Origin of the sequence: Nonomuraea angiospora, from assembly GCF_014873145.1 — a bacterium.
Taxonomy (GTDB): Bacteria; Actinomycetota; Actinomycetes; order Streptosporangiales; family Streptosporangiaceae; genus Nonomuraea; species Nonomuraea angiospora.
Window position 1 is genome coordinate 2,211,929 of sequence record NZ_JADBEK010000001.1, and the last position, 55,249, is coordinate 2,267,177.

59 protein-coding genes and 1 pseudogene (2 of these 60 cut by a window edge) are annotated in these 55,249 nt (G+C 72.7%); 20 read left to right on the forward strand and 40 right to left on the reverse strand.

The annotated features are described in order from the left end of the window. From H4W80_RS63505 to H4W80_RS10075, 5 genes are all read right to left on the reverse strand, one after another. Window positions 1-161 carry the 5' end (the start) of a winged helix-turn-helix transcriptional regulator gene (locus tag H4W80_RS63505; protein ID WP_192784841.1) on the reverse strand. 529 nt of this gene lie to the left of the window's left edge, so the window shows 161 of its 690 coding nt (coding positions 1-161); the start codon lies at window positions 159-161; its stop codon lies off the left edge, out of view. A 9-nt stretch (window positions 162-170) separates the two neighbouring features. Then, a complete protein-coding gene (locus H4W80_RS10060; protein WP_192784842.1) occupies window positions 171-878 on the reverse strand; it encodes an alpha/beta fold hydrolase in 708 nt (235 codons plus the stop codon). Then, window positions 875-1,819 (reverse strand): LLM class flavin-dependent oxidoreductase, encoded by a 945-nt coding sequence (locus H4W80_RS10065; protein WP_192784843.1) that lies wholly within the window; start codon window positions 1,817-1,819, stop codon window positions 875-877. The genes H4W80_RS10060 and H4W80_RS10065 overlap by 4 nt, the downstream gene beginning before the upstream one ends. A gap of 217 nt (window positions 1,820-2,036) precedes the next feature. Continuing rightward, window positions 2,037-2,426, reverse strand: a complete 390-nt coding sequence (locus H4W80_RS10070) for a hypothetical protein (protein ID WP_192784844.1) — start codon at window positions 2,424-2,426, stop codon at window positions 2,037-2,039. A gap of 356 nt (window positions 2,427-2,782) precedes the next feature. Next, entirely contained in the window at window positions 2,783-3,136 is a 354-nt protein-coding gene (locus H4W80_RS10075) for a hypothetical protein (protein WP_192784845.1), read from the reverse strand. A gap of 73 nt (window positions 3,137-3,209) precedes the next feature. On the opposite strand from H4W80_RS10075, the gene H4W80_RS10080 reads away from it, so the two are divergent. Continuing rightward, the gene (locus H4W80_RS10080; protein ID WP_192784846.1) at window positions 3,210-3,989 is read left to right on the forward strand and encodes a TetR/AcrR family transcriptional regulator; all 780 of its coding nucleotides are present in this window, start codon (window positions 3,210-3,212) and stop codon (window positions 3,987-3,989) included. Window positions 3,990-4,061: 72 nt separating this feature from the next. Here H4W80_RS10080 and H4W80_RS10085 read toward each other — a convergent pair whose 3' ends face one another. The 6 genes from H4W80_RS10085 to H4W80_RS10110 are packed head-to-tail and all read right to left on the reverse strand — an operon-like array spanning window position 4,062 to window position 9,789. After that, window positions 4,062-5,390 carry a cobyrinic acid a,c-diamide synthase CobB gene (locus H4W80_RS10085; RefSeq protein ID WP_318786786.1) on the reverse strand — a complete coding sequence of 443 codons (1,329 nt, stop codon included), beginning with the start codon at window positions 5,388-5,390 and terminating at the stop codon, window positions 4,062-4,064. Further along, window positions 5,384-5,986 carry a cob(I)yrinic acid a,c-diamide adenosyltransferase gene (gene cobO, locus H4W80_RS10090; protein ID WP_192784847.1) on the reverse strand — a complete coding sequence of 201 codons (603 nt, stop codon included), beginning with the start codon at window positions 5,984-5,986 and terminating at the stop codon, window positions 5,384-5,386. Before cobO ends, H4W80_RS10085 begins: the two co-directional genes overlap by 7 nt. 2 nt (window positions 5,987-5,988) lie before the next feature. After that, entirely contained in the window at window positions 5,989-8,205 is a 2,217-nt protein-coding gene (locus tag H4W80_RS10095; RefSeq protein ID WP_192784848.1) for a VWA domain-containing protein, read from the reverse strand. Beyond that, window positions 8,202-8,915, reverse strand: coding sequence for a histidine phosphatase family protein (locus H4W80_RS10100; protein ID WP_192784849.1), 714 nt, complete (start codon window positions 8,913-8,915; stop codon window positions 8,202-8,204). The genes H4W80_RS10095 and H4W80_RS10100 overlap by 4 nt, the downstream gene beginning before the upstream one ends. Continuing rightward, a complete protein-coding gene (locus H4W80_RS10105; protein ID WP_192784850.1) occupies window positions 8,849-9,592 on the reverse strand; it encodes a CbtA family protein in 744 nt (247 codons plus the stop codon). The genes H4W80_RS10100 and H4W80_RS10105 overlap by 67 nt, the downstream gene beginning before the upstream one ends. A gap of 8 nt (window positions 9,593-9,600) precedes the next feature. Continuing rightward, on the reverse strand, window positions 9,601-9,789 hold the full coding sequence (locus H4W80_RS10110; protein ID WP_192784851.1) for a CbtB domain-containing protein: 189 nt from the start codon (window positions 9,787-9,789) through the stop codon (window positions 9,601-9,603). 206 nt (window positions 9,790-9,995) lie between these two features. On the opposite strand from H4W80_RS10110, the gene H4W80_RS10115 reads away from it, so the two are divergent. Both H4W80_RS10115 and H4W80_RS10120 read left to right on the forward strand, forming a co-directional pair. Further along, entirely contained in the window at window positions 9,996-10,346 is a 351-nt protein-coding gene (locus tag H4W80_RS10115) for a hypothetical protein (RefSeq protein ID WP_192784852.1), read from the forward strand. 59 nt (window positions 10,347-10,405) lie between these two features. After that, a complete protein-coding gene (locus H4W80_RS10120) occupies window positions 10,406-11,140 on the forward strand; it encodes a dienelactone hydrolase family protein (RefSeq protein WP_192784853.1) in 735 nt (244 codons plus the stop codon). A 39-nt stretch (window positions 11,141-11,179) separates the two neighbouring features. On the opposite strand, the gene H4W80_RS10125 is transcribed toward H4W80_RS10120, so the two are convergent. Next, window positions 11,180-12,373 carry a cytochrome P450 gene (locus H4W80_RS10125; RefSeq protein ID WP_192784854.1) on the reverse strand — a complete coding sequence of 398 codons (1,194 nt, stop codon included), beginning with the start codon at window positions 12,371-12,373 and terminating at the stop codon, window positions 11,180-11,182. Window positions 12,374-12,494: 121 nt separating this feature from the next. Beyond that, window positions 12,495-12,977, reverse strand: a complete 483-nt coding sequence (locus H4W80_RS10130) for a GbsR/MarR family transcriptional regulator (RefSeq protein WP_192784855.1) — start codon at window positions 12,975-12,977, stop codon at window positions 12,495-12,497. A 140-nt stretch (window positions 12,978-13,117) separates the two neighbouring features. Between H4W80_RS10130 and H4W80_RS10135 the strand changes: the two genes are divergently transcribed. Next, the gene (locus tag H4W80_RS10135; protein WP_192784856.1) at window positions 13,118-14,281 is read left to right on the forward strand and encodes a cytochrome P450 family protein; all 1,164 of its coding nucleotides are present in this window, start codon (window positions 13,118-13,120) and stop codon (window positions 14,279-14,281) included. Window positions 14,282-14,296: 15 nt separating this feature from the next. Here H4W80_RS10135 and H4W80_RS10140 read toward each other — a convergent pair whose 3' ends face one another. Both H4W80_RS10140 and H4W80_RS10145 read right to left on the reverse strand, forming a co-directional pair. After that, window positions 14,297-14,935, reverse strand: a complete 639-nt coding sequence (locus H4W80_RS10140) for an NAD(P)-dependent oxidoreductase (protein WP_192784857.1) — start codon at window positions 14,933-14,935, stop codon at window positions 14,297-14,299. Between the two features lies 1 nt (window position 14,936). After that, complete coding sequence (locus tag H4W80_RS10145; RefSeq protein ID WP_192784858.1) at window positions 14,937-15,836, reverse strand: EamA family transporter; 900 nt, start codon at window positions 15,834-15,836, stop codon at window positions 14,937-14,939. A 77-nt stretch (window positions 15,837-15,913) separates the two neighbouring features. Between H4W80_RS10145 and H4W80_RS10150 the strand changes: the two genes are divergently transcribed. Then, entirely contained in the window at window positions 15,914-16,417 is a 504-nt protein-coding gene (locus H4W80_RS10150; RefSeq protein WP_192784859.1) for a MarR family winged helix-turn-helix transcriptional regulator, read from the forward strand. Window positions 16,418-16,529: 112 nt separating this feature from the next. On the opposite strand, the gene H4W80_RS10155 is transcribed toward H4W80_RS10150, so the two are convergent. Genes H4W80_RS10155 through H4W80_RS10170 form a run of 4 tightly spaced genes read right to left on the reverse strand, consistent with a single transcriptional unit; the run spans window position 16,530 to window position 20,104 of the window. Continuing rightward, entirely contained in the window at window positions 16,530-17,489 is a 960-nt protein-coding gene (locus H4W80_RS10155; RefSeq protein ID WP_475717269.1) for a pentapeptide repeat-containing protein, read from the reverse strand. 45 nt (window positions 17,490-17,534) lie between these two features. After that, the gene (locus H4W80_RS10160; RefSeq protein ID WP_192784860.1) at window positions 17,535-18,287 is read right to left on the reverse strand and encodes a GNAT family N-acetyltransferase; all 753 of its coding nucleotides are present in this window, start codon (window positions 18,285-18,287) and stop codon (window positions 17,535-17,537) included. A 1-nt stretch (window position 18,288) separates the two neighbouring features. Further along, window positions 18,289-19,065 (reverse strand): polyprenyl diphosphate synthase, encoded by a 777-nt coding sequence (uppS, locus tag H4W80_RS10165; protein WP_192784861.1) that lies wholly within the window; start codon window positions 19,063-19,065, stop codon window positions 18,289-18,291. Beyond that, entirely contained in the window at window positions 19,052-20,104 is a 1,053-nt protein-coding gene (locus H4W80_RS10170) for a small ribosomal subunit Rsm22 family protein (RefSeq protein WP_192784862.1), read from the reverse strand. Before H4W80_RS10170 ends, uppS begins: the two co-directional genes overlap by 14 nt. A 149-nt stretch (window positions 20,105-20,253) precedes the next feature. Here H4W80_RS10170 and H4W80_RS10175 point away from each other — a divergent pair, with 149 nt between their 5' ends. Next, on the forward strand, window positions 20,254-21,117 hold the full coding sequence (locus tag H4W80_RS10175; protein WP_192784863.1) for an alpha/beta fold hydrolase: 864 nt from the start codon (window positions 20,254-20,256) through the stop codon (window positions 21,115-21,117). Window positions 21,118-21,317: 200 nt separating this feature from the next. On the opposite strand, the gene H4W80_RS10180 is transcribed toward H4W80_RS10175, so the two are convergent. After that, the gene (locus H4W80_RS10180; RefSeq protein WP_192784864.1) at window positions 21,318-21,785 is read right to left on the reverse strand and encodes a MarR family winged helix-turn-helix transcriptional regulator; all 468 of its coding nucleotides are present in this window, start codon (window positions 21,783-21,785) and stop codon (window positions 21,318-21,320) included. A gap of 121 nt (window positions 21,786-21,906) precedes the next feature. Between H4W80_RS10180 and H4W80_RS10185 the strand changes: the two genes are divergently transcribed. Further along, window positions 21,907-23,445, forward strand: coding sequence for an LLM class flavin-dependent oxidoreductase (locus tag H4W80_RS10185; protein WP_192784865.1), 1,539 nt, complete (start codon window positions 21,907-21,909; stop codon window positions 23,443-23,445). Window positions 23,446-23,520: 75 nt separating this feature from the next. On the opposite strand, the gene H4W80_RS10190 is transcribed toward H4W80_RS10185, so the two are convergent. Continuing rightward, a complete protein-coding gene (locus H4W80_RS10190; RefSeq protein WP_192784866.1) occupies window positions 23,521-24,777 on the reverse strand; it encodes an MFS transporter in 1,257 nt (418 codons plus the stop codon). A 55-nt stretch (window positions 24,778-24,832) separates the two neighbouring features. Between H4W80_RS10190 and H4W80_RS10195 the strand changes: the two genes are divergently transcribed. From H4W80_RS10195 to H4W80_RS62600, 4 genes are all read left to right on the forward strand, one after another. Then, a complete protein-coding gene (locus tag H4W80_RS10195) occupies window positions 24,833-25,198 on the forward strand; it encodes a MerR family transcriptional regulator (RefSeq protein WP_192784867.1) in 366 nt (121 codons plus the stop codon). Window positions 25,199-25,389: 191 nt separating this feature from the next. After that, window positions 25,390-25,716 (forward strand): hypothetical protein, encoded by a 327-nt coding sequence (locus H4W80_RS10200; protein WP_192784868.1) that lies wholly within the window; start codon window positions 25,390-25,392, stop codon window positions 25,714-25,716. A gap of 432 nt (window positions 25,717-26,148) precedes the next feature. Beyond that, entirely contained in the window at window positions 26,149-26,982 is an 834-nt protein-coding gene (locus H4W80_RS10205; protein WP_318786787.1) for a phosphotransferase family protein, read from the forward strand. 214 nt (window positions 26,983-27,196) lie between these two features. After that, window positions 27,197-27,331, forward strand: coding sequence for a hypothetical protein (locus H4W80_RS62600; RefSeq protein ID WP_264085974.1), 135 nt, complete (start codon window positions 27,197-27,199; stop codon window positions 27,329-27,331). A 480-nt stretch (window positions 27,332-27,811) separates the two neighbouring features. Here the strand turns inward: H4W80_RS62600 and H4W80_RS10210 are convergent, their stop codons facing one another. The 5 genes from H4W80_RS10210 to H4W80_RS10230 all read right to left on the reverse strand — a co-directional run bounded on the left by H4W80_RS10210 (window position 27,812) and on the right by H4W80_RS10230 (window position 34,215). Continuing rightward, window positions 27,812-28,774 (reverse strand): ABC transporter permease, encoded by a 963-nt coding sequence (locus tag H4W80_RS10210; RefSeq protein WP_192784869.1) that lies wholly within the window; start codon window positions 28,772-28,774, stop codon window positions 27,812-27,814. After that, a complete protein-coding gene (locus H4W80_RS10215; protein ID WP_192784870.1) occupies window positions 28,771-29,616 on the reverse strand; it encodes an ABC transporter ATP-binding protein in 846 nt (281 codons plus the stop codon). Before H4W80_RS10215 ends, H4W80_RS10210 begins: the two co-directional genes overlap by 4 nt. Beyond that, entirely contained in the window at window positions 29,613-30,005 is a 393-nt protein-coding gene (locus H4W80_RS10220) for a GntR family transcriptional regulator (RefSeq protein ID WP_192784871.1), read from the reverse strand. The genes H4W80_RS10215 and H4W80_RS10220 overlap by 4 nt, the downstream gene beginning before the upstream one ends. A 281-nt stretch (window positions 30,006-30,286) precedes the next feature. Beyond that, entirely contained in the window at window positions 30,287-32,743 is a 2,457-nt protein-coding gene (locus tag H4W80_RS63510; protein WP_192784872.1) for a pentapeptide repeat-containing protein, read from the reverse strand. 116 nt (window positions 32,744-32,859) lie between these two features. Then, window positions 32,860-34,215 carry a DHA2 family efflux MFS transporter permease subunit gene (locus tag H4W80_RS10230; protein WP_192793387.1) on the reverse strand — a complete coding sequence of 452 codons (1,356 nt, stop codon included), beginning with the start codon at window positions 34,213-34,215 and terminating at the stop codon, window positions 32,860-32,862. A 67-nt stretch (window positions 34,216-34,282) separates the two neighbouring features. On the opposite strand from H4W80_RS10230, the gene H4W80_RS10235 reads away from it, so the two are divergent. Beyond that, window positions 34,283-35,029 (forward strand): helix-turn-helix transcriptional regulator, encoded by a 747-nt coding sequence (locus H4W80_RS10235; RefSeq protein WP_192784873.1) that lies wholly within the window; start codon window positions 34,283-34,285, stop codon window positions 35,027-35,029. Between the two features lie 21 nt (window positions 35,030-35,050). On the opposite strand, the gene H4W80_RS10240 is transcribed toward H4W80_RS10235, so the two are convergent. The 8 genes and pseudogenes from H4W80_RS10240 to H4W80_RS10275 all read right to left on the reverse strand — a co-directional run bounded on the left by H4W80_RS10240 (window position 35,051) and on the right by H4W80_RS10275 (window position 42,024). Next, entirely contained in the window at window positions 35,051-35,452 is a 402-nt protein-coding gene (locus tag H4W80_RS10240) for a hypothetical protein (RefSeq protein WP_192784874.1), read from the reverse strand. A 59-nt stretch (window positions 35,453-35,511) separates the two neighbouring features. Beyond that, a pseudogene (locus tag H4W80_RS10245) lies at window positions 35,512-36,057 on the reverse strand (L-threonylcarbamoyladenylate synthase); the annotation flags it as partial. 208 nt (window positions 36,058-36,265) lie between these two features. After that, the gene (locus H4W80_RS10250) at window positions 36,266-36,856 is read right to left on the reverse strand and encodes an HD domain-containing protein (protein ID WP_192784875.1); all 591 of its coding nucleotides are present in this window, start codon (window positions 36,854-36,856) and stop codon (window positions 36,266-36,268) included. 155 nt (window positions 36,857-37,011) lie between these two features. Then, window positions 37,012-37,935, reverse strand: coding sequence for an NADP-dependent oxidoreductase (locus tag H4W80_RS10255; RefSeq protein ID WP_192784876.1), 924 nt, complete (start codon window positions 37,933-37,935; stop codon window positions 37,012-37,014). 99 nt (window positions 37,936-38,034) lie between these two features. Beyond that, a complete protein-coding gene (locus H4W80_RS10260) occupies window positions 38,035-38,955 on the reverse strand; it encodes a hypothetical protein (RefSeq protein WP_225963350.1) in 921 nt (306 codons plus the stop codon). Next, entirely contained in the window at window positions 38,952-40,028 is a 1,077-nt protein-coding gene (locus H4W80_RS10265; RefSeq protein WP_192784877.1) for a hypothetical protein, read from the reverse strand. The genes H4W80_RS10260 and H4W80_RS10265 overlap by 4 nt, the downstream gene beginning before the upstream one ends. Next, entirely contained in the window at window positions 40,025-40,483 is a 459-nt protein-coding gene (locus H4W80_RS10270) for a DUF4188 domain-containing protein (RefSeq protein WP_192784878.1), read from the reverse strand. The genes H4W80_RS10265 and H4W80_RS10270 overlap by 4 nt, the downstream gene beginning before the upstream one ends. After that, window positions 40,480-42,024, reverse strand: a complete 1,545-nt coding sequence (locus H4W80_RS10275) for a phenylacetate--CoA ligase family protein (RefSeq protein ID WP_192784879.1) — start codon at window positions 42,022-42,024, stop codon at window positions 40,480-40,482. Before H4W80_RS10275 ends, H4W80_RS10270 begins: the two co-directional genes overlap by 4 nt. A 105-nt stretch (window positions 42,025-42,129) precedes the next feature. On the opposite strand from H4W80_RS10275, the gene H4W80_RS10280 reads away from it, so the two are divergent. Then, window positions 42,130-42,522: a helix-turn-helix domain-containing protein gene (locus H4W80_RS10280; RefSeq protein WP_192784880.1), complete on the forward strand. Its 393-nt coding sequence runs from the start codon at window positions 42,130-42,132 to the stop codon at window positions 42,520-42,522. Between the two features lie 86 nt (window positions 42,523-42,608). After that, complete coding sequence (locus H4W80_RS10285) at window positions 42,609-42,977, forward strand: DUF4180 domain-containing protein (protein WP_192784881.1); 369 nt, start codon at window positions 42,609-42,611, stop codon at window positions 42,975-42,977. 59 nt (window positions 42,978-43,036) lie between these two features. On the opposite strand, the gene H4W80_RS10290 is transcribed toward H4W80_RS10285, so the two are convergent. Beyond that, window positions 43,037-43,870, reverse strand: a complete 834-nt coding sequence (locus H4W80_RS10290; RefSeq protein ID WP_192784882.1) for an LLM class flavin-dependent oxidoreductase — start codon at window positions 43,868-43,870, stop codon at window positions 43,037-43,039. 17 nt (window positions 43,871-43,887) lie between these two features. Continuing rightward, a complete protein-coding gene (locus H4W80_RS10295; protein WP_318786788.1) occupies window positions 43,888-44,706 on the reverse strand; it encodes a nucleotidyltransferase domain-containing protein in 819 nt (272 codons plus the stop codon). A gap of 112 nt (window positions 44,707-44,818) precedes the next feature. On the opposite strand from H4W80_RS10295, the gene H4W80_RS10300 reads away from it, so the two are divergent. The 3 genes from H4W80_RS10300 (at window position 44,819) to lexA (ending at window position 47,614) form a co-directional block, all read left to right on the forward strand. Beyond that, window positions 44,819-45,301: a metallophosphoesterase family protein gene (locus H4W80_RS10300; protein ID WP_192784883.1), complete on the forward strand. Its 483-nt coding sequence runs from the start codon at window positions 44,819-44,821 to the stop codon at window positions 45,299-45,301. Between the two features lie 232 nt (window positions 45,302-45,533). After that, window positions 45,534-46,823, forward strand: a complete 1,290-nt coding sequence (locus H4W80_RS10305) for an FAD-binding oxidoreductase (RefSeq protein WP_192784884.1) — start codon at window positions 45,534-45,536, stop codon at window positions 46,821-46,823. Window positions 46,824-47,005: 182 nt separating this feature from the next. Beyond that, window positions 47,006-47,614 (forward strand): transcriptional repressor LexA, encoded by a 609-nt coding sequence (gene lexA, locus H4W80_RS10310; RefSeq protein ID WP_225964696.1) that lies wholly within the window; start codon window positions 47,006-47,008, stop codon window positions 47,612-47,614. A gap of 9 nt (window positions 47,615-47,623) precedes the next feature. Here the strand turns inward: lexA and H4W80_RS10315 are convergent, their stop codons facing one another. Next, complete coding sequence (locus H4W80_RS10315; protein WP_192784886.1) at window positions 47,624-48,508, reverse strand: NmrA family NAD(P)-binding protein; 885 nt, start codon at window positions 48,506-48,508, stop codon at window positions 47,624-47,626. A gap of 105 nt (window positions 48,509-48,613) precedes the next feature. On the opposite strand from H4W80_RS10315, the gene H4W80_RS10320 reads away from it, so the two are divergent. After that, complete coding sequence (locus H4W80_RS10320) at window positions 48,614-49,624, forward strand: LysR family transcriptional regulator (protein WP_192784887.1); 1,011 nt, start codon at window positions 48,614-48,616, stop codon at window positions 49,622-49,624. Window positions 49,625-49,634: 10 nt separating this feature from the next. Here H4W80_RS10320 and H4W80_RS10325 read toward each other — a convergent pair whose 3' ends face one another. Continuing rightward, window positions 49,635-51,395, reverse strand: a complete 1,761-nt coding sequence (locus H4W80_RS10325; RefSeq protein ID WP_192784888.1) for an FAD/NAD(P)-binding protein — start codon at window positions 51,393-51,395, stop codon at window positions 49,635-49,637. Between the two features lie 99 nt (window positions 51,396-51,494). After that, window positions 51,495-52,391: a diacylglycerol/lipid kinase family protein gene (locus H4W80_RS10330; protein ID WP_192784889.1), complete on the reverse strand. Its 897-nt coding sequence runs from the start codon at window positions 52,389-52,391 to the stop codon at window positions 51,495-51,497. Window positions 52,392-52,495: 104 nt separating this feature from the next. Between H4W80_RS10330 and H4W80_RS10335 the strand changes: the two genes are divergently transcribed. Both H4W80_RS10335 and H4W80_RS10340 read left to right on the forward strand, forming a co-directional pair. Next, entirely contained in the window at window positions 52,496-53,191 is a 696-nt protein-coding gene (locus tag H4W80_RS10335; protein ID WP_225963351.1) for a phosphatase PAP2 family protein, read from the forward strand. Beyond that, window positions 53,188-53,841: a phosphatase PAP2 family protein gene (locus H4W80_RS10340; RefSeq protein WP_192784891.1), complete on the forward strand. Its 654-nt coding sequence runs from the start codon at window positions 53,188-53,190 to the stop codon at window positions 53,839-53,841. The genes H4W80_RS10335 and H4W80_RS10340 overlap by 4 nt, the downstream gene beginning before the upstream one ends. Here the strand turns inward: H4W80_RS10340 and H4W80_RS62605 are convergent. Then, window positions 53,818-55,249, reverse strand: partial view of a phospholipase D family protein gene (locus H4W80_RS62605; protein WP_192784892.1) — the 3' portion only. The gene runs 125 nt beyond the window's last position; only the last 1,432 of its 1,557 coding nucleotides appear in the window; its start codon lies off the right edge, out of view — the gene reads right to left on this strand; its stop codon occupies window positions 53,818-53,820. The genes H4W80_RS10340 and H4W80_RS62605 overlap by 24 nt on opposite strands.

Below are 55,249 nucleotides of genomic sequence, written 5' to 3' on the forward strand. Positions count from 1 at the left end.
GCCAGCAGCCCTGTGCCCAGGCCGCGCAGGCTGTGCTGCAGGTCGCCGAAACGCTTGGGGCCCGTCAGGAGCTCGCGGATCAGCAGCAGGGTCCAGCGATCTCCGACGAGATCGAGTGTGCGCGCAGTCGCGCAGTACTGGTTGTAGGCCCGCTGTTCCACTTCATCATTCTAATGTCTGGCCTTCTCGTTATTGAACTGAGAGGTGTGAATGTCCACAAGAAGCCGCGCCACCTCCTGCGGGTGGGTGCCCATCACATCGTGCGGGCCGTCCAAGGGCAGCGTGCGATAGCCGACCGCCTTCCCGAACTGTTCGAAGGGGAAGGTCGGAGGGTGGCAGTAGATCGCGGTTCCGGGGATCTGATTGACTGCGCCGCTCAGCCGGGTCGCCTCGGTGAAGGTGCGCAGCGGCTGGGGTCGCAGGCGCTGCGCCAGCCGGCGGGCGTCCTCGGGATCGGTGATGCCGAAGCGTTCCGGCTGCGGGGCGGGCACGTGGCGGCCGTCGGCGCGGGCGCGGGCGCCCCTGCTGATCGCGGTGACGAAGGCGTCGGGTGCCAGGCTGAACAGGCTCTCGCCGTCGCCACCGGCCCAGCCGTCGATCATCATGATGTGGCTCACCTGGCCGGGCCGCTGGTCGGCTGCCTGACGGACGACGAGTCCCGCGTAGCTGTGCCCGACCAGCACCACGTCGCCGTCGGCCGCCGCCTCGTCGTCCAGGACGGTGAGGAGTTCCTGGACGTGGGTGTCCAGACCGGCGTCGCCTTCCAGGGTCAGGGTGGGGGTCACCGTTCGTATCCCGGCCTCGTGCAGGAGCGGGGTGACGCGCTCCCATGCCCAGGGTCCGTACCAGGCACCGTGGACGAGGATGAAAGTGGTCATGCTTTTCCTTTCGCGTGCAAGACAGGCAGGACGGTGCCGGCGAATTCCTCCAGAGCCGCGCGGTGGTCATCGGCGGCCAGGCGGATCACCAGGTGACGGGCACCGGCTTCGGCATAGGAGGTGAGCCAGTCGGCGGCCTGGTGAGCCGGGCCGGCGAACATGGCCTGGATGGTTTCGACGGCCTCCAGCGGGGCGTTGTAGTAACGCTCGATGCTCACGCGCAGGCGCTCCCGGGCCTGTCCGGGGTCTTCTCCCAGGCAGAGGGTCGCGTAGAGGGCGGGGGTGACGGCCCGTGTCGCGCTCTGCTGGATGAGGGCCCGTTCCTGCTCGTAGGTCTGCACGTGGGGCGGGTAGGGCAGCCAGCCGTCGGCCAGGCGGGCGACCCGCCGCAGCGCGGGTTCGCCGCCTCCCGCCAGCCAGATCGGGGGGCCGGACGGGTGAACCGGCGTGGGAGCCAGGGTCACGTCATGGAAGGTGATGTCGCGGCCGGCGAAGGAGACCTCTTCGCCGCTCCACAACCGCCGCATCGCTTCGATCGATTGCTCCAGCAGGGCGATGCGGCGCTCGAAGGAGACGCCGATCGCCGCGAACTGGGCCTCGGTGGCGGCATTGGGAAATCCGCCGCCCATGCCGATGATCAGCCGTCCGCCGGAGAGCCGGTCCAGGGTGGCGAGCTGGTGTGCCAGCAGGATCGGATGGCGTAGCGCCGGCAGCAGTACCGCGGTGCCGAGCGTGATCCGGCTGGTGGCGACGGCCGCGCCGGACAGGACGAGCAGCGGGTCGGCGCGGGGCCTCGTCAGCGGGCTCTCGCCGGCCCACACCGAGTCCAGGCCGAGGGCTTCGGCCTGGCGGGCCTGGTCGATGAGCTGCTTCAGATCCTGGTCACCGCGTACGGCGTGGTCCCGTGTCGGGAGCAGGTAACCGACCTTCAGTAGGGCCATGGGCTGCCTCCTGTCCGTGCGGTTCTCCATCTTAAGCAGAGACTTCCTGTTTTTGAAGTAGAAAGTCCTATTTCGAGAAGCGATGACGAGGCATAGGTGCTCGCAGCCACGGGCCGCCACGACCTTGACCGGTCGCCCCGGCAGTGATGCCCGGGACGGCACCGCCCGGCGAGGCCGCCGCTGCCGCCTCGCCCGCAACATGGACAGCGTCCTGGCGTCAACCGCCACGGGCTGGACGACGGCGGGGCGCGGCGTGATGACCAGTTGGGGCGGCCGCCAGGTGCCCCGTGGCGACGGCACCGGCGATCAGCGCCATCGTCAGAGGGCCGACCTCGACGTTCTGTCCCGCGATGAACTTCGCCTTGTCGGCGGCGGAGTCCAGTTCGTCGAACCTGCCGCTGAACGACTTCAGCGACAAAGTCCACGGCTTGCCGATGCCGAAGTCGGCTGCGGCTGCGGCTGCGGCTGCGGCTGCGGCTGCGGCTGCGGCTGCGGCTGCGGCTGCGGTCAGCTCATCGGCGCTTACCCTGCGGGCGAGCGACGCGAGCGCGGTGACGCAGCTCCGGGCGACGTTCATCCGGAAGCTCTGCACGGCAATGCCGGTCAAGCCCGTCTGCTCGAACGGGGCCCCGACGACCGAGCGCTCGGCAGGACAGGCCAGCCGCTCACGGTGCCCACGATCTGCTCCGGTGGTAGCGGCGCGAACAGCACGTTCTCCTCCCGGTGGGGCCGGCGAGCGAGGCCGCCTTCTCCGCAAACGGTCATGGCTCTGCCTTTCATCGGTTGACGCCGGGGCTGTCGGTGAAGACCGCTTGACCCCGGCATTCGGTATCGCGGAACCCGCCATGGACGTCCCGTAACCGTATGAGACGAGCCAGGCGGCCGCCTTCACCCCCGCAGGAAGGGGCCGTCCGGCCTCGCGGTCCGCGCCGGGTTTCTCACCGGCGCCCGTCGGGCTGGAGATCAGCGCACGACGGGGGTGAGGAGCGCCTCGCTCGCGCGGGACAACATCACCTCACCGGTGAAGGTGTGCGTCTCCTCCACTTGGAACTCGGCCAGGCTCAGGCGGATGTCCCTGACTCCCTGCTCCGCCCGCCGACAGGCCTCCTCGGTCTCGAACACCGTCACGGTGACGATCGTGTCGTCTCCCGTGGCGATCGCCTGGTAGCTGACGATACCGGCGGGTACCTGCACCGGGGCGTCAGAAGCGGCGTCGCCTCCGGCGGAGAGTTGATTCGCGAACTGCCTGTTGACCTTGCGCATCAGGTCGTCGATGGAGCCGGTCCCCATGCGGTACCCGCGGATGAACGCGTGCATGCTCGTTCCTTTCCCTTGAGTCATCGTGATACTAGAACTTGTCTTACATTAAAGACAAGTGTAAGTTTCAGGGATGGAGAGCACTGCCTACGTCGAAGAAGTGGCCACGGCCGTACAAGGCCACCTCGCGGAGACCGGGACAGAGGCGAGCGAGTTGACCCTGGAAGACATCGCCGTCGTGATGGGCGTGTCACGCAGCACGCTCATCCGCCGCATCGGCCACCGATCCCACCTTGACGAGATCCTGGCCAGGCAAGGGGCGAAGGTGATCCGCCGATCTGCGCGGGATCGGGCGGTCGAAGCCGCGGCCGGCCTGTACGGCGCGTTCGGGGTCGGCGAAGTGACGCTGGAAATGATCGCCGCCGATGCGGGATGCACCGTGCAGGCGATCCAAGGGCAGCTCGGCGGCCGTGACGGCCTGCTCGCGGCGGTCTTCGACCGCTACAGCCCGATGCCGGGCGTGGAGGAGGTACTGCTCGACCCGCCGGCGGATCTCGAGCCGGCCGCGCGGCTGCTCTACGAGCAGGTGCTCGACGCGCTGATGGGGGAGGCGCGGGTGATGGCCGCGATGTTCGCCGAGATCGTTTCCCGGCCCGGAGGCGCGCTGGCCGTTCACGTACGGGAGAACTACGCGCCCCGATTCGTCGGCCTGATGATGAGTTGGCTGGCGGCACACGTGGATGCGGGTGTGGTGCGCGAACTGCCGGAGAAAACGCTGCTCAGCCAGTTCGCCGGTCCGGTGCTGGCCAGGAGCGTGGCCGCGCTGGCCACGGGCGAGCATCTGGACCCGGCGGCACGCGCACGACTGGCGGCCGATCTGGCGGGGGCGTTCTGCCGGGCCGTGCGGACCTGAGGCGGCCGGCATATACGGCTCCATGCGCAGCGGCGGCCCCGATCATCTCGTCCTGCGCGGCCTGCAGGAGGTCTATCTCAAGACCGAGGGCGACCTGGAGGACGACACCAGCCGCTGAGCCGTCATCGGCTGCCCGGCCCAGTGCAGGTGCAGGTAGGACGCGGTCACCAGGGCGTCGCCGAACCCGTCGGCGCCCCTCTCCCAGCGGAACAGCGGCTCGCCGGCGTACTCGACGGCGGTGCGGTGGAACTCGTGCCCCCGGAAGCGCTCGCCCGGCTCCGTCAGCGGCGAGCGCCTGAGCGCGACCGCGTCCCGGTAGCCGAGCGTCAGCCTCGGCGTCATCCGTGCCCGGCCCGGCACCCGCCCGCACATCCGCCGCCCGTCCAGCTCCTCGCACAGGTAGAGCAGCCCGGCGCACTCGGCGGCGACCGGGCCGCGGAAGGCCGCCACCCGCGCGCGGAGCGGCTCGTTGGCGGCCAGCTCGGCGGCGTACACCTCGGGGAAGCCGCCGCCGATCACGAGCGCCGCGGTCCCGTCCGGCAGCCGCTCGTCCCGCAGCGGGTCGAACACCGCGACGTCCGCCCCGGCCGCCCGCAGCAGCTCGACGTGCTCGGCGTAGCCGAACGTGAACGCCGCCCCGCCCGCCACCGCCACCACCGGCCGGTCCGTCCGCTCCCTTCGCACGGGCTCCCAGGGGACGGCGTCCAGCCGCGGCGCCGACGCCGCCAGCCGGAGCAGCGCGTCGAGGTCGCACGAGCGGGTCACCAGCGCGGCCAGCCGGTCCACCGCGGCCAGCGCATCGGCCTCCCGTTCGGCGGCGGGCACCAGCCCGAGATGCCGCGACGGCGTGGAGACGGCGTCGTCGCGGCGGACCGCGCCCAGCACCGGCACGCCCGCCGCGGCCAGCGCGGAGCGGCACAGCTCCTCGTGCCGGTCGGAGCCCACCCGGTTCAGCACCACCCCGCCCACCCGCACCCGGGGGTCGAACGTGGCGAACCCGTGCACCACCGCCGCCACCGACCTGCTCTGCCGCGCCGCGTCCACCACCAGCACGACCGGCGCGTCCAGCAGCCGGGCCACGTGGGCGGTCGAGGCGAAGTCGGTGTCCCCCTTGCCGTCGAACAGCCCCATCACGCCCTCGACCACCGCCACGTCGCAGCCCGCCGCCCCGTGCAGGAACAGCGGCCGTACGCGCTCCTCGCCCACCAGCCACGGATCCAGGTTGCGGCCGGGACGCCCGGTGGCCAGCGCGTGATAGCCCGGGTCGATGTAGTCGGGGCCCACCTTGTGCGGCGAGACCCGCAGCCCGCGTGCCCGCAGCGCCGCCATCAGCCCCGTGGCCACCGTCGTCTTGCCGCTGCCCGACGAGGGCGCGGCGATGACGAGCCGGGGAACTACCACTCGATGCCTTTCTGCCCCTTCTGCCCGGCGTCCATGGGATGGCGAACCTTGCCCATCTCCGTCACCAGGTCCGCCACCTCGATCAGCCGATCGGGCGCGTCCCTGCCGGTGATCACCACGTGCTGGTTGCCGGGCCGCGCGGCGAGAGCCGCCACCACGTCGTCGAGCTCCAGCCAGCCCCACTTCAGCGGGTACGTGAACTCGTCCAGCACGTAGAACCGGTACGTCTCGGCCGCCAGATCCCGCTTGATCTGCTCCCAGCCTTCGCGGGCGTCGGCCGCGTGGTCCTCCTCGCTGCCCGGCCGCTGGATCCACGACCAGCCCTCGCCCATCTTGTGCCAGGTCACCGAGCCGCCCTCGCCCGTCTCCCCGAGCACCTTCAGCGCCCGCTCCTCGCCGATGCGCCACTTGGCCGACTTCACGAACTGGAACACCCCGACCGGCCAGCCCTGGTTCCAGGCCCGTAGCGCCATCCCGAACGCCGCCGTCGACTTGCCCTTGCCGGGACCGGTGTGCACGATCAGCAGCGGCCGGTTGCGGCGCTGCCGGGTGGTGAGGCCGTCGTCGGGCACGACGGCCGGCTTTCCCTGCGGCATGCTCAGACCGCCTTCCTGTGATCGCGCACGACCGAGCCGAGATCGGCCAGGGAGTCGAGGGAGACGAGGCGCGCCCGCAGCCGGGCCGCCAGCCGGACCGCCAGGCCCAGCCGCACGGGGCCGCTCTCGCAGTCCACGACCACCGCCGCCGTGCCCGCCAGCAGCGCCGCCGCCCGGTCCACGTCGCCGCCCGCCGTGGCGCGCCCGTCCGTCACCAGCACCAGCAGCGGCCGCCGCGCCGGGTCGCGCAGCCGCTCCACGCGCAGCACGTCGGCGGCCCGCGCCAGCCCGGCCGCCAGCGGGGTGCGCCCGCCGGTCGGCAGCGAGCGCAACCGCGCCGCGCCCGCCTCCACCGACGAGGTCGGCGGCAGCGCGACCGCCGCGCCCCGGCCGCGGAAGGTGACCAGGCCGACCTTGTCGCGCCGCTGGTAGGCGTCCAGCAGCAGGCTGAGCACCGCCGTCTTGACCGCGGTCATCCTCTTGCGCGCCGCCATCGAGCCGCTCGCGTCCACCACGAACAGCACGAGGTTGCCCTCCCGGCCCTCGCGCACCACCTCGCGCAGGTCGTCCTCGCGCAGCACCAGCCCGGGGCCGCGGCGTCCGCGCCGCAGCTGGTGGGGCGCGGCGGCCAGGACCGTCGCCGTGACGTGCAGGTCGCGCACGCGTCCGGCGGGGCGGCGCGAGCCGGTGGCCCGGCCGTGCGGGGTGCGCGAGCGCGACCGCCGCCCGGCCGCGCCCTCGCCGACGCCGGGCACCTCCAGCAACGGCACCCGGTACGGCGCCGCCACCCCGGCCACCCGCCCGGCCGCTTCCTCCCCCGGCACTCCGCCCTGCGCCAGCACCGCGCCGTCGTCGGCAGCCAACAGCGATTCCCTGCTTTCGGCGGCCTGTGCGGCATCGTCGACCGCCGGCGGGTATCTGCCGTCCAACGCACGGTCGTGCCGGCGCCCGCGATCCGGCCCGGCCCCGCCTTGAGGCCCGCCGCCCTCGGGCCCGCCTTCGGGCCCGCTTTGGGGCCCGTCTTGAGGCCCGTCTTGGGGTCCGTCTTGGGGTCCGCCGCTCCCGGGTCCGCCGCCTTCAGGACCGCCTTCCGGATCGCCGGGTGGCGGGGGGCCGTCTCCGGCCGACGTGGGCGAGCCGTCCGGGCCGCCAGGTCCGGAAATATCAGGACCTCCGCCGTCGGGATCGTCCGGATCCTCCTCATCCCCCGACGTCCTCGCCAGCAGCTCCTCCAGCAGGGCCTCGTCCAGCCCGGGCGCGTCGAACGGATCGCGCCGCCGCCGGTGCGGCAGCGACAGCCGGGCCGCGGCGCGCACGTCCTCGGTCGTCACCACGTCCCTGCCCTGCCAGGCGGCGTGGGCGATGGCGGTGCTCGCCGTCACCAGGTCGGCCCGCAGGCCGTCCACCTCGAACGCCGCGCACACGGTCGCGATCTGCCGCAACCGCGCGTCGGGCAGCCGCACGCCCGGCACCCGGGTCCGGGCCCGCGCGATCCGGCTCGCCAGCGCCGCCTCCTCGGCCGCCCACCGGGCCGCGAACGCGCCGGGGTCGGCGTCGAAGGCGAGCCGCCTGCGCACCACCTCGGCGCGTTCCGCCGGGTTCCTGGACGCCTTGACCTCGACGGTCAGCCCGAACCTGTCCAGCAGCTGCGGCCGGAGCTCGCCCTCCTCCGGGTTCATGGTGCCGACCAGCAGGAACCTGGCGGCGTGCCGTACCGACACCGACTCGCGCTCCACGTAGCACGTGCCCAGGGCCGCCGCGTCGAGCAGCAGGTCGACGAGGTGGTCGTGGAGGAGGTTCACCTCGTCCACGTAGAGGACGCCGCGGTGGGCGGCGGCCAGCAGGCCGGGCTCGAACGCCTTCACCCCTTCCGTCAGCGCCCGCTCCACGTCCAGCGAGCCGACCAGCCGGTCCTCCGAGGCGCCGACCGGCAGCTCCACCAGCGCGGCGGGGCGCTCCAGCCCCTGGCTCCCGGGTTCGTGCGGCCCGTCCGGGCATCCGGCGTCGGGCGCTGCCGGGTCGCAGGCGAACCGGCAGCCGGGCACCACGTTCACGGCGGGCAGCTGGGCGGCCAGCGCGCGCACGATGGTCGACTTGGCGGTGCCCTTCTCGCCGCGTACGAGCACGCCGCCGGCCCGCGGGGAGACCGCGTTGAGCACCAGCGCCAGCTTCAGGTCGTCGAGCCCGACGACCGCGCTGAAGGGATATGTCACGATCAAATCAGAACCTTCCGGTTGACATGGGCGACCCGCCAGCCGGCGCGCGTGACGGTCAGCTCGGTGACGGACAGCGGCGCGAGATCGAAGCGGGCGGCGCTCAGCGGGTCCAGCCCGAGCGCGTGGCCGAGCGCCGCCCGGATCGTGCCCGCGTCGCAGACGGCGACGACGCCGGGCTCCGCGCGTACGGACTCCAGCCAGGCGGCGACCCGCTCGGCGTGCGCGGCCAGGCTCTCACCGCCGTGCGGGGCCGCGTGCGGGTCGGTCAGCCAGCTCGCCAGCGCGTCCGGCTCCTCCCGCGCGACCCGCTCGTACGGCAGGCCCCGCCACCGGCCGCAATCCACCTCCGCCAGCGCCGGGGCCACCCGAGCCGCCAGCCCGAGCGCGTCGACGGTCTGACGGGCGGCAACACTGGGAGCCACCCACACCACCGCCCCGGCCGCCGACCCGAGCGCAGCTCCGGCCGCCGGCCCTGGCGCCGCCACGGTCCCCGCTCCCACCGCTGACGCGGCCACCGGCCCGGTCGGCGGCCGGGTCAGCGCGGCGGCCCTGGTCAGGCTCGCCGCGTCGGCGTCCTCGCCGGGCGCGGGGAAGCAGGCGGCCCGCATCCCCGGCGTGCTCGCGTGCCGTACGAACAGCACCCCGCTCAGCCCGGCGAGGCGGCGGTCGCCGGGACGCCCGCCGCGCGGCGGGCCGCCCGGTCGCAGGCCCACCCGAACAGCACGCCGAAGGCCGCCCAGAAGACGAGCTGCGTCGCCAGCGACGCGAGCCTGAACTGCCACAACAGCGTGGCGGGGAAACCTTCGGGCACCTCGTTCACGGCCGGCAGCAGGGTCCACGCCGCGATCACCGGAACCAGGAACGCCGCCACCGCCGCGCCCCACCGCGCCCACGGCCCGGCGGTGACGCGGCGCGCGGTGGCCACCGCGATCGCGGTCGCGGCCAGCCCGACGAGGATCGTGACCACGTAGAGCAGGGTGCGGCTGTCGATCGTCTCCGGGTCGCCCACGGCCGGCGGGTTGGCGGGATATTTCACGAACGGCACGAGGATCACCGCCACGAACGCCGTCCCGGCGGCGGCGAGGGCCAGCCCGCCGTCCGACCGGGGGCCGACCCGTCCGCGCAGGCCCGCGTACACGAGGGCGAAGATCCCTCCCACGGCCAGCCCGTACAGGCCCGTGGCCAGGAAGAGCCCGGCCTTCTGTCCCGGCCTGCTGACGAGTGCCTCCTCGCCGTGGTCATGGCCGGGCGCTTCCTGGGCGGCATGGGCCTGCTCCAGCGCGATGGCGCTGTCCACCCCCGGTTCCCCGAAGGCGAAGGCGAAGCCGCCCGCGATCAATCCGGCCAGCAGGCCCAGAAGCAGGCCCCTGACCAGCAGGGTGCGTACCATGCGCGCGCCTAGTGGCAGGGAACGCCGAGCAGGTGGCGTCCGTCGTGCATGAGTTCGTGCAGGTAAGCACCGGTTTGCGAGATGGCCCCGTTGTCCATCAGCACCAGGTAGGCGACCAGCAGCAGCACCGGAACGGCGAGCAGCCACAGCCGCAGACGGGGGAAGGGGATTGCCGAAGGAGTGGACAGACCACTCATACATGCCTCCTCAGGGATGACGCGTCCCGACCAACGAGGTCACGAAAGTCCAAGCGACCTGGCTCCCGGGATCTACGTCCCGGATACAGTGGCGCGTCCGCACCGGCATCTCACCGGATTTCCCTTGGACAACCGTGAAATCTACCGGAATGTATCCCTTCCTCCCGTTCGCGTCAATGACGCGAGCCCCGCGTAGGGCACGGGGGATGCGGCGGCTCCCGCGCGCCGACCGCACCCGGACGATCGTCCTCGTCCTCGCCGGCCTCCTCACCGCGCTGGCGGCGGTGGCGGCGGTCCCGGGCGAGGGCGCGAGCGGCGCCGGGCAGCGGCTGACGCTGGCCGTGACCGCGTTGAGCGTGTCCCGGCTGCTCGGCACGGCGGTCGGCAGGCAGATCGCGGCCGCCCGGGAGGCGGTGGCGGACGCGGTGCGGCTCCTGCCCCACGAGGCGGCCCTCGGCCTCCTCGGCCTGCCCGCGGACCCGGCCACCGACCTGACCCGCGCGGGCGGGCTGCCGGCGCTGATCGCCTGGGCCTGCCTGTCCGTCGCGGCCGGCTAGGCGGGACGCCTGAGGTGTTACGTTACGTTCCTCACTCCTTGATCGGTTGAGGACTGCTGATGAGACAGGACGTACGCGTCCCGCTGCCGGACGGCGGTGCGCTGGAGGCGACGGTGGCGCTGCCGCAGGGGACGGCGCCCGCGGCCGGGTGGCCGGGCGTGGTGGTCCTGCACGAGATCTACGGCATCGAACCGGACATGCTGGACGTGGTGGACCTGTTCGCCGAGCACGGGTACGCGGCCGTCCTCCCGGACCTCTACAGCCACGGCACCAGGGTCGGGTGCCTGTCGCGGGCCATGCACCAGTTCGTGACCGAGAAGCCGGGTCAGCCGGCCGCCGACATCGACGCCACCCGGCAGTGGCTGGCCGGCCGCGACGACGTCGACGGCGGCCGGCTCGGTGTGATCGGCTTCTGCATGGGCGGCGGGTTCGCCCTCGCGTACGCGGCGAGCGCGCCGCCCGGCGTGCGGGCCGCGTCGGTCAACTACGGCGCGGTCCCCCGCGACCAGGAGCGGCTGCGCCCGGTGTGCCCGGTCGTGGGCTCCTACGGCGGCCGCGACCAGGGCTTCGGGCGGCACGGCACGCGGCTGCGGGAGCACATGAAGGCCCTCGGCATCGAGCACGACGTCGAGATCTATCCGGACGCCGGGCACTCCTTCATGACCGACGGCCATCACCCCGTCGCGAAGCTCGCGCTGTTCCCGCTGCGTCACGGCCTCGTCCGCGCGGCGGCGGACGACGCGTGGCGGCGCACGTTCGCCTTCTTCGACAGGTACGTGGCGGGCGGCGAGTAGCGGGAGGCCGCGCGGCCTCCCGCAGGTGGCGTGGCGGGCTCAGACCAGCGGCAGGCGCCGCACGCCGGTCATGGTCGGCATGGGCATGAACACCACGGGGTCCTCCGGATCGGTACGCAGGCGGTCGAACCGGTCGAGCAGGATGTTCAGGGCGACCCGGCCCTCCAGCCGGGCCAGGGGGGCGCCCAGGCAGAAGTGGATGCCGCGGCCGAAGGCGAGATGCGGGTTGGGGTCGCGGCGGGGGTCGAAGACGTCGGGGTCGGCGAACTGCCGGGGATCCCGGTTGGCCGCCCCGATCCAGGTCAGCACCGTCTGATCGGCCGGTATGGTCACGCCGCCGAGCTCGGCCTCGCGGGTGGTGGCGCGGGCGAGCAGGGCGAACGGGGTGAAGAAGCGCAGGGACTCCTCGATGATCGCCGGGATCGCGGCGCGGTCGGCCCGCGCCCGGTCCTGCTGCTCGGGGAAGGCGTCCAGGGCCAGCACCGTGTTGCCGAGCAGCATCGTCGTGGTGACGTGCCCGGCCAGCAGCAGGACGATCGCGAAGTTGACCACCTGCTCGTCGGGCAGGTGTTCGCCGTCCACCTCGGCCTCGACCAGCTTGGTGAGCAGGTCGGCGCGCGGCTGCCGGCGGCGTTCGGCGGCGTGGCCGGCGAGGTAGTCGGACATCTCCCGCCACGACTTCATCGTGGTCTCCCTGTCCTGCTCCCGCCTGTCGAAGAGCTCGTCGAACGAGACCTTGGTGTCCTGCCGGAACAGCGTGTCGGCCCACTGCTTGAACAGCTCGCGATCGCTGCTGGGCACGCCGAGCAGCTCGGCGATGACGATGACCGGGAGCGGGTAGGCCAGGTCGCGCACCAGCTCGAACCCGCCGCGCTCGCGCGCCGCGTCGAGCAGTTCGTGGGTGACGGCGGCGATCCTCGGCTCGAGGTCCGCGACGACCTTGCGGGTGAAGGCGCTGCTGACCAGTTTGCGCAGCTTGCCGTGCTCCGGCGGGTCGATCTGGGTGATGAAGCCGTCCAGTGAGAACCCCTGCGGCTTCTGCTCCTCGGGGGTCACGCGAAGCACGTCGGAGGAGAACGTCGCGGGGTCGCCGAGGACCTCGTGCAGTTCGGGGAAGCCGTAGACGTTCCACATGCCGGAGGCGGCGTGGTGTTCGACCGGCCCGCCCGGTCGCGGGCCGTGCAGCCAGAAGAGCTGTTCGGGGATGTTGTACCGCTCGACGATGTCAGACATCGCCACTCCCTTGATCGTTGGATGATTTCTCGGTTGAGCGGATCGCACGACCCGGCAGGGGACGCGGTGGCGTCGTGCCGGGGTCCTGCGGTGAACGGCACGTGCTCCTCGACGATCGTGTTCATCCGGAGCCCTGATCGTCGTCTTTCAGCCGCTTGCGATACTCCTCCCAGCGCTGGAGCGACTCCTCCGCGTCGCGTATGAGGAAGGCGAAGAACTCCCTGGTCTCCTCCAGCAGTGCCCGCTGGTCGGGGCGCTCGTCGCCGAGGGTCGACAGCCCGAGGCCCAGCGTCTCCGTGATCGGGTCGAGGGCGGCCAGCCGGCTGCGCATGATCTGGGCCCATCCACCGCGAGCGACCTGGTAGCGGTGCTCCCGGCTCGGCGTGGGGACGCGCTCGATCATGCCGCCGGCCTCCAGCTGCCTGGCGACCGTGCTGACCATGGTCTTGCTGACGCCGAGCTCGGCGGCCAGATCGGTGAGCGACTGGTCCGGCGGGTCGCAGATCAGCAGCCACGCGTACAGGCGGCCCATCGTCCGGCCCCCGGCGATGCGCTCCATGACGAGCCCCATCCGGTCGACGAACGCGGTCTCCTTCTGATCCACTTGCCAACTCCGTGACCGTCGTAAAGCACGTACTTGATGAAGTCTACGTCCGCGCCTCGTCCCTCGCGTTGCCGCGCGTTCGCAAGTCGAGATACCTTGAACATCCAGATGATCTGATCATTCGAATTTGAGGAGCGGATATGACCGACGTGCCCGAGATCGACCTGAGCGATCCCGCCGTGCTGGCGGACCCGTTCACCGCGTACACGAGCGCGAGGGAGCGGTCGCCCGTGGCGCGGCTGGTGGCGCCCGGGTTCGGCCCGTTCTGGGCGGTGACCCGGCACGAGGAGGCCAGGGCCATGCTGAGCGACCCCAGGCTGACGACCAACGAGCACAGCTACCAGCGGCCCGACGTGCCGGAGCACTGCCTGCCGTACCTGCGGACCATGTCGGAGATGAACGGCGCCGAGCACGCCCGGCTGCGCCGGCTGGTCGCGCCCGCGTTCACGCCGCGCAGGGCGGCCGAGTTCGGGCCGCGCATCGAGGCGATCGTGGAGCGGCTGCTCGACGAGCTGCCCGCGGAGCCGGATCTGCTGGCGCACTTCGCGACCCCGCTGCCGATCGAGGTGATCTGCGAGCTGGTCGGCATCCCCGTCGCCGACCGTCCCCGGTGGCGCGAGTACGGCGCCGCCATCGTGGCCGGGCACGGCGAGAGCTTCAAGGACGCCATCCCGCGCATCCTCGAGGGCGCCGGCGCCGCGGTCGCCAGAGGCCGCGCGGAGCCGGGCGAGGACCTGATCTCCGACCTGGCCCGCGTCATGGAGGAGGACGGCGACCGGCTCTCCGAGACCGAGCTGATCACCATGGTCTGGACGCTCGTCATGGCCGGCCAGACGCCCACGAACCTCATCGCCAACGCCGTCGCCGCCCTGCTGTCCCACCCCGGCCAGCTCGCCGCGCTGCGGGCCGACCCCGCCCTCATGCCGCGGGCGGTGGAGGAGCTGATGCGCTGGTGCGGGCCGCAGCTGCTGACCATCCCCCGCTTCACCGCGGAGGACATCGAGATCGGCGGCGTGCCCGTCCCCAAGGGCGTGCCGGTCACGGCCTCGATCGCCTCGGCGAACCGCGACCCGCGCGCCTTCGACGAGCCGGACCGGTTCGACCTGCGGCGCGAGCCGTCGGCGCATCTGGGGTTCGCGCACGGGCCGCACTTCTGCGTCGGGGCCTCGCTGGCCCGCGTGCAGACCGGGATCGCGCTCGGCGCGCTGCTGCGCCGTTTCCCCGGCCTGGCGCTCGCCGGCGAGGTGCGGCACATGCCCGACCCCGGCACCTGGCGCCTGACGGCGCTGCCCGTGACCCTGTGAGACAGGACGTGCGGCTCAGTAGGCGACGGTGAACCTGGCGCGGCGGTGCCGCGGGCGCTCGGCCTCGTCGAGCAGCGCGACGGCGAGGTCCTCCATGGAGATCGCCGACCTGCCCCCGGCGTCCACCAGCAGCTCGTCGCCGCCGAGCCGGTAGCGGCCGGTACGCTCCCCCGGCTCCAGCAGCGCGGGCGGGCTCAGGTAGGCCCAGTCGACGCCCGGCTCGGCCCGGCAGACCTCCAGCTGGGCGTTGCAGGCCAGCGCGATGGGCCGCCACGAGGGCGGGAAGTCCGGGGTCTCGACGACGGTGAGGCCGCCGGCGCCCGGCACGGTCAGCCCGGCCGCGCCGCCGACGAGCAGCAGCCGCACGCCGGTCCGCGCCACCCCGGCCAGCAGCGCCTCGGCGGTCGTGACGAGGTCGGCCTCGTGGCCGGGCGCGGGCCGGGTGGCGCTGATGACGAGGTCCTGCCCGGCGCTGAACTCGGCCACGTCCGCGACGTCCGAGGCGTCGCCGGCGCGGGCGTGCGCGGCGGCGGGCAGCAGGGGGAAGCGGGCGGGGTCGCGGACGACCGCGGTGACCTCGTGGCCGCGCGCCAGCGCCTCGGCCACGACCCTGCCGCCCACGGCTCCGGCGGCGCCGAAGACGGTGATGCGCATGTCAGGACTCCTTTCCGGCCAGGACGCGGGGCGTCGCGGGCAGCGCGCGGGCGGGCTGGCGCTGGGCCACGACCAGGGCGGCCAGGACGACGAGCGCGCCGAGCGCCTGGGCCGCGGTCAGCTCCTGGCCGAGGACGAGCCAGCCGAGCGCGGTGGCGACCACGGGGCTGAGCAGGCCCAGGAACGTGACCTTGGTCGCCGACAGCAGCCGCAGGCCCCGGAACCACAGGACGTAGGCGAGCGCGGATCCGATGATCGTGAGGTAGGCGTACCCGGCGAGGTTCGCACCGGTCAGGGAGGCCGGCGGCGGGCCTTCGACGAGGAGCGCCACCGGGAGCAGCAGCAGGCCGCCGGCCACGAGCTGCCAGCCGGTGGTGGCCAGCAGCGGCGCGGGCGACTGCCACCGCTTGCTCAGCACCACGCCGAAGGCCATGACGACGGCGCCGCCGAGCGCCGCCGCCACGCCGAGCGCGTCCAGCCGGGCGTCGGCCCGCAGCACGAGCAGGCTCACCCCGGCCACGCCCGCCACGGCGGCCAGCGTCGTCCGCACGGACAGGCGTTCGCCGAGGAGCCCGGCCGACAGCAGCGCGACCAGCAGGGGCTGGATGGCGCCCACGGTGGCGGCCACCCCCCCGGGCAGCCGGTACGCCCCCACGAACAGCAGCGCGAAGAACACTCCGATGTTCAGCGCGCCGAGCACCAGGGCGCGCCACCACCAGCCGCCCGAGGGCAGGCGGCGGGTGACGGCGACCAGGAGGAGACCGGCGGGCAGCGCGCGGATCACGGCGGCCAGCAGGGGGCGGCCGGGCGGCAGCAGCTCGGTCGTGACGAGGTACGTGGTCCCCCAGATGGCGGGGGTCAGGGCGGTCAGCAGAACGGTTCCCGATTGATTTCTTAGCACTAAGACAAAGTATCTCAGCGCTAAGTTACTTGGCGAGGTGATTTACCTCACCGCTAAGGCATCGTTAGGCTGGAGTGGTGGCTGATCACGTCGACCTGATACTCAAGCAATGGGACGCCCAGCGCCCTGACCTGGACGTCTCGCCGATGGCGGTGATCGGACGGCTGTCGCGGCTGATCCGGCTGATCGACGCGGAGCTGGGCCGTACGTTCGCCGCGCACGGCCTCGACCGGGCCTCCTTCGACGTGCTGGCGACCTTGCGCCGCAGCGACCCGCCGCACCGGCTGACGCCGGCCGAGCTGATGCGGGCCTCCATGGTCACGTCGGGGGCGATCACGCAGCGGCTCGACCGCCTGGAGTCCAGGGGGCTGGTGACCCGCACGCCCAGCGAGGCCGACGGGCGGGTGGTCTACGTGACGCTCACCGACGAGGGGTACGCCCTCATCGACCGGGCCCTGCCGGACCACGTCGCGACCGAGGACCGGGTGCTCTCGGCCCTGCCGAAGGAGCGCCGGGACGAGCTCGCCCACATGCTGCGCGACCTGCTGGAGTCCCTCGGGGACACCACCACGCTCACCTGACCGGGCGGGTTGGAGGAGGCGCAGAAGGACCGCGAGTGGCAGCCGAACACCCTGCGGCTGCTGCCCTGGCTCGGTCGCTTCGGCCGGTCCGCGTGGTCCGGCCGCGCGACGTTCAGCCGCGGCGCCGTTGGCCGGAGCCCCGCCCCGAGCCGGACCCGGTCCCTCGTGCGGAGCCGGTCCCTCGTGCGGAGCCGGTCCCTCGTGCGGAGCCGGAGCCGCGTGCGGAGCCGGAGCCGCGGGGCCGCCGTTCGTAGCGGGTGGCCGGCCAGTGGGCGGGGCGGGTGAGCGCGGCCGGCAGGCGGGTGGCGGCGTCGCCGGTGGCGGCGTTGAGCTGGGGCTGGGTGAGGAAGATCGCACCCGACAGGTCCGCGCCCGCCAGGTCGGCCCCCCGCAGGTCGGCCCCGATCAGGTCGGCCTCCCGCAGGTCGGCTCCCCGCAGATCGGCGCCGATCAGGTACGCCCCGCGAAGGTTGGCGCCCTGCAGGTCGGCGCCCGCCAGCTTGGCCCCGATCAGATCCGCTCCCCTGCGCTCCTTGCCCTTGCGCCCCGCCCGGGCCAGCTCACTCGTCCGCAGCAGCAGCACGTTGACCTCGGCCCGGTGCGCCGGCACGTCCAGCTTCCGCAGCACGTCCACGCTCTCCCGGGTGAGCCGCTCCGTCGCGTCGAACGCGTCCCGCAGCTCGGCGTGGACGGGCCGGGCGACCTCCAGCGTCAGCGCCTCCGCCAGATACCACAGCAGCTCGTGCAGCTGCCGCACGACGGGGAAGATCGCGTACATCTGCCCGGCCGTGCCCGGCTCCTGCCGCCAGCTCGTGCCCTGGAAGGTGACCTGCGAGACCTTCTGGCCCGCCCCGAAGCAGTCGTACACGGTGCAGCCGGGAAAGCCGCGCTCCCTGAGCCCCGCGTGGATGGAGCAGCGGAAGTCGTCACGCAGGTTGCGGCAGGGCTCCCCGGCCTTCTTGTCCACCGCGAAGTCGGCCGAGGCCGAGAACGGCAGCGCGACGCAGCACAGCCCGAAGCAGCTGTCGCAGTCGGCCATCAGGCCGAGCTCGCGCGGGTTCGTTCCGGGCAACGTGCGGGCCTCCTCCGGCGGATACGGTCAGGTCATCAAGAGTACTCACTCATGGACGTACGGTGTCGTCGTGGTGATCGCCTCGAACCCCAGCCGCAGCAGGATCGGACGGCTCTCGCTGGAGGCGTCCACCTGCAGATGGTCGTAGCCGCGCGCGACCGCCTCGCGGGCCCGGTAGGCGATCAGCGCCCGGTAGATGCCGCGCCCGCGCCATTCGGGCACGGTGCCGCCGCCCCACAGGCTCGCGAACCGGGTGCCCGGGTGCAGCTCCATGCGGGCCGCGCTCACCGGCACGTCGCCGGCCATCGCGAGAACGGCGACGACCTCGCCCTCGGCGAGCTGGTCGAGCAGCCGTTCCTTGAAGTGCGTGGCGGGGGCGCCGAAGGCGCTGTCGTGGACGTCGGCCATCAGCTCCACGCCGTCGGGGCCGGTCACCGGGACCAGCCGCACCCCCTCGGGCGGCTCCCCTCCGAGGGGCAGGCGCCCGATCTCGGCGATCATCAGCGTCTCGGCGGGCTCCGGGGTGAATCCGGCGTCCAGCAGGCGCCGGTCGAGGTCGCCGGGCCGGTCGTAGCCGTACAGCTTCCACTCGAACGGCTGCCCCAGCTCCCCGTAGTAGCGCACCTGCTCGGCGATCTCCGCGTCCGCGGTCCGCTCGTCGAGGCCGGACCAGAGGATGCCGTTCCAGCCGTGCCCGGGGGCGACCTGCCGCACCACGTTCCCGGCCCGCTCCACCCTGGCGTCCGGCCCCTCGGGGCGGGCCTCCTGGCGCAGCTGCCGGTCGAAGAGTTCCAGCATCTCAGCCCCCGAACCGTCGCTGCCGGGCGGCGAAGCTGCGCAGCGCCCGCAGGAAGTCGATCTCGCGGAAGGCCGGCCAGTACGCCTCGCAGAAGTACAGCTCGGAGTAGGCGGACTGCCAGAGCAGGAAGTTGGACAGGCGCTGCTCGCCGCTGGTGCGGATCACCAGGTCGGGGTCGGGCTGACCGGCCGTGTAGAGGTGGGGCGCGATGTCGTCCACGCTCAACGTCGAGGCCAGCTCCACCATGGACTGCCCGGCCTCGGCCCGCTCGTACAGCAGCTCGCGCAGGGCGTCGATCACCTCCTGGCGGCCGCCGTAGCCGATGGCGAGCGTGAGGTGGAAACCGGTGGCACACGTGCGGGTGGCCTCGACGGCGCTCTTGAGCGCGCGGGCCGTGGTGTCGGGCAACATGTCGAGCAGGCCCGCCACGTGGACGCGCCAGCGCGCGTCCGGCCGGTCCAGCCGCTCGGCGACCATCTGCTCGATCACCCGCAACAGGTAGGCGACCTCCTCGTCGCCGCGGCGCTGAAGGTTCTCCGTCGAGCACAGGAACACCGTCACGTGCTCGATGCCCAGCCCCTCGCACCACGACAGCACGTGCTCGATGTGCTCGGCGCCGTACTTGTGGCCGATGCTCGGGCTGGCCAGGCCCTGCTGCCTGGCCCAGCGCCGGTTGCCGTCCATGATCAAGCCGACGTGGCGGGGCAGCGGGCCCGCCGTGGCCTGACGGCGCAGCCGCCGGGCATAGAGGGAGTGAAGAAGATCAGTCGTCCACATCCTCCAAGGATGACCCACCCGCCGAACCGGAACCGCCCCCTTCCCCATTTCCGTGACCGAGCCGCAAGCCGTCGTCGCCCCAGCCGTCGCCCCAGTCGGCGTCCCTGGCCGCGCGGTAGAGGTCGCCCTGCCGCTTGGACACGATCACGTCGCGGATCCCCTCCTCCCCGGCGCACAGCCGCAGGGACACCACGCCCTTGCGCTTGACCGGGTGGCGCAGGATCCGGGCGCCGGCCCGCTCCCCCGGGAGCGCCGCGGCGGCCACGTAGGAGAACTTCTCGTCCTCGAAGCTGAGCGTGCCCGCCTTGATCCGGCGGTGCAGGGACGTCCTGGGGAGCCTGACGGAGAAGTGGCACCAGTCGCGTCCCCGCTCGATCGGGCAGGGGCCGTCGTGGGGGCAGGGGGCGGCGACGCTCAGCCCCTGGGCGACCAGGACCTCCCTGGCCTCGGCGACGGTGGCGTAGCCCGCCGGGGTGCCGGGCTCGATGACGATCACCATGGCCGCCTCCGCGGCCAGCCAGCGGACGATCTCCCTGCGCCGGCCCTGGGGGAGCTCGCCCAGGGCGTACGACATGGTCACCAGGTCGGCCACGGGCCGGTCGAGGCCGGGACGCACCGAAGCCTGCCGCCAGGTGGCCCCGCGCAGGGCCCCGGACGTACGGGCGAGGCGTTTACCCAGGTCGATGATCTGCGGGTCGTGCTCGATGACCGTGACCCGCTCGATGGACGGCCAGGTCTCGCCCGCCGCCCAGATCGCCGCCCCCGTGCCGCCGCCGACGTCGAGGTGGCTGCCGGGCCGGAAGCCCGGGGTCATGGCGGCCGCCTGGCGCATGGCCGTGGCCGCGGCGGCGTAGGTGGCGGGCATCCGGTACGCGGCGTAGGCCGCCACGTCGGCCCGGCCCCTGATGTGGGTGCCTCCGCCGGTGGCGGCGTTCGTACGGTAGCGCTCGGTGAGCCGCGCCACGGAGTCGGACAGCTCCTGCGGCGAGTAGCCGGACAGCGCCTTGTCCAGGGCGGTTCTGAGTTCTTCTGGAAGCATGGATGGGTTCACCTGTGGTCCGTACGTGGCTTGCCTGCGTCAATGATGCTCGCGATTCGCCGGTGCTCCGAACTCGTACGGCCGGCCGGGGCTGCGCCCCTGGCGAACGGGCCGATCCTGCGGCCCCGCGCGGCGGTAGCGTGCCGAGCATGCTGATCATCGGCGACATCAAGATCGCGTACGAGGAGGCCGGCCCCGCGACCCCTCTGGGCACCGTCGTGCTCGTGCACGGCGGGACGACCGACATGCGCCTCTGGGAGCACCAGTTCCGCGCCCTCTCCGAGCGCTACCGCGTGATCCGCTACGACCGGCGCGGCTGCGGCCGGTCCGGCGACGCCGCGGGCGAGGTGTGCCACCACGAGGATCTGCTCGCCGTCATGGACGCGCTGGGGGTCGAGCGGGCGGCGCTGGCCGGCAGCTCGATGGGCGGCGCGTACGCGACCGAGGTCGCCCTGGCCGCCCCCGCCCGGGTGGCCGCGCTCGCCCTGATCGGCTCGGGCCTGGCCGGTCACCCATGGCCGCAGGAGATGCTGGACCAGGCGCGCGAGCGCGTCCACGGCTCGGTGCCCGCCGACCGCCTGGCCCGCTACCGCGACGGCACCGCCGACCATGTGGATCCCGCCGACGTACGCGCGATGGCGGAGGCCCACACCCTCTGGCAGACCGCCGGGCCCGACCGGGGCCGCGACGCGCTCTCCGACGAGGTGTGGGAGTCGGCGGTGGAGATGTGCGGCCTCGTGTTCGAGCGCTCCTGGAGCGGCCCCCGATCCACGGAACGCCACCTGACCCCGCCCGCCGCGACGCGACTGCCCGAGATCAGCGCCCCCACCCTGGTGATCAACGGCCTGTCGGACGTGCCCGGCATCCAGCAGATGTCCGACCTGCTCTCGGCCGGCATCCCGGCCGCCCGCCGCCTCGACCTCCCCGAGACGGGCCATCTGGCGCCGCTCGAACGCCCCACCGAGGTGACCGAGGCCCTGACGGCATTCCTGGCGACCGCCTTCACTCCCTGACCCCGCCACGCCCTGGCAGATCGCCCCGTGCCCCCGGCGAGTAACCCCGACCCGTGACCCCCAGCCCGGCCCCCCACTTCCAGCCCGTCCCGCTGCGTTCCGCTGGTCGCCGCTTCCCCTGCGCCGACCGGCACCACCGCCACCGGCGCCCGCCGGTTCCTGCCAGCCCGGACCGGCTCGGGCCGAACCCGAAGGCGGGGTCAGGCCGAGGCAGCCGAGGTGCGGTCGGGCTGGGGGCGGGTGGTGCGGCCGGCCGTGGAGGCGTACTCGGCGAGGATCCCGTCGATGGCGGACGCCAGGAGCTCCCTGTGCTCCATCGGCAACTCCCCCGCCAACGCCTCCAGCCGCGCCTCGACCCCGTCGTGCGCCAGCGCCCCGACGCGCTCCCCTTCGGGGGTCAACTCGACGAGCCAGGCCCGCCGGTCCCGGGAATCACGCGTGCGGGCCACGAGCCCGCGCTTCTCCGCCCGGTCGACGAGCCCCGTCAGGCTCGACTTCTCCAGGTGCAGCGTGCGCGTCAGCTCCGTCATCCCCACCGGCCCGCCGACGAGCAGGCACAGCAGCTGCGCCTGCTGCGGCGTAAGGTCCTGCTCCCTGCCGACGTCCCCGAACACCTGCTGCACCAGGTGCCCCAGACGTACGAGGGCGGTAGTGAACGTCGCGACCACGACATCGAGTCTAGTTGACAATGGTTCACATTACGAACTAATTTAGTTCCTATTACCAACTGTTCGCACTACCAACCAACTTACCTCTGGCGGCGAACGGCAGCACATCCAAGGAGCCCCCATGCCCGACTACGACCACGAGCTGCTCTTCAGCGTCAGCGTCGTGCCCTCCGCCCACCAGGCCGACACCGTCGTCGCCCTCTCCCAGCTCGCCGAGCGCGCAGGACTCGATCTCGTCACCTTCTCGGACCACCCGTACCAGCCCACCTTCCTCGACACCTGGACCCTGCTCGGCTACGTCGCCGCCGCCACCGAGCGCATCCGGCTGGCCGGCAACGTGCATCCGCTGCCGCTCCGGCCGCCCGCCATGCTCGCGCAGGCCGCCGCCAGCCTCGACATCCTCAGCCACGGCCGCTTCGAGCTCGCCCTGGGCACCGGGGGATACTGGGACGCCATCGCCTCCATGGGCGCCCCGCGCCTGACCCCCGGCCAGGCCGTGGACGCGCTCGAGGAGGCCATCCCGATCATCCGCGCCGCCTGGGACACCGACGCCCCCGGCACCATCGACCACCACGGCGAGCATTACCAGGTCACCGCCCCGCGAGGCCCGCGCCCGGCCCACGACATCGGCATCTGGCTCGGCGCGTACAAGCCGCGCATGCTCCGCGTGACCGGCCGCCTCGCGGACGGCTGGCTCCCCTCCCTCCCCCGCCTCCGGAGCATCGGCGAGCTCGGCGAGGGCAACGCGGTCATCGACGAGGCCGCCGCCGAGGCGGGGCGCTCGCCCCGCGACATCCGCCGCCTGCTCAACCTGGGCGAGGAGCTGCCCGCCGCCCAGCTCGCCGAGATCGCCCTCACGTACGGCGTCAGCGTCTTCATCCTCGCGATCGACGACCCCGGCCGGCTCCAGCGCTTCGCCCAGGAGACCGCCCCGGCCGTACGCGAACTCGTCGCCGCGGAACGCCCCCAGCCCACCCCGCCGAACACCGCAAGCCCGGCCCCCGACCTGGCCGCCACCCGGACCCCCGACAACGCCTCCGACCTGGCCACGACCCCGGCCGCCTCCAACCTGGCCGCCACCCCGACCCCCGACAACGGTGTACGGCTCACCGACGTACGCGTCTGGGACGAGACCACCCGCCCCACCGGCCCCGCCCCCGACCCCACCAGGCACTACACCCCCGCGGAGCAGGCCAACGGCCGGCACCTCATCGACGTGCACGACCACCTGCGCGCCGAACTCGCCCAGCTCCGCGACCTCATCGACCAGGTAGCCTCCGGAGTGATCGACGCCGGCACCGCCCGCTCGCACATCAACACCATGACCATGCGCCAGAACAACTGGACTCTCGGCGCCTACTGCGAGTCCTACTGCCGCCTCGTCACCATGCACCACACCGCCGAGGACGCCATGGTCTTCCCCCACCTCCGCCGCGCGGAGCCCGTCCTTACCCCCGTGCTCGACCGCCTCCAGGAAGAGCATCACGCCATCCACAAGATCATCGAACGCGTCGACCGCGCCCTCGTCTCGTTCGTCGGCGACCCGGACGGCCTCGGTCACCTGCGCGAAACCGTGGACCTGCTCACCGACAGCCTGCTGTCCCACCTGTCGTACGAGGAGCGCGAACTCGTCGAGCCCCTGGCCAGGCACGGCCTCTAGAGCCGGCGGGGACCCTCTAGACCCGGCGGGAGCCTTTAGGCCCGGCCTGCGGGAAACGCGTGACGGCGGGAGGCTTTAGGCCCGGCGGGCGGGGAACGCGTGACGGCGCGCCGCGACCACGACCGCCAGGGCCACCGCCACCAGCGGCAACGACGTCCACGGCAGCGCGCCCGGCCCTGCCCCCTCCAGCACCAGCCCGCCGGCCAGCGACCCCGCGGCGATCCCCGCGTTGTACACGGTCGTCTGCATGGACGTGGCCGCGTCCGCGTTCCCCGCCCCGGAGGCGTCCACCAGCGCCGACTGCAGCAACGTCGGCACACCGCCGAAGGCCGCCCCCCACAGCGCGACCGCGCCCAGCGGCGCCCAGCTCTGCCCTCCGGAGACGCCCGGCGACGCCCAGCCGGGACCTCCTGAGACGGCCGGCGGCCCCCAGCCCTGACCTCCGGAGACGGCCAGCACCGCCATGGCCCCCGCCACCACGGCCAGCACCACCACGAGCGTCACCCGCGGGAACCGGTCGATCACCACCCCGGTCACCCAGATCCCCGCCACCGTCCCGACCCCGAACACGAGCAGCACGACACTCGTCCGCCCCAACCCGGCGAAGTCCACGAACGGCGCCAGGTACGTGTACATCACCTGATGCCCGACCAGCACCAGCACCGTCACCCCCAGGATCACCCGGACGCCGGGCAGCACCGCCACCCGCCGCAACGGGACCCGTACCGTGGCCGCCTCACCGGGAAAGTCCGGCACCTTCCACAGCACCCACCCCACCAGCGCGACCGCCACGACCGCCAGGCCCAGGAAAGCGGTCCGCCACCCGAACGCCGAGGCCAGCGCCGCACCCGCCGGGATCCCCGCGCACAGCGCGACGGTGATCCCCGCCGAGACGATCGCGATGGCCCGCCCCCGCCGCTCGACCGGCACCATCCGCGCCGCGTACCCGACCAGCATCGCCCACAGGATCCCACCCATGACCCCGGCCAGCACCCGCGCACCGAAGGTCACCGCATAGGACGACGAGAGCGCGGTCACCGTGTTGAACAGGGCGAACCCCACCAGCGTCCCCACCAGCACGGGCCGCCGCGGCAGCCCGCGCAGCAACGCCGTCAGCGGGATCGCCGACAGGGTCGAGGCCACCGCGTACGCCGTCACCAGGAACCCGGCCCGCCCCTCCGGCACCCCCAGCGCCGCGCCGAGCTGCGGCAGCAGCCCCGCCGGAAGCAGCTCCGTCATCACCGCCGTGAACGCCGCCGAGAACAGCGCCAGCAGCCCCGACCACGGCATCCTCCCGACGCGTACGGCGTCGGCGATCGTCGCACCAGACATGCCGAATATGCTGAAACGTTCACATCAATGTGAAGGCAAGCCGGGAGGTCCTGCCGTGAGAATCGGTGAACTGTCGCGACTGACGGGCGTGCCGACCCGCATGCTCCGCTACTACGAGGAGCAGGACCTCCTCCACCCGGAGCGCGCCGACAACGGCTACCGCCATTATCCGGAGTCGGCCGTCTACCGGGTTCAGCAGATCCGCGGCCTGCTCGACTCCGGCCTCACCACGGAGATCATCCGCCGCGTCCTGCCGTTCCTGAACAAGCCCGACGAGATCCACCTGCATCCGCAGTGCCTCACCCCGGAGCTGGCCGACCTCCTGGAGGCCGAGGCCGATCGCATCCAGCAGCGCATCGAGTGCCTCTCCCGCAACCGCGACGCGATCCACGCGTACCTGGCGGCCGTGCGATCTTCCTGAACCCGACCCGGCGCCTTTACAATGTAGATCACGTACAACGTACCAGGACAAAGGGGCCGATTCCCCGCACGTTCGAGTTACTGATCAACGGCGGCCCCTTGATCGAAAACGGGGTGTGGCGCTGCACCCGCCCTCCAAGATCGCTACGTATAGTGATCTCCGATGTCACTTCGTGATTACAGGGGGAGATCATGAGGAACAGCCTCATCGCCGTCGGCGGCGCGCTGCTCGCCGCGACCGCACTGTACGGCAGCGTCACGCCCGCCATGGCCGACACGGACTCGAAGCACCACAACCTGAAGCACTGCGGCCTCGGGGTGGACGACGACATTACCTATCACCACGTCACGGACCACGGCGTGTTCGCCGGGACCCGCGAGATCAAGGCCTGCAAGGACGGCGGCGCCGGCTGGGACTGGTCGTGGGACCCACACTGGAAGCACCGCAACTGGCCCACCAGCGGCAACGGCAACTGGGTCGGCACCTGGCCCGACCACGGCTTCCACCACGACCACTGATCAAGCCCCAAATCACGCGCTCGTCCCGGCGCCCACCACACAGGCACCGGGACGAGCACATTCAGCCCCCGCCACCCTCCAAGGCCCCGGCTGCCGTCCAGCGTTCCCGCCGCCCTTCAACCCCCGCCGCCCTTCAACCCCCGCCACCCTTCAACCCCCGCCACCCTCCAGACCCCTGCCGCCGATCAGGCCCCGACCGCCGTTGCGGCATCACCGCCGGGACGAGCGCGCCTGGACGCCCACCGACGTTGCACCCACCCCTGCTACAGACCGTTGCGGGCACCACCCGCTGGAAGGAGCCGTTGCGGCGCACCCCGCCGGGACGGGCGCGTCCGGCACGCCCGCCGGGAGGGGCCGCATCCGACACACCCGTCGCAACGCCCTCCCCCAGTCGGTTCTGCGTTCCGGGGACGATGCCGCCATGCTGGGACGGTGAATGATCCACTGAGCTGGTTGGCCCAGAACGCCGAATCGGGACCTCTCCCCGTCCGCGAGGGACAGTTCCACCGGGTCGTGATGGGCTCGGACCGGGTCGTGTGCCTGCCCCGCACCGAGGCGGCGGCCGCCCGGCTGCCCCAGCGGACGGCCATACTGCGCGTGCTCGCCGGGCTCGATCTCGGCTTCCGCATCCCCCGCCCGCTGTCCGAGGGCGCGGGCGAAACGCCGTACCTGGTGCTGAGCCGCGTCCCCGGCGCACCGCTGGAGAACGGCGCGCTCGACGACCCGGCGGTGGCCGAAGCGGCGGCGGAGCAGTACGCCGAACTGCTGGGCGCGCTGGCCCGGGCGGGGGCCGACGAGCGGGCGCGGGCGGCGCTGCCGTGGACGCCGGAGGATCGGTGGCGGCGGTTCGAGGCGGATGTCCGCGCCGAGTTGTTCGGGCTCATATCGGACGCCGGACGCCGGCGGGCCGAGCGGGAGCTCGCCGCAGCCGCGGGTCTCCCCCACGTCACCACGGCGGTGGCGCACGGCGACCTCGGCGCCGAGAACGTGCTGTGGGAGATCGACGGCGGGCGGCCCCGGCTCAGCGGCGTGATCGACTGGGACGAGGCCACCATCGGCGACCCCGCCGAGGACCTCGCCGCCATCGGGGCCGGCCACGGCGACGCGTTCCTGAACCGGGTGCTCGCGCTGGGCGGCTGGGCCGACGACGAGACGGCGGCCCGCATCGCCGCCATCCGCGGCACGTTCGCCCTCCAGCAGGCCCTGGACGCCCACCGGGACGGCGACGCCGACCAACTGACGGACGGCCTGACCGCCTACCGCTGACCACGTACCGCCGAGCGCCGCCCACACCCCCTCGCCGCCCGCACCCCACCCCCCGCGCCGCCCGTGCCCCCGCGCCGCCCGTGCCCCCCGCGTCCCGCGCCACCGCACGACCCGTGTGCCCGCGCCAATGCGGCAGGCGACCAGCGGGTAAGCACCGCAGCCAGGCCTGGCCGCGGGCGTTGCGTCCCACAGGCGGATCGTCCGCCTTCACGACGTGACCACCGCGATCACCGCTGGGAGCATGCCGCCCAAGGCCCATTGGAAGGCCATGCAGATCTTGCGGGAACGCTACGCCCTGCCTGCGATCATCACCACTGCTGACGCACTGCCGAGCCAGCTCACACCGTAGATGAGTGCAGCGGAGACGGCGGCGTTGGATGAGGTCGGCTTCGGCGGTGACGCGGGCGGAAATCTCCGCACCGAGACGGACGTACGGCCGAAGCCCGGCCAGGCGCTGGTGGCGGCTCTTGGCCTGCAGTTCGGGCGCGGTGCGGCAGGCCCGGGCCAGATCCTGTGGCGGAACTGGTGCAGCTTCCATCCCTGCCGACGCGGGTCAAGCTTGGCCGAAGCATTCTTTGAACAGGTACTCGGCACGCGGGTGGGACAGCCGTCCGCGTCCGGTGGTCGGGTCGATGTCGGCGGTCGCGGATGTGCGCGGGCCGGAGGCAGGCGCACATCCATCGGCCAGGAACAGCGGCCCTGCGGTACGGACGGTCGCTGCGCTCGGCCGATTGCCGCGAGCGGGCAGCATCGTCCCGCAACCCGTCGCGGTGCCACGACCGCGATCACCGATCCCGCCCGCTCCCCGGCGCTGAACAGAACTGGCCTGTCAACCGGAGCGGCGGAGGGTGCGGCGGACGGCCAGGCCGCCGAGGGCCGCCGACGCGAACGTCAGGATTGTGGCCTCGGTCCACTGGAAGCGCCAGAACCGGGACGGCGGGTGGTAGTACACCGCGTACCGGTAGCCCTTGCCGAACAGGCACGCCTGCCACGCCCTGGTGTTCTTGTCGCTCTGCCCCGCGTCCACTCGCCGTGGACAGCCGCTATGGGCCGGCTCGGCGACCTCCCTCCCGGACGGCTCCACCCAGGCGGCGCTCACCAGCCGGGCGTCGGGATCGTCCAGCAGCACAGCGCCGGACAACTCGGTACGCGCCGGCTCGGCGTAGTAGTCGCTCAGCTGGAACAACGCGAACATCGTCACCGCCACACCGGCCACGACCAGCGCCATCGCGGGCATCGTACGCCGGAACAGGGTGCCGGCCAGAGTGCCCAGCGCGAATGCGTACAGCCACCACGCCGCCGGCTCCACCCCGACCATGTTGAACACGCCGATATTGCCGAACGTGGAGTCGATCCCCGCCCTGAACACCGGCCGCCACAGGCTCACCATGAGCGACAGCAGCAGCCCTCCGGCCACGACCCCCGCGCCCAGGACCGACAGCTTGACCGCCAGCCACCGCCACACGGGCACGGACTGGGTCCAGGCCAGGCGGTAGGTGCCGCGCTCGTACTCGCGGCCGAGCAGCGGCGCGCCCCAGAACGCCCCGATCAGCGCCGGCGCCACCAGCGGCATCCAGCCGAACACGGAGTAGATCGCGTCGTAGCGCTGCCCGAGCGCCACCGCGAGGTCTCCGCACGCAACGGCGGGCCCGGGGCAGCCGGGCGGGGCGTGCTCGGCCACGTACCGGCTCGCCTCCACCGCCGAACCCAGCAGCAGCACCCCCAGCAGCGCCAGGAAGCCCACTGTCACGAGGATCTGCGCCCGGTGCTGGCGCCACGTCACCCAGATCACGCGCCCACCCCCGTCAGTCCCGGCAGCGCCGCTGACTCGGGGCTGCGCAGGTAGCCCATGACGAGCTCCTCCAACCTGGGGCGCCGCGCCTGCCAGCGCGGATCGAGCGGGGGCGCGCCCCTGATCAGCATGCTGACCTGCCTGCCGGCACGACTCGCCCACACCACCTGCGTCCCCGCCGCCGACGCCTCGTCCGGCCCGGTGAGCACGAGATGCCCGTCGAGCAGCTCCTCGATGTCACCGCTGATCTGCAGCCGACCCGTGTTCAGGACGACCAGCCAGTCGCACGTCTCCTCCAGGTCGGCGACGACGTGCGAGGACAGCAGCACGGTCAGCTCCCGTTCGGCCAGCTCCGCCATGATCGAGCGCATCACGTCGTGGCGGGCGAGGGGGTCGAGGTTGGCCAGCGGCTCGTCCAGCACGAGCAGGTCGGGCCGGCTGGCCAGCGCCAGCGTGACCGCCACCTGTGCCTGCTGCCCGCCCGACAGCCTGCCCACCTTCTGCTTCAGCGGGATGCCCAGCCCGGCGAGCCGGTGGGCAGCTGCTGCGGCGTCCCAGCGGGTGTTCATGCGGCGGCCGAAGGCGAGCATCTCAGCGACGGTGAAGCTTTCGTACAGCGGCTTGTCCTGTGCCACGAACGCCGCCTCGCCGGCCACGCGGACGCTTCCCAGCGCGGGCCGCAGCAGGCCCACGGCCGCGTGCATGAGCGTGGTCTTGCCCGCGCCGTTGGGCCCGACGAGCGCCGCCACGCGTCCCGCGGGCACGGACAGCGAGCAGTCGCGCAACGCCCATGTACGGCGATAGCGGACCCCCAGCCCGGTCGCCTCCAGCGCGGGCCTCATGCCACGCCCTTCTTCACGGCGTCGGCCAGGACCACGCTGAACAGCGCCCGCAGGTCCTCCTGATCGAGCTCTGCCGCGCGGGCGTCGCGCACCCACGCCTCCAGATCGCGCCGCAGCCGCGTGTGCTCGGCGAGCGTCGGGCCCGCGATGCCGCGCCGAACGAACGTCCCCATTCCTGGCCGCCCCTCGACCAGCCCTTCGCGCTCCAGCTCCCGGTATGCCTTGAGCACGGTGTTGGGGTTGATGGCCAGGCTCTCGACCACCTCGCGGGCGGTCGGCAACTGGTCACCGGGCCGCAGTGTGCCGAGCCGGAGCGCCTGTTTGACCTGGTGAACGAGCTGCAGGTACGTCGAGACGCCCGAGCTGCGGTCCAGGTTGAACTCGATCAACCAAAACATCCTTTCACTAACTGAATAGTGAAAGGATGTTGGTTTGGGACGCTCGTTGTCAACCTGCAGTTGTCAGGCGACGCCGTGTTCGGCATAGGGACGGGTCTGGAGGCAGCAGGTCTTGACCGACGTCGCCGACGCCCGCCCGACCCGGTGCCTGCCCGCGACCGATGAGCAGCGCTGATCGTAACCGCCCGCCTGCTGGCGACCCGGTCGCCGGTGTCACGAGGAGGGTCGCCCCGATGAGTGGGATGCCGCCGGTCGAGTCGAGGCGGGGATGGCTACGGCGTGTCGGTGATCGCGCCGTCCAGGCCGGAGCGTTTGAGATCTAGCGTGCTCAGGTCGCATCCGCGCAGGTCGACGCCCGTCAGGTCACACTCACGGAACGACGTGTGGTCGAGGATCGCACCGGCGAAGACAGCGCCGGTCAAGGTCGCCGGCTGGATCATCGCACTGCCCAGCCGAGTGAAGGCGATGTTCGCGTCGACCAACTCGCTGTAGCCGAACCCCGCCCTGGTGAGGTCCACGCCGGCCAGGTTGGCGCCGGTCAGGTCGGCACCGGAGAAGATGGCGCCGCGTGCGGACGCTCGCGACAGATCCGCGCCGGCGAGGTTGGCACCGGCGAAGAGCATCTGGTCGAGGTCCAATCCGCGTAGATCGGCGCCGGAAAGATCGAGTTCTTCCTCCGCGTTGCCGGCGCGCCACTGATTGAAGGCGTACGGCCCCTGTCTCAGGATCCCGATGACCTCCGCCGGTCCCCCTGCCGTCGCCCCGCCGGCCTCCCCGTCGAGACGCCCCACCCGCTCAGGACCGTCGGGGGTGCGGGCGACGGGCGCGTCGAGGACGGCGACTTCCTCCCTCGCGATGGCGAGTTCCGCGGCAAGTTCCTCGTCGTACGGATACATCTCCGCCATCGCCTCCACCATCGAGAGGCGAGTGCTCAGCAGTTTCAGCGCGTTGTCCCGATCGCCGCCGCGCTTGGCCAGGTCGGCGAGGCGCTGGAAGGCCAGGCCGGCTTCCAGGGCGGTTTCCGAGCTCGGGTTCGCCTGGAAGAGCCGGGTACGGATCCACGAGCACTCGGCCCAGGTCTCGTATTCCTGGTCCGCGTGCTCCGGCAGGTCGAGCGCGCGGTACACCTCGCCGAGGTGCTGCAACGAGCCGGCGAGCCGCTGGTCCGCTTCGATGAAGGTCGGGTGCTCGGCCGCGAGCTCGTGGTAGATGTCCACGGCGGCCGTGAGCACGGCCTCGGCCGCCGCCGGCCGGCCGTCGGCGAAGCGGGCCTGGCCGCAGGTGTCGTACGCGGCTCCGAGACAGAACCTGGCCTCGTCACGCTGCGGGTGGGTGGCGGCCCACTCCTTGACGGCGGACAGCGATCGTTCGGCCACCTCTCGCGCGGCGCGCGGGAAGTCGTGCCGGATCAACATGGCGACCAGGTGGTCGCGGATGGGACGGTGGTGGCCGTTGCCTGCCGGCACGTACGGCGCGATCTCTCCCAGGAGCGCCATCCCCGCGTACTCGGAGTCCGTCTCCAGGCTCTCGACGACGGCGAGGACGAAGTGCGTCAGGTCACCCATCCCCTGGACCGCCAACAGGTGCCGGCAGACCGCGACGTAGTCGTCGAACGTGCCGTCGCCGTGCGTCCGGGTGTAGTGCATGTTCATGGCGCGCTCGTGACGGTCGGCGATCGCCGGGCCTTGGTGCGGCGCGAGCATCTCCGCGAGCCAGCGGTCGGCGAAGTAGACGGTGTCCCCGTCCCACCCCTCCCACCCGTTGAGCAGTCCGAGCTCGGCGAGCCGGGCCGCGGTGTCCTGCACGCTTTTGAGCGCCGCCCGCTTGGGCTTCGGGCGCTCCCTCCGGTCGGGCTCGCGGGTGTCGCAGGCGACGGCCAGGTCGTACGCGGTGACGGGGACGGTGGAGATCGCGGCCTGGAGCAGGGTCTCCCGCTGTTCCCCTGTCAGCTCGGCCATGATGAGGTCGAGCGGTACGGCCCCCGATGCCACGGCCGCGAGCCGTTCCCCCACACCCTGGGGGTTCGCCGCCAGCCAGGCGTCGGCCAGTTGCAGGGACCGTGGATGCGCCGCGGTCGCGCGGACCACTCGCTCCCGGGTGGCCGGATCCGCCGTGGACAGGAACGGCAGCCCGGCTGCCAGCTCGGTTCCCGCGGTGAGGTCCAACGGGTCGAGCCGTAGGACACCGAGCCGGTCGTCCGTGGTCGACGGCGGTAGTGAGGTCCGGCTGGTCACCAGCACCCGGCCGCGATCGGCGGCCTGGCACAGCCGGTCGAACGCCTCGCCGAAGCCGGGATCCAGGTAGCCCGCGCCGTCGAGGTTCTGGCTCAGGTCGTCGAAGAGCAGGACAAGGGGGAAGCTCTTCAGCAGCCGGCAGGTCGTGTCGAACATGGCGTCGTCCGACGGAGCCAGGCCGAGGGCTCCCATCATGCGCGTCTGTTCCTGGGAGAGCTCCTCGCCCCAGCCTAAGAAGGCCTCTGTGACACCTCGGAACAGCGTTTGCGGCGACCACCTGCCCACCACGGCGGCCACTCCCCAGCCATCGGCCTGAAGCCGCCCGAGCACCTGGCGGGCCAGGGCGCTCTTGCCCATCCCCGCTCCCCCGGTGATCACCAGCCCGGCCGGAGCTGCGGCCAGCGTGGTCAGCGCGGCCCGCACGTCCGGCTCTCTGGCCAGGCCGGGCGGTCCGAGCCGCCGCACCTCCGGGCTCATGTTCTCGTCCCCGTTCACGATCGTCCTCCAGCAGGCACGACGAATTGGACTGATCAACCCCCGATTGCCGGGTGAGCCTACTTGATCGTCGGCGATCTCTTGGGCGATCTCCGAAATGAGCCAGTCATCGAAGTTCAGCAGCCTGGTGATGCCGGGCGGTCGGCTCCGGATCCAGCGGTCTGCCGCGGCCCGCCGGCGCGCGAGGGCAGCAGCACGACGACGAGTACGGCGCCGAGCGCCACGCAGAGCGCGCCCGCCGTGAGCCCGCCCGAGTAGCCCATGACGGCCAGCGCGGCCACCCCGACGGCGCCGCCGATCTGCTGGACGGAGGTGAACAGGGCCGAGCCGAGACCGACGTCCTCCTCGGTGGTGCCGTCGACCGCGGCCACCGCCATGACGGGCAGGCTCAGCCCGTTGCCCACACTCAGGATGAGCATGCCGGGCAGGACGTGGGCGGCGTAGGAGTCACCCGCCGCCACGCCGGACAGCAGCAGCAAGCCGGCGATGTTGACCAGGAACGCCAGCAGGAGCGCCCAGCGCGTCCCGATCCTGAGCGAGACACGGGAGGACAGCCACATGCCCGCCAGGATGCCGGCACCGTAGGGCAGGTAGGCGATGCCGGCCAGGAGCGGGCTGTAGCCCAGAGCGGTCTGCACCTGGATCATCAGCAGGAACGACATCGCGTACATCGCCATCGAGAACAGCAAAGTCGCGCCGTTGGCGACCGCCCGCGTCCGCGAGGCCAGGAACGATCCGGGCACCAGCGGCGCCGCCGCCCGCGACTCGGCCACCAGGAACCCCACCGCCAAGACGGCGGAGAGCACGACGGCTCCGATGACGAGCGGATCGCTCCAGCCGGTCTCGCCGGAGCGCAGCAGCCCGTACACCAGCGACACCGCGGCACCGGTGACCAGGACCGCGCCGGGAACGTCGAGGCGGCGCCGGCCGGGCGCGCGGGACTCGGGGACCAGGCGGGGCAGCGACGCCAGGGCCACGGCGACGACGGGCAGGTTGATCAGGAAGATCCAGCGCCAGGACACCAGGTCGGTCAGCGCCCCGGACAGCACCAGGCCCGAGGTCCCGCCCAGGGCCGCGATGCCGCCCCAGATGCCCAGCGCCCTGGCCCGCTCCTCCGGCCCCGGATACAGCAACGTGATCATCGACATCGCCGCAGGCCCGGCCATCGCGGAACCGGCGCCCTGCACGAACCGCCCGATCACGAGCTGCCACGGCTCCCGCGCCAGCCCGCAGGCCAGACTGGCCGCCCCGAACAGCGCCACCCCGACCAGGAAGACGCGGCGACGGCCCAGCAGATCCGCCATCCGGCCGCAGAGCAGCAGCAGACCGCCGAAGGCCAGGAAGTAGGCGTTGGCGACCCAGGGCAGCCCGGACGCGCTGAAGCCCAGCTCATCGCGGATGCTGGGCAGGGCCACGTTCACGACGGTGTCATCGAGCACCAGCATGAACTGGACAAGACACAACACAATCATCGGCACCCGACGACGCTATGGTCCGCCGCGTTTGGCCACAATTCGCGACGAGGCCAGACTGTGTCGCATGGAGGACATGGGCGCGATCATCGTCGGCCACTTCCCGCTGACCTCCGGGGAGTGGATCCCGCCGCACAGCCACACCCACCACCAGCTCGCCTGGACCCGGCGCGGCGTCCTGGGCGTCGAAGTGGGCGAGGTGTACTGGGTCCTGCCGCCCACCCGGGCACTGTGGCTGCCCGCCGGTGTCATCCACGCGACCGGCGCGACCCGCGACGCCGTACTGTGCAGCCTGTACCTGGCGCCGGAGCGCTGCCCCCTGGACTGGCCCGAGCCCACCGCGGTCGGCGTGGACGGCCTGCTCGCCGAGCTGATCGGCTACCTGGCCCGCCCCGGCCTCGCCGACGACGCGCGGCTGCGCGCCGAGGCCGTGCTGCCCGACCTGCTGCGCCCGCTGCCCACCCGGCCCATCGACGTGCCGCAGCCCACCGACGAGCGGGTCCAGGTGGTGGCGGCCGCCCTGCTGGCCGACCCCGCCGACCCGCGCAGCCTGGAGGCTCACGCCCGCGCGGCGGGCGTGAGCAGGCGAACCTTGACCCGGCTGTTCGTACGCGACACGGGCATGAGCTTCGACCACTGGCGCACACAGGTACGGCTGCGCGCCGCCCTGCCGCTGCTGGCAGAGGGCCAGCCGGTTTCACGGGTGGCACACAGCGTGGGGTACGCGACGGCGAGCGCGTTCCTGGCCGCCTTCCGCCGCACGGTCGGCACCACACCCCGGCGCTACCTGCTCAGCCGCGGATCATGGGGTTGACGCGGGTCACCGAGCCTGCGCCTAGGAGACGCGTTCGGCGTTGGAGATGTAGCCGCCTCCGCCCGGGTAGACCCAGGCGCCGTTGAGGGTGGTGTCATCGGCGCTGAAAGTGCCCTGGTAGTAGGCGGGTGAGCCGCGCTCGCCGGCCCAGATGGTGAGGGTGTCACCGAGGAGCTCGTAGGTGTAGTCCAGGGTGCTGCCGTCATCGCCGTAGTAGCGGGAGGTGATGTCGGCGCCGGGTTCGGCCATCAGCTTGCGCTCCCGGCCGATGATCTCGATGCCGAAGGTGTCACCGAGCCGGACGTCCTGCTGGAGGAAGTGGTCGTTCAGCCAGCGGTAGGTGACGGTTCCCTCATGACCGCCGGTGATCTTCCACGTGCCGACGAGCCGGGCCAGGGCCTGCAGTGCGGGGTCGTTGCTCATCGCGGTCTCCCTCGGAGTGAACGAATGTCGCCCATTCTGACCACGCGCGGCGCCGAAACTCATCGGTCCCGCAACGGGGAGTTCCGAGCACTTCCTCCGTCGTCGCTGACGCGGGGTTCGCCGGAGTCGATGACCGCGTCCAGCACGTGGTCGAGCCGTTCCTTGATCTCCCAGCCCTGCGTCGCGGGTTCGGTCTCGTCGGGCAGCAGCAGGGTGCTGGACACCAGTGGTTCGCCGAGTTCGGCCAGCAGTGCCTGGGTGACGAGGTGATCAGGGATGCGGACGCCGACCGTCTTCTTCCGGGGGTGCAGCAGCCGCCGGGGGACCTCTTTGGTGGCGGGCAGGATGAACGTGTAACCGCCGGGAGTCGCCGCCTTGACCTGGCGGAACAGCGCGTTGCTCAGGTGTACGAACTGTCCGAGCTGGGCGAAGTCCCGGCATACCAGGGTGAAGTGGTGGTCGCTGCCGAGGCCGCGGATCTCCCTGATCCGGTCGAGGCCCTCCTTGTTGCCGGGTCGGCATCCCAGGGCGTAGCAGGAGTCGGTGGGGTAGGCGATGAGCCCGTCCGCCCGCAGGATCTCGGCGATCTGGCTGATCAGGCGGGGCCGGGGGTTGCGATCGGCGCGGACCGCACCCGGCTCACGTGGTCCAGATGGTCAACAGCGGGCCAGCACCGCGAGCTCCCCGTTGAAGCCCACCACCAGTTGCCCGCTCGACGTCAGCGTCATCGAATAGGGCATCGACGGGCATAACCGGCACCGTAACTCCCCCGCTGACGCGGATCGGCCGCAGGGGCGCTGACGGCCTTGGAGGTCAGGCGGTTGGGCGGCCTTCGAGAGGGTTGGCGGCGATCCGCCCGGCGACGTCGTTCCTGACCGATGCGGCGGCCGCGCTGTCCGGCTTGCGCCTCGCCTGGTCCTCGAAGCACGCCAGGAACTCCGCGCCGAATCCCAGCCGAGGATAGCGGGCGAGGATCTCCGCCCTGGCGTCCGGCGAGAACTCCTCCGGGTGCCGTCCGACCACCTCCCAGCTGCTGGCGACCTGCAGCAGGTGGGACTCGGGGTCGCCGGCCGGGGACACGTCTTCGCGCATGTGCAGCATGATGATCTCGGTGACCCTGGCGGCCCGCCCCGCCGGCCAGCCGGCCGCCACGCCGCAGACCCAGGCCAGCTGCCCTCCCGCCTCCTCGAACGGCAGCCGGTGGCTGTCGAAGGCCTCCGTCAGCCCGATGTCGTGGAGCAGCGCCGAGACGTAGAAGAGCTCGTCATCGAAGGCGATCCCGTGCGCCGTGCCGTACACGGCTCCCCACAGGTAGGAGCGGACGCAGTGGTTGAACAGCGCGGGCGAGCAGAAACGGGTGGCCACCGACAGCGCCGCCACGGCGGCGGGAGTCTCCGGAAACATGGGGCCAGCTTTTCAGCTGGACGTCAGGTCCCGAGGTCCGACCTTGGCCGCATGCCGGCGGTGGTACCCGATGCGGGGGTCGCGCTGATCAAACCGGCGCCGTCGCGCCCAGCCGATAACCCTGCCTTGGCGGTGCGTATGCACCGGCCCGCCGGCTATTCGCCCTCCGTGACCCGGATGATGGTCTTGCCGGGAGTGCGCTGGGCCGGCGCGAACGCGGAGGGCGCCTCGGCGAGCGTCCGCACGGCCCCGACGATCGGGCGGAGCCGTCCGTCCCGGACCCGCCGTGCCAGGTCCGCCAGCCGGGCACGATCGGGCTCGACGACGAAGAAGATCGCCCGCCCGTCACGGGGGCGGACCGTGGGTGGCGAGACGATGGTGACCAGCGTGCCGCCGTCGCGCACCAGCGCGGCCGAGCGGTCCAGGATGTCACCGCCGATCACGTCGAGAACCACGTCGACCTGACCGGCATCTTCGAGACGGTCGGCCTGCAGGTCCAAGAAGGCGTCCACGCCGAGGCCGAGTGCCGTGTCCCTGTCGCCGGCCCTGCCGGTGCCGATCACTCGGGCGCCCGCCTCGCGTGCGAGCTGCACCGCGACAGAACCGACACCGCCCGCGCTGCCGTGGATCAGGACGGTCTGGCCGGCGGCCAGGCGGCCGTGGTCGAACAGGCCCTGCCACGCGGTCAGTCCCGAGATCGGCAGTGCGGCGGCCACGGTGTGGCCGACGCCGGCCGGCAGCGGGGCGAGGTTGCGGGCCTCAACCGCCACGTACTCGGCCAGCGAGCCGTTGCGGGCCCAGTCGGTCAGCCCGAACACCCGCTGGCCGACGGTCAGGCCGGTCGTCCCGTATCCCAGCTCGGCGACGACACCCGACACCTCGTGCCCCGGCACACTGGGCGTCCGGTCGCGGCCGGCGCGATCGGACCACGTTCCCGGCCAGTCGAGCTCTCCGGGGGTGAACCCCGCGGCATGCACCCGGACGACGACGTCGTTCTCGGCGGCGTGCGGGTACGGCTCCTCCGTCAGGGAAAGCCCGGCCAGACCGGCGGCGCGGTCTCGAACGGTGATGGCCTGCATGACGGGTCCTCGCTCGTGGTGGAGATGTCCAACAGGACGAACGTACAGGCGTTCTCCTCCCGAACGGGTCTTGGCCACGACGTAATCAGACCGCGGTGGTCAGGGGCGGAGGCGGGAGGAGGGAGTGGCGGGGGAGGCCGGGCGGCCGACCCGGGCCACGTGGAGGAGGGTACGGGGGTCCGCGACGCCCAGCCGGTCCGCGAGCGTCCGTCTGGTCGGCTCGCAGTCGATGATCTGGCTCAGCGGGTGCGTGGCGTAGCCGTGGGCGGACAGGGTGAGCCAGTGCCGCATCAGCACGCGCCCCAGCTCCAGCTCGTCCTCGACCGCCCCCACCAGCACCAGGACGTCCCCGTCGTAGTCCAGCAGGTCCCGCGAAGCGCCGGCCAGCACCCGGGGCAGGCCCAGGGGGCGCAGGGCCGGGTAGAGGGCGAGCGAGGCGCGCAGGCCGATGGCCTCCGCCCTGCTGAGGGACAGGGCCCGGTCGGTGAGGCCGTCGAGCAGGTAGCGGCGGTGGCGGCGGGTGAGCCGCAGCCAGGCGCGCAGCTCCCGCGTCACCTCCCGGTCGCCGAACTGGTGCAGGTCGGCCGCGTGCAGCAGGTCCGCGAGGTCGCGGCAGGCCAGCCGCCGCATCCCGGTCAGCTCCGCGACCAGCGGGTCCGGCAGGCGTCCCGGGTGGTACTCGCCGCGGTTGGCCCCGCGCGCCCGGACGTCCGCCGTCGTGAAGGGCGTCCGGTACGGCTGCGCGGCGGCGTACAGGACACCCACCCGGCGCGGCCCCGGATCGGGACGGAACCCGACGGACAGGCCGGCGTCGGCGCAGACGATCAGGCAGCACTCCACGAACGCGCCCAGGCTCAGGCGCAGGTCGCGGCCCGTGGGGTCGCTGATGGGCAGGGCGCGTGAGGGGTCCCAGCCGACCTCGGCCCCGTCGTCCGTGTAGGTGAGGGTCCAGGGCTGGGTGTTGTGGGCGCTGGGGGCCCGCCAGAAGTCCGGCTCCAGCGGCCGCAGCCGGTCTTTCACGCCGTCAGGCCCTTCTCGTAGAAGGTGTAGCCGTGCAGGGGGCGGCCGCCCATCGCGGTGTACTGGGCGGCGGATCCGGGGTTCGTGCGCTCGACGTACGTGCTGCGCAGCGCCCGGTAGCCGCCCCGGCGCAGCCCGTCGTGCAGTTCCCGGGACAGCAGCCGCATGTAGCCGTGGCCCTGCTCCCCGGGGACCGTGCCCTTGATGATGAGCACGGCCTCGCTGCGGTAGCGGGATCGGGTGGCCAGCAGGCGGAGCTGGTTCAGGAGGTGGAGATTGCCACGAATTTTCGCGATAAATCGCGAAATGTCGGGCAAGCACAGCACGAACGCGACCGGCCGCTCCCCCTTCGTCAGGTACAGCAGCAACGACTCGTCCAGCAGGTACGCCAGCCCGTCCGTCTGCGCCGCGAGCTGCTCCGCCGAGATCTCCGTGTAGTAGCCGAGCTGCGCGAAACTGGCGTTCAGCATCTCCCGCAGGATCGGCAGCTGCTCCGCCACGCGCCGCCGGTCGCCTCGGTGCACGCGCAGCCCCTCGGCCGCGATCCGCCCGTCGTCGAACGCGAACACCGGCTCCTCCGGCACCGGGCAGATCCAGGTGTCGGACTCGAAGCGGCGCGCGAAGCCGCACGCCTCGTACGCGACCGGATAGTACGGGTGGTTCCAGGCGCTGTCGATGAAGCCGCGCTCGCCGAACCCGGACGTGATGACCCCGCCTGCCTGGTTGGGCAGCAGCGACACCGGCCCGAACACCGCCTCCTTCCCGGCGGTGCGCCCGGCCGCGAGGATGTCGTCGAACAGCTCCTCCGCCGCCTCCTCCGCGAACTCGGTCAGCCCGAACAGCTGCGTGGCCCGGCCCAGCTTGGCGTCCAGCGCGGCGTCGGTGTGCAGGGTGGTCCGCGCGACCACCCGCCCGCGCCGCCTGAGCAGGAACAGCCGTACCCCTTGCCGGTGCCACGCGCGTACCTGCGCGTGCAGCGGCGGAATGAAGCGCGGCTCGCCCGCGTAGACGCGGTCGGTCAGAGAGAGGAAGTCGCGCAGGTCACGGCGGCTCTCAACGGGATGCAGCGTCACCCGCGCCTCACCCGGGGACCTTCGCCGTCCTCGACGGACAGCTCCGTGGACAGCGGGGTGAACGTCTCGATGTGCGCCATCGGCCCGCCCTCCGCGCGCCAGACCCCGTTGCTGTAGCCCTCCGGCTCGGCGTTGTAGAGCCGGATGTAGCCGCCGGTGGCGTTCCTGGTGCCGTCCGTCACCCACTGCATGAGCTTGCGGTGGTGGCGGCTGCGGGCGAAGCGCAGCAGCGCGTCGCGGTCCTCGAAGAACGCGAGCGTGCCCAGCGTGAACGGGAACTCCCAGTAGACCTTGTGCCAGCAGTAGCCGCGCATCCGCTTCATGTCCCGCACCATGCGGAACCACGTCAGGGTGAGCGTGAATATCGACAGCGGCCCCCGGTAGCGGGTCGCGCCGACGAACATCGCCGTCGCCCGCCCCTGCGGCGGGGCCTTGCTGAAGTCCGTGGTCCTCATGCGTCCTTCACCAGGTAGACGTTCTTCATCTTCGTGAGCCCGGCGAACGGCCCCTCGCCCGGGTCGAAGACCTTGACGCGCAGGTCGGCGGCCGTCGGGTCCTCCTTGAGCGACTCGGCGAAGTCGCGCGAGACGGCGCTCAGGTGGGCGACCACGCCCTTGCGGCAGATCTCGGCGAGTTCGCCGCGGTCGGCGGCGCCGGGGCCGCGCAGCTCGATGTTGATCACCGGGCGGTACTCCAGGCCCGGCAGCTCCTCCAGCGACAGGCAGAACCGGTTGATCGCGGCCGCGTACGGGTTGCCCTGGTAGAGGCCGTACTCGACGTCCTGCGGATACAGGTTGGCCCCCATGTAGGAGATCGTCGAGTCCTTGCGGCCGAACAGGAACAGCAGCGGCAGGTTCATCCGCTCGTCGGTCCACGCGCGCTCGTACGCGTCGGCGCCGAGCGCCCGCTTGACGTCGGCGAGGGTGTGCAGCCTGGCCTCGTCGCCGACGTTGTAGCGGAGCTTGGGCTGCAGGCAGCTCTTGGTGTTGATGGTGCACAGCAGCTCGCCCTCGCTGTTGACCTCCAGGAACGTCTCCAGCGGGTTGTAGTGGAAGATCATCGGCAGCCGCTGCTCCCCCGGCCCGAGCAACAGCTCGCGCAGCCCCCGGTCGGTGGCCAGGCGCCTGCGTAGCCACACGCTGAACCCGCTCTCGGCGCCCATCCCGATCGTCAGGTCGCTGGCGCCGTAGCCGGAGCGGACCTCCTCGAAGCGCTCCTCCAGGTAGTCGCGCAGCGCCTCGGTCATGCCCTCGCCGCCGACCATGCCGCGGATGCGGTAGTCCGCCCACGGGAAGCCGCTCTCGTCCAGGCGGTCGCGCAGGTGCTTGAGGAACGGCGGGTACGCGGCCACCACGTAGTCGTAGCCGGGCCCGAAGTGCTCCAGCGTGTCGGCGATCTTCTCCAGGTCGGGGCCGGTGTTCTTGACCATCGCCACGCGCGCCATGGCGGTGCCCGTGGTGGTGCCGGTGGCCCAGGCGCCCATCGAGTACGCGTTGATCACGAACAGCCGCCTGCCGGGGAAGACCAGCTCGATGTAGCCGGCCGCGTTGCGGTAGATGCCCTTGAGCTCGCGCGGCCCGCGTACCCAGTTGTACGGCTTGCCGCTGGACCCCGACGACTCGTCCACGATCACGCCGGGCCGGTGCAGTCTGCCCTCCTGGCAGCGGCTCTCCTCGTCGTACACGGCGGCGTAGTTCTGCTTGCTGGTCTCGGGGAAGTCCGCCAGCCGCCTGGCGTGCCCGGCGCCGTTCGCCCGCAGGAAGTGCCGGTAGGCGGGCACGTCCACGGCGGCGAACTGGCAGGCCAGCCTGGCGTGCCGGGCCGCCAGCCAGTCGAAGGCCGGGTGGTAGCTCCGGGCGACGAGCCGCCAGATGGCGGGGTGCATCGCGCCCAGCCGGTACGCGCCGGTCAGGGACCAGGAGCAGGCCTGGAGGCGGGCCCTCCGCCAGCGCTGGCGCAGGGTGAGCGGCCCGAGAGCCGGGCTGAGGCGGGTCATGAACGGTGAGACTAGTGGGCCGGGTAGAAGATCACTTTATGCCCACTTTCATCGGTTTCATGCACTCCCTATCCTTCCCTATTGTGTGCCATCATAGGGAGCGATATGGAGCATTACACCGTCGAACAGGTGGCGTCCCTGCTCGGGTTGCACGTCAAGACCGTCCGCAACTACGTACGCGACGGGCGGCTGCCGGCCGTGCGCATCGGCAAGCAGTACCGGATCGCCAAGGAGGACTTGGCGGCCTTCACCGGCACGCCGATCCGCGCGCCCCGCCGCGCGGAGGCGTCGAGCATCGTGCAGATCGACGGCATCGCCAGGGGCGACATGGACCGGGTCAGCACGATGGTCCTGGGGTCGCTGGCGAGCCGGCCCCATGGGCTGCGCGTGGAGTTCGTCTACGACGAGGAGCGCGAGCACCTGAAGGTAATCGTGCTGGGCGGGCTGGAGGACAGCGCCCAGGTCCTGAGGATCATCGACGCGCTGGTACGGGAGTGAGGCCCATGGCCGGGATCTACGCCTCGCCGGAGGCCACCTGCTCCACGCCCACACTCAAGAGATCATGGACTTCCTGGAGACCTCACATGCTTGACGACCGCGTATACGTCTGCGAGCCGCACGGCGAGCCGCTGCGCGAGACCCGCGACGCGCTCGACCTCCTCGGCGAGGCCTTCGGCAGGGGCGCGAGCTGGGTGGCCGTCCCCGCCGGGCGGCTGCACGACGACTTCTTCGCGCTGCGCACGGGCGTGGCGGGCGAGATCGCGCAGAAGTTCGTCAACTACCGGGTCGGGCTGGCCGTCGTGGGGGACATCTCCCGTTTCACCGCCGCCAGCTCGGCGCTGCGTGACTGGGTGGTCGAGTCGAACCGGGGCGGGCACGTCTGGTTCGTCGGCGACCTGGAGGAGCTGGCGGCCCGGCTGCCGGCTCGCGAGGATCCCGCGAGCCGGACCTGAAGCGAGCCGGACCTGAAGCGAGCCGCGCTGAGGCGAGCCGGGCCTGAGGCGCGGCTCGTTCAGGCGCGGCGGGCGGCCACGGCGGCGAGCATCTCCCAGGCCGCCTCGGGGTGCAGCGTCTCGTCCGGCTCCGTGTGGAACGGGTCGAGGACGACCGCCTCCGCGCCGAGCAGCCGCAGCTCCTCCAGGTCGGCCATGACCTGCTCGATCGTGCCCTCGCCCGCGCGCCGCTCCGCCAGTGGCTCGTCGGTGATCCGCAGCAGGATCCTGGGCGTCAGGGCGGGCACCGGCCGGCCCTCCTCGGCGGCGATCTCCTTCAGGCGCGACCAGTGCTCGCGCAGCCAGGGCAGGGTGTTCCGCAGCGGGTGCCATCCCTCGCCGTAGCGCACCGCCCTGCGCAGCCCCGCCTCGCTGCCGCCGCCGACCCAGATCGGCACGCCGCCGCCGGAGCGGTAGTCGTCCTCGTCGGCCCAGGCGGCGCGGATGGCGGCGAGGTATTCGTCGGTCACCTTGCCGCGCCGCTCGTACACCGCCCCCAGCGCCTCGAACTCCTGCCGCGCCCACCCGATCCCCACGCCCAGCACCAGCCGCCCGCCGCTGAGGTCGTTGAGGTTGGCCGCCATGCGGGCGACGAGCAGCGGGTGGCGGTACGGCACGATGAGCACCGTGGTGCCGATCCCGATCCGCGTGGTGGAGCCGGCGAGCCAGGCCAGGGTCGTGAACGGTTCGTAGAACGGCGCGGGATACTGCTCGGCGACGTCCGAGGTGATCGCCACATGGTCGGAGACCATGAGCAGGTCGTATCCGAGCCCCTCGACCGTCTGGGCCCAGCTGCGCAGCACGCCGGGGTTGGTGCCGGGGCCGAAATTGGGAACGTTCACGCCGATTCGCACCGGGTCAGGCTATCCCGTCAGCCACACGCGGCTCGCACGTCCGCCACGAGGGCCGCCGCGGCGTCCACCGTACGGGCGATCTCCTCCGGGGTGCGCCCCACCTCTGCCAGCAGCGCCTGGGCCCGCTCGCCGAAGCCGGGCGGGGCGGAAGGGAGCCGGGCGGCCGAGGCGACCATGCCCTTCTCGTTGATCAGCCAGGCGCCGTCGGCGGCGTGCAGGGCGTGGCAGGCGACGCCGACGACCCGGAACAGCGCACCGGCCGCGTACGCCGGGTCCTGGCCCTTGGCGCCGTACCCGCCGATCATCAGGGCGAAGTCGGCCTCCCACAGCCGCTCGATCAGGGCCTGGCGCAGCGCGGGCGGATATTCGTCCGCGATCTCCCGCCGCAGGGCGGCGAGCTCGCCGGTGGGGTCGGCGAGGACCTGGCACAGGGCGACCTCGCCGGCGTAGGCGTGGGAGTAGAAGCCGAGGGGGTGGCCGACCTGGAAGCCGATCTCGTAGCGGCCCTGGCGGCAGTCGTCCCAGACGCGGTGGACGCGGTCGAGGTCGCGGTAGATCCAGTCGACCCGCCAGTCGTCCATGGTGAGCCAGCCGCCGCCGTCCACCCACGGCCCCCAGCCGCCCGGCTCGGTCACCTCGGTCGGCTCGCCGGTCACCTCCCGCGCGAGGGCGCGCAGACCCTCCACGTCGAGCGGTCCCCGGTAGTAGAGGCCGAGGTCGATGTCGGAGTCCGGCCGGTGCGTGCCGCGCGCCCGGCTCCCACCCAGGACGACGGCCACCACCCCGGGCACCTCGGCCAGTCGGGCGGCTATGGCGTGAATGTCCGGCTCCTGCACGGGTCGATCTTAGAACCTCCCGGCCCGCGGGCGTCTCCTGGCCGGTTACCTGATCGTCGGCTGCGCCGGGGGCGAGCGGGTCCATCGGAGGAGGAGTGGGCAGGGGACGGTCGTGAGAGTCGTCGCGTTGTCGGACACGCACGCGCCCAGGCGCTGGCGTTCCTGCCCGCCCCGCGTCGCCGAGCACCTGCGCGGCGCGGACGTCATCCTGCACGCGGGCGACGTCTGCGTGGCCTCCGTGCTGGACGAGCTGGCCGCGTACGCCCCCGTTCACGTCGTGAAGGGCAACAACGACGGCCCGGACGTGGTGGCGCCGGAGACGCTGGAGCTGACCCTGGACGGGCTGCGGATCGGCATGATCCACGACAGCGGCCCGGCCAAGGGGCGCCTGGACCGCCTGCGGCGCCGCTTCCCTCAGGCGGACCTGGTCGTCTTCGGCCACTCGCACATCCCGCTGGACGAGTCGGGCGGCGGCCTGCGCATCTTCAACCCCGGCTCCCCCACCGACCGCCGCCGCCAGCCGCACGGCACGCTGGGCCTGCTCACCATCGAGAACGGCGTCCTGACCGCCGCCGAGATCGTGCCCGTCACCTGACGACGGCGGATCAGTCCGGCCGCGCCGTACGACCGGCGGTGTAGTCCGGGGGGCGGCGGACCGCCCGACCGTACGTCCCGCGGCGTAGCGGAGACGGAGACGGCGGGCGGATTTTGTCACCGCCGCTTGCGAGGATCCTCGGGACTTAAGGGCCGCGGTAAGTCGACGGGAACGAAGCCGTAAGCGCCCTCCAGCACAGTGATCCCAGATCACAGGAGAGAAGGGCCGAGAGATGAGCCAGCCGTACACCGTCCAGGACGAGATCTCGCTTCCCGGGTTCGCCGGGACCGTCCACCTGCCGGGCGAGGCCAGTTATGAGGAGCTGCGCCGCTCGCTCAACCCGCGCGTGGACGCCCGCCCGGCGCTGGTGGCCGAGGCGTACGGCGTGGCCGACCTGCGCGGCGCGCTGCTGGCGGCGCGGCAGCACGGGGTGCCGTTCGCGGTGCAGGCGACCGGGCACGGCACGCACGAGGCGTGCGACGGCGGCGTCCTGGTCAGGACCTCCCCCATGGCCTCGGTCCTGGTGGACCCGGACCGGCGGATCGCCCGGGTGGGGCCCGGGGCGCTCTGGGGCGAGGTGGTCGCGGCCGCCGCGCCGTTCGGGCTGGCGCCGCTGTCGGGGTCGTCGCCGTCGGTCGGCGTCACCGGCTACACGCTCGGCGGCGGGCTCGGGTGGCTGGCGCGCAAGCACGGGTTCGCGGCCGACAGCGTGGTGCGCGCCGAGGTGCTGCTGGCCGACGGCCGGCACGTCGTGGCGAGCGCGGACAGCCACCCCGAGCTGTTCTGGGCGCTGCGCGGCGGCGGTGGCGGGTTCGGCGTCGTCACCTCGCTGGAGTTCCGCCTCCACCCGGTCGAGCGGGTGTTCTCGGGGTTCGCGTACTTCCCGATCGAGGCGGCGGCCGAGACGCTGACCGCGTACCGGAGCTGGATCGAGGACGCCCCCGACGAGATCAGCACGGCGGTGGTGCTCAGGCGGATGCCCGACGACGCGCCGGAGGCGGTGCGCGGCAGGCACGTCGTCATGGTCAAGGTGGTGCACGCCGGCGAGGCCGAGGAGGCCAGGCGGCTGCTCGCGCCGCTGTGGCGGGCGGCCGGTCCGGCGCTGCTGGACGAGACCCGCCCCAGCACGTACGCGGCCACCTCCATGGGCGGCACGCCCAACCGGCACATGGACATGTTCGAGACGGTGCCCGACGAGGTGATCGGCACGCTGGTGCGGGCCGCGGAGCACGCGCAGACCGTGGAGATCCGCCACTGGGGCGGCGCCATGGCCCGCCCGGGCCAGGACGCCGGCCCGGTCAGCCACCGCGGCACGAAGCTGTCGGTCATCGTGGACACCGTCGTGCCGGGGCTGGCGGAGGAGCTGCGCCCGTACGCCAACGGCGGGACGTTCCTCAACTTCCTGGCCGACCCCGCCAGGACGGCGGCGGCGTTCGCGAGCGGCGACTTCCGGCGGCTGCGCGAGGTCAAGCGGGCCTACGACCCGGACGGCTTCTTCCGCGTCGGCCACGTCGCCCGTTGAGCACGGGGCCGACGCGCCGCCGCCGCCCGGCCCGCGACCACGAGACGCGAACGGGCCCAAGAGGGTCACGTCCAGGGCAAGATCGTGCTCCAGGTGACCGCCTGACCGGGCCTGCCTCTAGCATTTCGCAGGTGACCACCTACGACGATCCTGACGCGTTCGAGCATCTGGACTTCTCGGCCCTGCCACCGCGCCAGCAGCGGATCCTGGCCATGATCCGCGACTGGGTGGTCAGGTACGGCTATCCCCCGGGCACTCGCGAGATCGGCCACGCGGTCGGGCTGCGGTCGTCCTCCTCGGTGTCGAAGCACCTGAAGAGCCTGGAGGAGAAGGGGTTCCTGCGCCGGGGCGCGACCATGACCCGGCCGATCGACGTGCGGCTGTTCCTGCGGGCCGCGGCGCCGGAGCCCGCCGGCGACGTGGTGAGCGTCCCCGTGGTCGGCGACATCGCCGCGGGCACACCCATCCTGGCCGACCAGCACGTGGACGACATGCTGACCCTGCCCCGCGAGCTCGCCGGGCGCGGCACCGTGTTCGCCCTGCGGGTGCGGGGCGACTCGATGATCGACGCCGCGATCTGCGACGGCGACATGGTCGTGGTGCGGCAGCAGCCCGAGGCCCACTCGGGCCAGATCGTCGCCGCGATGATCGACGGCGAGGCCACGGTCAAGGTGTTCCGGCGGCGCGGCGGGCACGTCCTCCTCGAACCGCGCAACCCCGCCTACGACGTCATCGACGGCGACGACGCCGTGGTGCTGGGCATCGTGGTCTCGGTCCTGCGCAGCGTGTGAGCACCTGCGTCAGGCGAGGACGGCCGGCTTGAGCACGTCCTCGCACCACTGGTGGAAGGTGGTGGGGGTGCTCGCCCGAGGCGTGCGGACGGCGCCGTTGTCGAGGCCGGCGTCCTTGGCCAGCGCCATGTCGAGCATCCCCTGAGCCATGGCTTCGGACATGCCCGAGCCCACCAGCCCGGCCTTGAACGCTTCGCCCGGCAACTGCTCGAAGCGGATCGGACGGCCCAGCACCTCGGACATGATCCGCGCCATGTCCTCGAAGGAAATGTCCTCGGGACCGAGCACCGGGACCTCCTCGACGCCGCTCCAGGTGTCGTCGAGCAGCAACTCGGCGGCGACCGCGGCGATGTCGCGGGTGGCGCAGCTCGGAGCCTTGTGATCGCCGGAGATGGGCGAGGTGAACATGGACCGGTTCCTGATCAGCTCGGTCTGGCGCAGCAGGTTGTCCATGAACGAGGGCATCGCCAGCGCCCGGTAGCTCACGCCCGTGCTCGCGATCAGGTCGTCCATGGCGAGGGACGCGGTCACGTACCCGGCGTTCCCGGCCACCGGCGTCCCTCGGCCCAGGGCCGAGACTCCGACCACGCGCTCGACCCCCTGGGACACGATGGCCTCGCACGCGGGCCGGCTGAAGCCGGCGTAGGCGGCATGGACACTCGCGGAGCGAGGGTCGGACGGCACCAGCCAGAAGACGGTGCGGGCGCCGGCGAACGCCTTGGTGACCACGTCGAGCTCGCGGTGCGAGCCCTCGACGACCTCGGCGTACGCGCGCACCGCGGCGGGCAGCCGGTCGGGCTCGCGCGCGATCACCCGGGTGGGCGCGCCGGCGGCCATGAGGCGGTCGAGGACCTGGCGGCCGATCTTGCCGGTGGGCGTGGTGACGACGATCATGAAAACTCCTGGAGGGAAGTGTTGACGGGAAGGACGGGAGCCAGTCAACCGGGCGCCGCGGCAGACCTGAAGGACCGATTCGATCGCCATTGATACTGTCGAGGTATGAATGACTTGGAGGTCCGGCAGCTCCGCTACTTCGTGGCCGTCGCCGAGGAGCTGCACTTCGGGCGCGCGGCGGAGCGGCTCGGCATGGCGCAGCCGCCGCTGTCCCGCGCGATCCGGGCCCTGGAGCGGCAGCTGGGCGTGCCGCTGCTGGAGCGCACCACGCGCCACGTCGCGCTCACCTCCGCCGGCGAGACCCTGCTGCGCGACGCCCGGATCGCGCTCGACGCGGTCACCGCGGCCGCCCGGCGGGCCCGGCACGCCGGCCGGTCCGACCCCGGGCTGCGCCTGGCGCTGAAGGCCGACTACGACGGCGGGCTGCTGCCGCGGATCCTCGACGCGTACCGGCGCGAGGCGGCCGCCCTCCCGGTGGAGCTCGTGCTGGGCGGGAAGGGGGACCAGCTGGCGGCGCTGCACGACGGCCGCGCGGACGTCGCCCTGGTGCCCGCCCCTCTTGACGAACCCCTTGACGTACGCGGCCTGGACGTCGAGCCGCTGCTGACCGAGCCCCGGCTGGTCGCGCTGGCGGCCTCCGATCCGCTGGCCTCCCGCTCGTGCCTGCGCCTGGCCGACCTGACCGGCAGGACCCTGCCCGACGGGACACCCGCCGACGGCCGGGAAGCCTGCCCGGCGACGGCCGGGACCCGGCCGAGACGCCTGGACCTGGCAGAGATCTTCAACCTGGTCGAGGTGGGCAGCATCGTCTGGTTTCCCCCGGCCTCGGTCGCGCCGCGCCACCCCCGGCCCGGCATCGCGTACCGGACGGTCAGCGACCTGCCGCCGCTCACCCTCACCGTGGCCTGGCCGCACCACAGCCGCTCACCGGCCGTCGCCGCCTTCGTCCGCACGGCCACCACCACAGCCACCACCACGGCCACCACCACAGCCACCACCATGGCCACCACCACAGCCACCACCATGGCCACCACCACGGCCACCACCATGGCCACCGTCACCCATCCGGCGGAGGCGGAGGCGGAGGCGCCGGCGCCCCAGCGCGCCCTGAGCTGAACCGGCGACCCTAGGCCGCCGGGCGGAGGCGGGCGGCGGTCGTGACGCCCAGGAGGGCGCGGGCCAGGGCGTCCGTCTGGCGGAACAGCGGGGCGTCGGCGCCCGGCCGGGCGAAGCCGGCGATCCCAGGGCCGCCCGCGGTCCACGGGCCCAGGGCGAAGCGGCGGGGGTGGACGGCGCCGGTGCGGGCGACGAGGCGGCGGTCCGGGAGGCGGACGTCCAGGAGGCCGGACTCCTCGCGGCACTCGCCCCGGGCGAAGAGCGCGCCGAGGAGCGGGTCGGTGCTGCGCGCCACGGTCGGCTCCGGCAGCCGGGCCTCCACCAGCGCCCGCGCCTCCACCGCGCCGGGCACGCTCGCGCCGACCGCCCGCCAGACCCCTGCCCGCTCGTCCCGCCCGACCCGGATGCCCTCGCCCAGGAACGTGACCACGCCGGCCCGCGCCAGCGCCCGCAGCTCGGCCAGCCGGGACGCGGGCGGCCCGCTGGCGAGGTAGTTGTACAGGCCCTGGAACCAGGGGTCGGCCGGCACCACCCCGCGCAGCGCGTTCAGGCCGTGGATCAGGGCCAGGTCCGCGCTGTGCGCCGGGTCGGCCCGCCGTTCCAGGTCGGCCGTCAGGTAGCCGCCCATCCAGCGCCCCAGCCCGGCCAGGTCGCCGAAGCGCATCCCGCGCAGCGGCCGTTCCAGCCGGTCGAGCCGCAGCCGGTCGGCGAAGCGCGGCACCGACCTGGTGACGAGCGCGCGCATCTCCTTCCCGCCCCACTCGGCCTGCGCGAAGGCGGGCTCGAACGCCTCCCAGCCCGTCCGCGTGCGTGCCGGGTGCCCGTTGAACAGCTCGAAGTAGTACGCGTACGCCAGCTCCTTGGCCACCGCCCGCCGCAGCTCCCCGGCGGGCGTGCCCGAGGTGACGAACCTGGGCAGTCCGGGCGGTGGCGCGGCGAGCCGGTAGCCGGTCTTGGCGTGGTACGGCACTCCCCTGCGCGACCCCACGTACAGGCGCGGCTCCGACCCGCCGGGCACGTAGTGCAGCTCGCCGCCGTGTTCGGTGAAGCGCCCGCCGCGTCCCGACGTGAGCAGGGTCAGCAGGTCGACGAACGCCAGCCCGGCACCCCGTACGAGCACCGGCTCCCCGGCCGGGATCACGCCCGGGTCGAGGTCGGCGGCGTACCCGGCGGGGAGGTAGGCCAGGCCGTGCCGGGCGGCGAAGGCGAGCTCCTCCGCCTCCGGCGGCGAGGGCAGCGCGCCCTGGTGGCCCTGCGCGAGCACCACCGCGTCCACCTCCAGCGCTCCCCCGCCGGACAGCTCCACCCGCTGTCCCCCGCGCACGTCGGCCAGGCCGACCGCCGTGGCCCGGTGCAGGCGCACCCGTACGTTGGGCGGCGCGGTCCGCGCCACCTGCTCGAAGGCGAAGGAGAGATAGCGGCCGAGGACCGGGCGCGGCGCGAAGTACCCGGGCTCGCTCCCGAGCCACTCGGCCAGCGACGGCCCGGGACGCGGCGGGCCTTCGCAGCGCACCGACCGGTCGGTGAAGACCGTGATGTCGGCCGCCGCCGAGTTGGCCCACAGCAGGTCCGGCTGGCCCGCGCGCCAGACCCGGCCCGCGCCGTGCGGGTGCGGGTCCACCACGTGCACGTCCAGCAGGTGGTCTCCGAGCAGCTCGGGAGCGTTGGCGCAGATCCGCTCCACGACGGACGTCCCCGTGGGACCGGCCCCGATCACCGCGACAGCGCTCACCCCGACCCCGCCCCGCTCTCCCCTGGTCACGCGCCGCATCGCCCCTCCCGCCAGACCGGGGTCCGCCGGGGGAAGCCGACGCCTCCCCCGGTGGAGCGCTAATACCTACATTAACAGTAGGGATTACGGGAAAGATCGTCAAGCCGGCTCGGGCTCGTCCGGTGGCAGGCAGACCGTGAGCGCGCCCGCGGCGGCCTTGGCCTTGAGCCGGCTGGTGGGCTCGCGCTCCCCGCCGTCGAGCTCGTACATCAGCGGGACCCCGAACCGGGCCGACACCTTCCTGGCCCGCGTGATCCGGACGAACGGCGAGTCCTCGGAACGCCCCGCGGCCATCCTGCCGATCACCCGCCCCCAGGCGAGCGGCCCCTTGGCGGTCGAGACGCCGACCTCCAGCCAGCCGTCGTCCGGCCGCGCGTCGTCGAACGCCTCGACGCCGCCGGCGATCGTGCTCACGTTGCCCAGCAGCAGGCAGCTCGCCCGGCCCTCGAACCAGGTCGTCCCGTCGACCTTGATCTTCATCGGCACGAGCGGCTCGCCGACGTGCCGGACGGCCGCCTTGACGTAGCTCAGCTTGCCGAGCCGCTTCTTGGCCCGCCCGCTCGCCTCGGCGATCATCTCGGCCTCGAACCCGGCCCCCGCCATCACCGCGAAGTGCTCGCCGTTGAGCACGCCCAGGTCCAGCTTCTCGCGCCGGCCGTGGAAGCCGATCCGTACCGCCTCGTCGAGGTCGGCGGGGATGCCGAGGTTGGCGGCGAACAGGTTCGCCGTGCCGGCGGGGAGCACGGCCATCGGCACGCCGGAGCCGGCCATCGCGTCGGCGCAGCGCTGCACCATGCCGTCGCCGCCCCAGACGAACACCAGCTCCGCGCCCTGATCGAGGGCTTGCCGGACCTTCTTGGGCGCCTTCTTGCTCTTGGGCACCTCGTACCAGAGCAGCTCGCCGACGCCCTCCTCGGTGATGAGCACGCGTAATCTGTCCAGACCGGCGCCGAGAGTCTTCTTGCGGTGCGCGACGACCGCCACGATGGGGGACATGCGTGGCGGACTACCCCGGGCGCCGGATTTCAGGCGGAGGAATCAATCCCGCGTGCCGGGGTAGCCGTGCGCGAATGAGTATCCATGGCGACCGCGGACTGGGATTGCGACTGACCCTCGCCAGCGTGGCGGTGGCGCTCGTCATGATCCCGTTCACCTTGCTGCTCGTCGTGGCCAAGATGCCCGTCAACGGACTGGACGCGGAGGCCGCGCGGTATCTGCACGAGTACGCCCTCACCCATCCCGGGGTGACGAGGTTCCTCATCGTGTGGACGGATCTGTTCGGGCCGTGGCCGTGGCGCATCGCGGTCATCGCGTACGCCGCCTGGCTGCTGTACAAGGGCGCGCCGAGGCTGGCCGCCTGGGCGGTCACCACCATCACCGTGGGCGGGCTGCTCGGCCTGGCACTCAAGATCGTCGTGGCCCGGGCCAGGCCGCACCTTCCGGACCCCGTCGCGCTCGCGCCGGGCGACTCCTTCCCGTCGGGCCACGCGGTGAACGTGACGCTCGGCGCGGGGGTGCTCGTCCTGCTCGTCCTGCCCCTGCTGCCCCGGTGGGGGCGGGTGGTGGCGTGGGCCGCCGCGTGCTTCGTGGTGCTGTCCGTCGGCTACACGAGGATCGCGCTCGGCGTGCACTGGGTGAGCGACGTGGTCGCCGGGATCGTGCTGGGCGTGGCCGTGATCGCCGCGACGGCGGCGGCGTTCGAGACGTGGCGGCGCGAGGAGGGGCGCAGGCCCGTCTCGCCGCCGGTCGAGGGAGTGGAACCCGAGTTCGTGAAAGCGAGCGATGAGAAGAAGTGAAACGTTACGCGTTATCGATCCTGCTGCCGATGATCCTGATGGCCGCCGTGACGTACGGCGTGGGCAGGGCGATCCTCGCCTGGCCCACCGGCGAGGCGTCGGTGAGCCGGAGCCTGGCCGCCGGCCGGACCCCGCTGTGGAACACCCTCACCGACTTCGGCAGCAGCCTGTCGGACACCCCCTACATCGTGGCGCTCACCGCGATCGCCGCGATCGGCTTCAGACTCCTCTACCGGCGCTGGCGCGAATCGATCTTCCTCGTCGCGGCCGTCTGGGGCCAGTCCCTCATCTTCCTGGCCACCACCGAGGCCGTCGGCCGGCACCGGCCGCCCGTGGAGCACATCGACCCGGCCCCGCCCACCTCCAGCTTCCCGTCGGGGCACGTCAGCGCCGCCGTCGCGTTCTACTGCGGGCTGGCGCTCGTCCTGACCTCGCATGTCCGCAACAGAGCGCTCCAGGTGCTGATCTGGGCGCTCGGAATCGCCGCCCCGCTCGCCGTCGCCCTGTCGCGCCTCTATCGCGGCATGCACTTCCTCAGCGACGTGATCTGGGGCGCGCTGCTCGGCGCGGGCTGCGTCGTCATGGCCGCCCGGGCCATCCTGTACGCGCGCGAGCGGCGGCGGCGCTCAGAACTCGTTCGATCTGCGTAACCGCGCGGGCCGCCCGTCGGGGTCCACGACCGCCCGGTACAGCGGCATGGCCAGCGCCCGGCGGACGCGGCCCAGTCCGGGCCGCGGATGCGGGCGCAGCCGGCCCGGCGGGCGGGGCCCCCGGCGGCCGTCCCGGTGCCAGGCCTCCAGCCGCGCGGCGGACTCGGCGAACGCCTCGTACGCGCTCTTGGGGTCGAGCAGGTCGTCCAGGTCGCCGGGGTCGCGGTCCAGGTGCTCGGCGGCGAGCGTGAGCCGGAGGTCCCTGGCGAACCTGCGGGCGCCCGAGGGCGGGCGCGGGTCGGGCTCCGCGTCGAGGACGGCGCAGCTCAGCTCGGAGTCGAACGTCCACGAGCGCAGGTTCACGTTGTCGGAGCCGACGCTCGCCCACACGTCGTCGACCACGCAGACCTTGGCGTGCACGTACACCGGCGTGCTCCGGTGGTTCTCCAGATCGTAGATCGCGACCCGGCCGTCGCCCGCGCGCATCAGCCGGGCCAGCGCTTCCGACCTGCCGATCAGGCTGGCCGGGCCGGCCAGCCAGCCGTCCTGGTCGGGATGGCGGGGCACCACGATGATCATTCGCAGGCCCGGCTCGCGCTCCAGCGCCTCGGCGAACGGCTCGATCACCTCCGTGGACCACAGGTACTGGTCCTCCAGGTAGACCAGCGATCTCGCCCGCGTCAGGACCTTGCGGTACGCCCTGGCCACGCTGCGCTCGCCCTCCGGCGCGAACGGGTAGGCGTGGCGCAGGTGGGGATAGGTCCTCAGGAGCTGCACGGCATGCGTCCCGGCCGCCGCCGGCGCGGGGCCGGGCTCCGGCAGCGGCGGCACGTCGTCCATCCGGCTCATGCGGTCGCGCAGCCGCCTGAACGGCTGGCGCGTCTCCGGCGCCGGGTCCTCCCATCGCTCGCAGAAGACCTTCTCCACCTCGGCCACGGCCGGGCCGCTGATCGCCACCTGGACGTCGTGCCACGGCGGGCGATCACTGTACGCGCCGGGCATCGGCGCCGCCTGCGGGTCGCCCAGGTGCTCGGCGTCGTCGCGGCGGCTGTGGCACAGGTCGATGCCGCCGACGAACGCCACGTCCCGGTCCGGGCGGCGGTCATGGCGCAGGACGACGAACTTCTGGTGGTGCGAGCCCCCACGCCGCACCCGGGTGTCGAGCAGCGCCTGCCCGCCGGCCGCCTCGATGTCCTCGCCGAGGTGCCGGTTCTCGGCCGAGCTGAAGCGCAGGAAGTCCAGGTGCGAGCGCCAGATCAGCCCTCGGACCAGGGCTCCCCTCTCGGCCGCCCCCGCCAGCGCGGCCGCCACCTCGGGGCCGTCCGGCGTGAGCCGCTCGTCGGGGTCGCCGCGCCAGTCGGAGAACAGCAGCAGGTCGTCCTTGCCGAGGCCGGCCAGCCGCTCGGCG

Coding starts and splice junctions, on each gene's coding strand:
- H4W80_RS10060 (WP_192784842.1), bottom strand. CDS start 878: ATGACCACTTTCATCCTCGTCCACGGTGCCTGGTACGGACCCTGGGCA.
- H4W80_RS10065 (WP_192784843.1), bottom strand. CDS start 1,819: ATGGCCCTACTGAAGGTCGGTTACCTGCTCCCGACACGGGACCACGCC.
- H4W80_RS10075 (WP_192784845.1), bottom strand. CDS start 3,136: ATGCACGCGTTCATCCGCGGGTACCGCATGGGGACCGGCTCCATCGAC.
- H4W80_RS10080 (WP_192784846.1), top strand. CDS start 3,210: ATGGAGAGCACTGCCTACGTCGAAGAAGTGGCCACGGCCGTACAAGGC.
- cobO (WP_192784847.1), bottom strand. CDS start 5,986: ATGCCGCAGGGAAAGCCGGCCGTCGTGCCCGACGACGGCCTCACCACC.
- H4W80_RS10105 (WP_192784850.1), bottom strand. CDS start 9,592: ATGGTACGCACCCTGCTGGTCAGGGGCCTGCTTCTGGGCCTGCTGGCC.
- H4W80_RS10110 (WP_192784851.1), bottom strand. CDS start 9,789: ATGAGTGGTCTGTCCACTCCTTCGGCAATCCCCTTCCCCCGTCTGCGG.
- H4W80_RS10115 (WP_192784852.1), top strand. CDS start 9,996: ATGCGGCGGCTCCCGCGCGCCGACCGCACCCGGACGATCGTCCTCGTC.
- H4W80_RS10120 (WP_192784853.1), top strand. CDS start 10,406: ATGAGACAGGACGTACGCGTCCCGCTGCCGGACGGCGGTGCGCTGGAG.
- H4W80_RS10125 (WP_192784854.1), bottom strand. CDS start 12,373: ATGTCTGACATCGTCGAGCGGTACAACATCCCCGAACAGCTCTTCTGG.
- H4W80_RS10135 (WP_192784856.1), top strand. CDS start 13,118: ATGACCGACGTGCCCGAGATCGACCTGAGCGATCCCGCCGTGCTGGCG.
- H4W80_RS10140 (WP_192784857.1), bottom strand. CDS start 14,935: ATGCGCATCACCGTCTTCGGCGCCGCCGGAGCCGTGGGCGGCAGGGTC.
- H4W80_RS10160 (WP_192784860.1), bottom strand. CDS start 18,287: ATGCTGGAACTCTTCGACCGGCAGCTGCGCCAGGAGGCCCGCCCCGAG.
- uppS (WP_192784861.1), bottom strand. CDS start 19,065: ATGTGGACGACTGATCTTCTTCACTCCCTCTATGCCCGGCGGCTGCGC.
- H4W80_RS10170 (WP_192784862.1), bottom strand. CDS start 20,104: ATGCTTCCAGAAGAACTCAGAACCGCCCTGGACAAGGCGCTGTCCGGC.
- H4W80_RS10175 (WP_192784863.1), top strand. CDS start 20,254: ATGCTGATCATCGGCGACATCAAGATCGCGTACGAGGAGGCCGGCCCC.
- H4W80_RS10185 (WP_192784865.1), top strand. CDS start 21,907: ATGCCCGACTACGACCACGAGCTGCTCTTCAGCGTCAGCGTCGTGCCC.
- H4W80_RS10190 (WP_192784866.1), bottom strand. CDS start 24,777: ATGTCTGGTGCGACGATCGCCGACGCCGTACGCGTCGGGAGGATGCCG.
- H4W80_RS10200 (WP_192784868.1), top strand. CDS start 25,390: ATGAGGAACAGCCTCATCGCCGTCGGCGGCGCGCTGCTCGCCGCGACC.
- H4W80_RS10215 (WP_192784870.1), bottom strand. CDS start 29,616: ATGAGGCCCGCGCTGGAGGCGACCGGGCTGGGGGTCCGCTATCGCCGT.
- H4W80_RS10230 (WP_192793387.1), bottom strand. CDS start 34,215: ATGATTGTGTTGTGTCTTGTCCAGTTCATGCTGGTGCTCGATGACACC.
- H4W80_RS10235 (WP_192784873.1), top strand. CDS start 34,283: ATGGAGGACATGGGCGCGATCATCGTCGGCCACTTCCCGCTGACCTCC.
- H4W80_RS10240 (WP_192784874.1), bottom strand. CDS start 35,452: ATGAGCAACGACCCCGCACTGCAGGCCCTGGCCCGGCTCGTCGGCACG.
- H4W80_RS10250 (WP_192784875.1), bottom strand. CDS start 36,856: ATGTTTCCGGAGACTCCCGCCGCCGTGGCGGCGCTGTCGGTGGCCACC.
- H4W80_RS10255 (WP_192784876.1), bottom strand. CDS start 37,935: ATGCAGGCCATCACCGTTCGAGACCGCGCCGCCGGTCTGGCCGGGCTT.
- H4W80_RS10270 (WP_192784878.1), bottom strand. CDS start 40,483: ATGAGGACCACGGACTTCAGCAAGGCCCCGCCGCAGGGGCGGGCGACG.
- H4W80_RS10275 (WP_192784879.1), bottom strand. CDS start 42,024: ATGACCCGCCTCAGCCCGGCTCTCGGGCCGCTCACCCTGCGCCAGCGC.
- H4W80_RS10280 (WP_192784880.1), top strand. CDS start 42,130: ATGGAGCATTACACCGTCGAACAGGTGGCGTCCCTGCTCGGGTTGCAC.
- H4W80_RS10285 (WP_192784881.1), top strand. CDS start 42,609: ATGCTTGACGACCGCGTATACGTCTGCGAGCCGCACGGCGAGCCGCTG.
- H4W80_RS10305 (WP_192784884.1), top strand. CDS start 45,534: ATGAGCCAGCCGTACACCGTCCAGGACGAGATCTCGCTTCCCGGGTTC.
- H4W80_RS10315 (WP_192784886.1), bottom strand. CDS start 48,508: ATGATCGTCGTCACCACGCCCACCGGCAAGATCGGCCGCCAGGTCCTC.
- H4W80_RS10320 (WP_192784887.1), top strand. CDS start 48,614: ATGAATGACTTGGAGGTCCGGCAGCTCCGCTACTTCGTGGCCGTCGCC.
- H4W80_RS10325 (WP_192784888.1), bottom strand. CDS start 51,395: ATGCGGCGCGTGACCAGGGGAGAGCGGGGCGGGGTCGGGGTGAGCGCT.
- H4W80_RS10330 (WP_192784889.1), bottom strand. CDS start 52,391: ATGTCCCCCATCGTGGCGGTCGTCGCGCACCGCAAGAAGACTCTCGGC.